Source organism: Polynucleobacter sp. AP-Ainpum-60-G11 (assembly GCF_018688375.1).
Lineage (GTDB): Bacteria > Pseudomonadota > Gammaproteobacteria > Burkholderiales > Burkholderiaceae > Polynucleobacter.
The window spans coordinates 461374-517496 of the sequence record NZ_CP061318.1; the positions used below are offsets into that span (position 1 = coordinate 461374).

Sequence of the window (56123 nt, forward strand, 5' to 3'; positions counted from 1 at the left end):
CCCCCAGTTGCACCAGTGAAAAAGACGACTCCTAAGCGTCCAGCACCCAAAACACCACCGCAGGGTTCCACAAAGCTTTGATTTATAAAACAATATAAACATCATAACTAAAATATCCGTAATCGATACCATGAATAAAAATACTAAACTTTCTCTCTCTTTGCTCGCTATTTTGCTGACATCTTTGATGAGTAATGGCGGTTTTGCAAATGATTCACATGCTCCTGCCCCTACGGCAAGTGCTGATAAGCCAAAAGCTTCAGCCGCAAACACAACATCGGGAGCTGGTGACGATGACATGAGCAAGGTATTACTTAATAAGATTAATAAAGGCTCTGGGGATATCGTGATTCGCACAGGCGACCTTCCTAGCGGCACGGCTGCTGTTGAAGCAAAGTCTGAAAGTAAACCAAAGGCGACTAAGGCAGCCGCTAAAGTAGTTGAAGTGGACCATCATGACGTGCATTGGTCTTACGTTGACGGCCCTGGAGGTCCAGAAAACTGGGGTAACTTAAGTAAAGATAATTTGGCTTGTTTAAAAGGCAAAACCCAATCACCTATCAATATCAATGTCGATAGGGCTGTTAAAGCAGAGCTCACCCCCTTAGAGTTTCTATACAGACCCTCCCAGCTTTCTATCGTAGATAACGGCCATACAGTCCAGGTGAACTATGGAGAGGGTAGCAATTTAATTGCCGATGGCCGTCAATATAGATTGGTTCAATTTCACTTTCATAAGCCTAGTGAAGAGGCGGTTAATGGCGAGCGTACCGATATGGTGGCCCATTTAGTGCACCAGCACTACGATGGCAGCTTGGCAGTGGTCGGTGTATTGATGACTACAAAACCACCGGCAGCCAATAGAAAGTCCTGGTGGGGTAGTGAAGAAGTGAAGGGTAATGGGCTAATTCAGACTCTTTGGAATAACGTTCCACTTATCAAAGGCAAGTCAGAAGCCCCAGGAGTCATCATTGATGTGAACCAGATTCTGCCAGCTGATAAGAGCTATTTCACCTACATGGGTTCGCTCACAACACCACCTTGCAGCGAGAATGTATTGTGGTTTGTGATGAAAAACCCAATTTACGTTAGCGAAGAGCAGGTCAAAAACTTCGATCGAATTTATCCGATGAATGCCCGTCCATTGCAGCCAAAGGGTGATCGCTTGGTTAAAGAGACAAAAGCCAACTAAATCTTGGCTTATTGGCAAAAGCTGCCAATAGGATCGCTAAGTTTAGCGATAAGTCGGCAATTTTTGCCGCTTTTTAGAAAAAACCCCAGTTTTTGGGGTTTTCTTCATTTCAGAGTGATCTTTGTCCATCAAGTCGGCGATAAAGTAGTTGGCTTAAAAAGTTAGCATTTACTAATTTTAATCTCCATATAAAACTGGCACGGTCCTTGCATATTCATATGTGAGGATTTTCCCCTCAGGATTTGTATTCCCTTAACGGGTGGAGAGTAAATGAACGCTGTACCGAAATACGACCCTTTAACTTTCGGCGAAAACGCACTAAAACTGCGTACCTATCGCCAGCAAGTGCTTGGGAACAATTTGGCAAACTCCGATACTCCTGGCTATAAAGCCAGAGATATCCGCTTTGCTGACGTATTGAAGGCGCAGTTAGATGGCAAAACATCCTCTAGCGCTATTGGAATGGCAACAACGCATTCAGCTCACATTCCTGGCAAGGTGCCGCAAGAAGATCCGCGCTTGCTCTATCGCATCCCAAATCAGCCGTCGATGGATGGCAATACGGTTGATGCTGACGTTGAGCTTACAGAATTTACAAAGAATTCAGTATTTACTGAGTCAGCACTGAATATGTTGGGTAGCACTATTCGTGGTCGTATGTCTGCTATTACAGGTCAACCTTCATGAGTTTATTAGGCGCATTTAATATCGGCTCGACTGGCCTCACAGCTCAGGCAATGCGCTTGAATGTGACTGCATCGAATATTGCGAATGCTGAAAGCGTCTCTGGACCTGATGGACGCCCATATCGCGCTAGACAGGTGGAATTTACAGCGATCACGAAGCCAGGGTCTCCTGGATCGGGGGTTGAGGTAAGTAAGGTATTAGAAAGCGATGCTCCATTAAGAATGGAATATCGCCCCGGCCATCCAAAGGCAAATGCTGCTGGTTATGTAGAGATGCCCAACGTCAATCCAGTAGAAGAAATGGTGAACATGATTTCTGCATCACGTTCATATCAAATGAATGTGGAAGCAATGAACGTATCTAGGCAGTTGATGTTGAAGACCCTTGATTTAGGTAAGTAATTAAAAGAGAGCATGCGTAAAGCATAAGAGGAAACTATGGCAATCACTAATCCAATGAGCGGCATTCGTACTTATGATCCAACTACGGCTAATAAGCCGGCTGATGCTGCAGCTACATCTTCAACAGGTGGCACTGCCGCTGAGCAAACTCAGAACTTTCTTAAGTTATTGATTGCACAGATTCAGAATCAAGATCCAATGTCCCCAATGGATGCATCCACCATGACTGCGCAAATGTCGCAGCTCAACATGGTGAGCAGCATGGGCAATATGAATACTTCCATGACAGCCATGCTTGCACAAATGCAAAGCGTGAATTTCATGAACCAAGCTGCGTTGATTGGCCATAGCCCAGCGGTCGCTGGTAACGGTATTGCTTTTGATGGCACCAACCAAGTTATGTTGGGTGCTAATGCAGAAAATCCATTGAAGTCGGTTGTTGCAACTATTACTGACGCTGCCGGTAACGTTGTTAATAGCGTTGATTTAGGCAACATCAATGCTGGTATGAGTAACTTTATTTGGAATGGTCAGGATGCTGACGGCAACACAGTCGAGGCTGGAATGTACTACCTCAGCTTGGCTGGAACAAATTCAGCCGACGCGAGTGAGAATCCAACGGCATATGTTGCATCAGCAGTTGCTTCTGTAACTAAGGGTGCTAATGGTGACGCAATTTTGAATTTATTGGATGGAAGAACAATTAATTCTTCCGAAGTACAGCAGTGGATCAGCTAAGAAAAACGCAAGAAAAAATAAATAGTAGACAACAAACAAAAGTAAGCAAGATAAACAAAGTAAAGCAGAGATAAAAGGAAGAAAAATGGGATACGGAATCGGATTATCAGGATTAAAGTCAGCCTCCGAGGCAATTGACGTTACCAGTAATAACATCTCAAACGCACAGACCGTTGGATATAAGTCTGGCGAGTACGTATTCTCTGATCAATTTTTCAGAGCGCAGGATCCGCAATCTGTAGACCGTGCTGGTATGGGTGCATATCGTATGGCCATCCGCCGTACTGGTAGTTACGGAACAGTTGTGAATTCCCAAAATCCTTTGGATATGGCCATTACTGGCCCTGGTATGTTCATGATGGCAAAAACTGTTGATGGAACAGTGCCAACAGAAAACCCAACTAAATTCCAGTATTCACGTAACGGCCAGTTTGCAGTTGACAATCAAAACCGCATCGTCAATGAAAATGGCATGTATCTCGTTGGATATCCTGCAGATTCATCTGGAACAATTATCTCAAGCGCTAAATCAGTATTGATTCTTGATCGCACTCCTTTGGCGCAGCAGCCAACCAGAAATTCAAATCTGGAATTAAATCTAGATAATCGTGTTGATCCAAAAACTGGTAACGTGTTTTCACCAACTGATCCGACAACTTACAGCCAAGCGACATCACAGACAATCTATGACGATAAAGGCTTTGCGCATACTTTATCTATGTTCTATAAAAAAGTAAGCTCTCAGGACTTAACTATTAGCGCTGATGAAGTTGGAACTGCAGCAGGTAGCACATTTAACTTCAGCCCTACTCAGACCATTGATCCAGACATTGCATCTGTTGATTCATACAATAGGCCGCCTGGCGAGCAATTTAATAAAATTTCTTCTACAGCAGTTGCCTTGGGAACTGGTGCCGCGAGTACTGAGTCAATTTATGAGGCAACACTAACTCCAATGAGTGGTGCGGCAAATACCGTGGGTACGGTATATAACTTACGTTTAAGGGATGGCACGAATCTCACTCTTACTCAGACCGTAGCCGGAACAAGCTTAGTTAAAGCAGAGTACACCGTCAACGTAGATCGATTCGAAGTATTTGCAACGGTGGATGGAAATCCTGTTACCCCAGATGCAAGTATCACGACACCAACTCCTCCTTCAAGGACTGCCGGCGCCGCAGCGGTTACAGAATCGAATTCAGTAGTGTTCCCAGCACTGACGACTGGTGAAACATTCACCATGGCTGGCCTAACATTTACCTCTGGAACGGGAACGACTTCAGCGCAACTTGCTGCAGCTTTTGCCAGCATTACGCCTGGAGAGGGTTTCGCAACAGTTAATTCAAATAATTCACTAACAACACCATTAACTGTAGGTGCATTTACAGCTGGTACTGTAGCGGGGTGGTCCAGTGGAGCGAGAACAGGCTCTACAGTAGTATTTACAAGTAGTACTGCGTATACCTCTGTTTCAGATTTAGTAAGTACAGGTACTCGCGCTACATTACCAACTATAACCACAACAGAGGGTGTAGCAGCATCAGCATCCATGGTGTTTAATGCTTTAGCAGCCGGCCAAAAATTAACTATGGCAGGCCTAACATTTACTGCTGGAACATCTGGAGCTACAGCGGCTCAAGTTGCAGCTGCATTTGCAAGCATTACTGCGGGTCAGGCATATACAACAGTTAATACCAATAATTCATTAACCGGGGCTTCTACAGGTGGTGTGTTTACATCAGGTGCCGCTGCCGAATGGTCTACGGGAACTGCCACAGCAGCAACTGTAGTCTTTACCTGCACAGCTGGAAAATCTGGAGTCACTGGTTTAACTAGTGTTTTGGATCCTGTCGTTGGTGGAATAGCTGACGCGAGTGTATTGATTGAGGGTTCACCAGTAGCTGAGCAGCAATCGCTTGGGGTAATGGGCTTTATTGCTGGAAAAAACATAGACTCATTATCAAAGGACTCATTTGGTAACCCACAATTCGCAACACGATTTAATATTGATGCATCACGTGGCGAGGGGTCAGAATATGGTCAGACCCTAAATGGTGGTGGTATTCAGCTAACCATTGAGGCAAATGGAAGTACCGGCTATTCATCTGCAGCGCAAACTTATACCAATACTCAAGATGGATCAGCAACTTCCCAGTTAGCCTCATATAACGTTGACTCAAGCGGTCGGTTGGTGGCTCAGTATGACAATGGAAGCTCGGTTGTTAAAGGTCAATTGATTCTGGCCTACTTCAATAACCTAGAGGGGTTGATTCCAAATGGAAATAATACTTATGAAGCTTCTTCAGCTTCAGGTGAGCCATTATTGAGCTTCCCAGGTGATGGAACTTTGGGTGCGATTCGCTCGAAAGCAGTTGAGCAATCAAACGTTGATCTTACAGAAGAATTGGTGAAGTTGATGGTATTGCAGCGTCAATATTCCGCTGTATCACAAGCTACTAAAGTAATGGCGGCTACCTTGATTGATGATGCTATCAACATCGGTCGTTAATAGAAGGTAATCGACCAATCACATGATCAATCGTTACGCATACACCTCGATGACCGGAGCAACTGCATCTACGCAGCAGTTGGCAGTGACTTCGAATAATTTGGCAAATTCATTAACGCCAGGTTTTCGTGAGGTGATTAGTGCATTTCGCGCGGTGCCGCTAAAGGGTGACGGCGTGCCCTTTACAGGCAATGGTGCTGATACGCGCGTGTTTTCGGTTGAGACAACGCCCAGTAGTAATTTCACACAAGGCCAGTTACAAACAACCGGCAACGCTTTGGATGTGGCAATTAAAGGTGATGGTATGTTCACTGTTCGTCGCCCAGATGGCCAAGAAGCCTACACCAGGGCTGGTAAGTTCATGGTCAATGAGCAGGGTATGTTGATGATTGGTAAAGACATACCAGTGGTCGGTGCTGGTGGAACTATCACGATTCCGATTGGAGCAACTGTTCAAATTGCTGAAGATGGTGCTGTGTATACCCAGTTACCTGGAACCCAGTTCTTAAATCAAGCGGGAAAACTCAAGCTAGTTAATCCAAACACTAATGACCTGGTTCGAGCAGCTGACGGCTTATTTGATCTTCCCGGTCAACAGGCTGCAGCAGATCCGCTAGTCAGGGTTGTGCAAGGCGCATTCGAAATGAGTAATAACAATCCGACTTTGGCAATGGTGCAAATGATTGATCAGAGTCGTATGTTTGATTTAAATAGTCGTTCAATTACTTTCGCAGATCAAAACGCAAGATCGGCAACAACCTTGCTATCGCTTTCTAGAGCTTAATCAACATTAAATAACAAGAGAAAAAACAATGTTACGTTCCTTATGGATAGCAAAAACAGGTATGGACTCTCAGCAGTTCAACCTGGACGTTATTACCAATAACTTAGCAAACTCATCGACTACCGCTTTTAAGCGTGTGCAGCCGATGTTTCAGGATTTGCTCTACACCACATTGCGTTCTGCAGGTTCTGCATCCAATGCACAAAATCTCTTACCAACTGGTTTACAGATCGGTGCTGGTGCTGCGGTTACCTCAACAGAGCGAAACAATATTCAAGGTGGATTAATCCAAACTGGTAACCAGTTGGATGTAGCTATTCAGGGCAATGGATTCTTTCAAATCCAGTTAGCAGATGGCACATTGGCTTACACCCGAAATGGTCAGTTTAGTAAGAGCGCAACCGGTCAGATTGTGACGATGCAGGGTAACGTGGTTGCGGGTGGCGGAGTGATACCGGCCAATGCAACATCAATCACAATTAACCAAGCTGGTTTAGTTCAGTACACATTGCAGGGTAATACCAATGCAATTCAAGCCGGTCAGTTGACTATGGCTAACTTCATTAATCCAGCCGGTTTACAGGCTCTGGGCGGTGGTAACTTTATTCCTACGCCTGCATCAGGAACTGCACAAAATAATATTGCTGGATCAAATGGTATGGGTACAACAAACCAATACTACATCGAGCAATCTAACGTAAACGTTGCTGAAGAATTGGTCAATTTGATTGCAGCGCAACGTGCCTATGAAATTAATACACGTGCAGTAACGGCATCTGATCAGATTTTGCAACGCGTAAGTAATATGGGTCAGTAATGATGAAATTATTTAGAGCCTATCGCGGACTTTCAATTTCAGTATTGAGTGCCATTATTTTGGGTGGTTGCGCAAGTGCTGATCGTCCATCACTACTGACAACACCATCTTCTGCAAGGCCAAGACCCATTCAAGAAACATCAGCTAATATGGGCAGCCTTTATCCAGCAAACTCTGGTGGGCCTTATGTCAATGCGGTGAGTCATCGCCCTCTATTTGAAGACCGTCGTGCTCGCAATGTGGGTGACACATTAACTGTTGTATTGAATGAGACAACCAGTGCTGCGAAGAATTCTGGAATGTCAGCTGCACGTAAAGCAAATGCGAGCTCACAGTTTGGTAATACTGGAACAACTCCATTTGGACCCTATACCAGCGTTGCCAACATCGCTAACTTTGGAGGTTCTGGAGATCTCAAGAGCGAGGGCACAGGTGCTAGTGCAGCGAGTAATACATTCGCGGGCACCATTACGGTTACTGTTGTTGAGATTTTGTCTAACGGTAACTTAGTCGTTGCTGGTGAGAAGCAAGTTGCCGTGAGTAACGAAGAAGAAATTATCCGTTTTGGCGGTGTAGTAAACCCCAATACATTGGTCTTTAATCAAGTGTCTTCACAGCAAGTTGCTGATGCGCGTATTGAATACCGTGGACGTGGTGCAACTGATGATACTCAAGGTACTGGTTGGTTTACAAGGTTGATGTTAAAACTCGCGCCATTCTGATGATGAAAAGAACAATGACCCTGAGCAATCTTAAAAAGCAAGCGCTAGCATTGCTATGCATTGGAGCTATGTCTACTAACTGCTTTGCGGATCGCATTAAAGATTTTGCTGATATTGCTGGCCAACGTTCGAACCAATTAGTAGGTTACGGTTTGGTTGTTGGTTTGGATGGTACTGGTGACCAAACAACACAGACCCCATTTACATTACAGAGCGTCTTGCAAATGATTGGTGTTTTGGGCGTAACCATTCCTCAGGGCGGTGGTCAAACTCAGCTACGTAATACTGCTGCTGTCATGGTGACTGCAGATTTTCCAGCGCTGGCACGTCCAGGTCAGCAAATTGATGTGACAGTTTCATCCCTAGGTAATGCAACCAGCCTTAAGGGCGGTACTTTGGTAATGACCCCGTTAAAAGCTGCAGATGGTCAGGTTTATGCTCAAGGTCAGGGAAATATTGTGATTGGTGGTGCAAGAGCTGCCACTGGCGGAGCTGCAACATCAGTAAACCACTTGAACGCAGGTCGCATCCCATCGGGCGGTTTGATTGAAAAAGCCGTACCTTCACTGCTTGCAGATGAATTCTTACAAATCGACTTACATCGCGCTGACTTTGCTTTAATGCAAAAAACTACCGAGGCCATTGGCAGAAGATTTGGTTTAGGTACTGCGCTGCCAGTAGATGCAAGATCATTGAATGTCCGCGTTCCTGTGGAGCCATTGCGCAGAACAGCATTTATGGCCGCTCTACAAGATTTAGATGTGCAAATGGTAAGTGGTCCTGCTAGAGTGATTTTGAATTCACGCTCTGGATCAGTGGTGATGAATCAAGCGGTCCAGTTATCGCCATCAGCTGTAGCCCATGGCAACCTGACCGTAAAAGTACAACAGAGCCCAACAATTAGTCAGCCATTACCATTTAGTCGTGGGCAGACGGCAGTTGCCTCGCAAGATACTGCGACGATTAGCGATAGTGGAAAAGAAAATAGCTTGATTTCTGTGCCACCAGGAGCATCCTTGGATCAGGTTGTAAAAGCACTCAATATGCTTGGTGCAACGCCTCAGGATCTGATTTCCATCTTGCAATCATTGAAGTCTGCAGGTGCCCTGAGGGCGGAGTTAGAGGTCATCTAATGAGCGCTATTAACGCCATCACGCCATCGATCGATCAGGGTAGTGCGAGGATTATTGCCAATGGCAATTCCACACCAGCAATGGCCACTAATGAGGAAAAGCTCAAAAAAGCAGCTCAAGGTTTTGAGCGTACATTAATACGTCAAATGCTAAGCACCGTGCGCAATACGAATTTGCGAGGGGCTGAAGAGCAAAGTAGCGCCTCAAAGTCCTATCTCGAGATCATGGACGATCACATGGCTGACATGCTGTCTAAGGGTCAGGGAATGGGTTTTGGCACCAAAATGGCTGAGCAACTCATTCAGCAGGCTAATGCTGGAAAGCTAATCGGAAACGGCGAAATAGCCGTTAAACCATTAAATGCACCAAGAGAAACGCCAGTCTCCGCAGAAACTCTCAAGTCACTCCAGAGGCCAGATGGCTTTCTTGGCGCACCTAAATAAGTAAAGGCTCAATATGGGAATCTATTCCTTAACCGATTCAGCAATGGCTGGCTTGAATATTGCTCAAGCGGGAATTTTGACGACTTCACAAAACGTAGCTGGTACCAGCGTTGAGGGTTACTCACGCCGTAATGCCAATGTCATCATGGATTCATTAGCGCCAAATTCATTGATGCTCAATGGGTCGAGCTTTGCAGTTGAGGGTTTTACACGTCACTACTCATCCCTCATTGGTTCGCAACTTTTAATTCAGCAATCTAAATCAAGCTATTCAGATACATTGGTTCAGTATACGAATTCAGTGGACAGTTTGGTTGCTGATAAATCAACAGGCCTAAATACCGCTATTAGTAATTTCTTTAATGCGATGGGTGCTTACGCAGCAGACCCAACGAATAAAGCGATGGCCGGTGCTATTACAGGCACTGCAAAAGAGGTGGCTCAGCGCATGACGGGTATGAGCACTTTAGTGAATCAGATTCAGAGTGACGCGCGAACTGCGCTGACTGATACGGTTGCTCAAGTAAATACCATTTTGCCGGCACTAGCGGGGATTAACCAAAAAATTGTTGATGGCAATAGCCCTGGCGTTAGTGCACCTTCAGCGGATCTATTAGATGAGCGCGATCGCTTATTAAGCCAATTGCAGCAGTTAGTTGGTGGTCAAAGCTTAATCAATTCTGATGGCACAGCAACACAGTTAGTAGCTGGCATGCCACTGGTTGAAAGGGCTATAGCAAATAAGGTCACTATTAATGCGGACCAAGAGCATGTTGCCTTAACTTTTAATTTGCAAAATGGGCCAACTAAAGGCGTACTTACCACTGTTCAAACTTTAGATGGTGGTCAGGCTGGCGCCTTGCTCGAGCTCAGTAATAACTTTGTACCTACAGTGCAAAAACGTCTCGATACGATTGCCATGGGATTGGTTAAGGTCGCCAATAGTGCGGCTCAAACAAGTTCAGGCTTGGCTACTAATTTGGCAATCTTTGGATTTAAAGTTGCAGATAAAACCTATTCAAGTTTGGCGACCAATGATCTATCTGGAAATTTGCCAACGATTGAAAGCGAAAATGATTTATTAGATCTCTATAGCAGTCTAGGTAATGCCATATCTTCCAACAGTGCAGTAAAAGTTGGAACTAGTGTTGGCGCATATACGAGTATTAGTTCCTTAACGGCAGGAACCAATACTTTGGCTGGTGATTACACGTTAACCAAGGTAGGTACAAACCAGCTCAACATTTCCAATAGTTCCGGTAAGAATCAAACGGTTTCTTTGATCACCAGTGTTTCAGGTGGCCTTCAGACAGTTGATTTCAATCAATTGGGCATCACATTGCAGCTAGAAAACTCTAGTTCAGCCTTGAGCGCGGTCAGCTCTAGTAGTGTTATTAAAGATGGGGCTGCACTTGGGGCACAGACAATTTCCAATATGGCAGTGGAAAATAATGTCCAATCTGGTACTTACACATTTAGCTCAAGTGGGGATGAGGTTACTTTGACTAGTAGCAATGGCGGTAGTCAAACTATTACCGTTTCTGCTGGCTCAGTCGCTGGTCAAACCTTAAACTTTGATCAGATGGGCATATCATTTAAGGTAGCTGGTTCAGCAGCTGAAACCGCTAACACGATTGCATCAAACCTCAATACCAACACAATTACTTTAGTAAATGCCGAGGACTCACAAGCCGCCATTGCTGCAGCTTTAGATGGCCTGAAAGTGAAGGTCAGCGGCATGAGCAATCCTTTGGTGAATTATGGTTTTAGTGCTGCTAACTTTATCTCTCTAGCGCCTACTAATTTTGCTAGTTATTACAATGGCAACACACCACTGATTACTTCTGAGAAAGCGAATGCTACTCAGCAGATGAGCGTTGTATTTGGTAGCTCGATCTCCAATTTAGTAAATGAAGTTGGCGTTCAAGTTGCAACTTGGAAGAATGGTCAAAAAGCAGATACAGTGGTGCTTGCCAATTTAAAGGCTCAAAGAGACTCTGTATCTGGTGTGAACTTGGATGAAGAGGCTGCTAATTTATTGAAATACCAGCAGCTATACACCGCCTCAACGAAAGTGCTGCAGGCAGGCAATCAAATGTTCTCAACCCTTTTATCCATCATGAACTAAGGAGATAGGTAATGACAGTTCGATTTAGTTCAAATCAAGTTTTAGATTCTGGTGTGCAGGGCATGGATAACGCTTTAGCGGATGCTATGTCATGGAACCGGAAGGTGACCACTGGTAAGCAGTATGCCCAAGCCTCTGATAATGCTTACGCAGTTTCCAGGGGTGTGCGCTTGGATTTTGATATTTCACGCCTAGATATGTTCAAGGCTAATCAAAATTTTGTAGCTAGCTCTCATGCCAATGCCCAAACGCAAATGGATAGCTTGGTGAATGAAATGAATAGCTTAAAGCAGCTACATGTTCAATCACAGAGTGGCGCTTTAAATCCAACCAATTACAAGGCCTTAAAAGTCCAGGCTGAGCAGATTTTGATTGCCATGAAGCAGCAAATGACGGCAAAAGACGGAACTGGCAACCCGATTTTTGGGGATACCGTGAATCAAGTCCAGATTGAGCCTAATGTCATGGTTGAGTCTGGGGTTAAATTTACCGATGCATTTGGGTCGGACGGGGATTTAGCCCACCCTGAAAATAGCCAGATGTACCTCAATATTCAGAAATTTGTCACTTATTTGGACGAAAAAGCCCAAAATACAGGTTTCACGACTCAAACAGCAGATCAGGTGTCAGCGGGCCTAAATACCTCGTTTGATCAGTTGACCATGGCCGAGCAGCGTAGCGGTGGGATAGCTGCCCAGGTCGATAATGCCAAATCAGCCATGTCGGCATTTGGGGTTCAAATGGCGGCCGCTCAGTCCGCACTTTTAGATACTGACATGGCAGCAGCCACAGCGTCTTATACTAGAGCCCAAACCTTGTTAAACGCTGCCCAGGCAATGTTTGCTAGACTGCAACAAAGTAACTTATTTTCAAAACTATAAAACTGAGTAAATAGAAGTATGAATATACCTATAGGGTGGATTATTGCGCTAGCTTGTGCCCTAGGAGGCTATGCTTTGCATGGCGGTCATATTATGGTTTTATGGCAGCCGACTGAGGTTCTGACTATTGTGGGTGCTGCTGTAGGGACGATGATTGCTTCCAACAGCATGATTAACCTGAAGAAGACTTTTGCAGCGCTGGGCGGAGCTTTTAAGGGTAAGACCAATATCAAACAAATGCACTTAGATTTACTGTGCCTTATGTTTGAAATCCTTCAGAAAATTAAGCGCGACGGTTTGATGTCTCTTGAAGGTGATATTGAAGAGCCAGAAGCTAGCCCGCTATTTGAAAAATATCCTCTGATCATGAAAGACCACCACTTGGTGGACTTTATTACTGATTACCTACGCATGATGCTAGGCGGATCTTTAGATGTGATCCAAATTGAAAGCTTGATGGAGCAAGAGCTAGATGTTCACCATCAAGAAACGCATATTCCGGTAGCGTCAGTAACCAACGTTGGTGACGGTTTGCCAGCGTTCGGTATTGTGGCGGCGGTTATGGGTGTTGTGCACACCATGGGCTCCATTGGTTTGCCACCAGCTGAACTTGGTAAGTTGATTGGTGCAGCGTTGGTTGGTACCTTCTTAGGTATTTTGTTGGCATACGCGATTGTTTCTCCAGTAGCTAAAGTGCTTGAGCAAAATGCAGAAGCAGATACTCGTGCTTATATGGCTGTTAAGGCAATCTTGATTGCTAGCTTGAATAATTTCCCTCCTGCAGCAGCTGTGGAGTTTGGCCGTAAAGTACTCTTTAGCTACCAGCGTCCAACATTTGCTGAGCTTGATGAGGGTACCAAAGCAGTTAAAGGGAAATAAGCAGTATGGCTAAGAACGACGCGCCGATTATTGTCATTAAGCGCGTTAAGAAGGGTGGACACGGACATCACGGTGGCGCCTGGAAAATTGCATACGCTGACTTCGTAACGGCCATGATGGCCTTCTTCTTGTTGATGTGGGTGCTAGGCTCCACAACAGCAGGAGATCTCGCTGGTATTTCCTCTTATTTTCAAAACCCATTAAGAGTATCGCTATCTGGTGGCCAAGGTTCCGGCGATGCCACTCGCATCATCAAAGGTGGTGGCGACAATATCTCAAAAACAGTAGGCGAGGAGTCCCGCGCAGATGCTGATACTGAACAGCGCCGTATTAGCGATTCTTCAGTTACTGACGTAGAAAATGCTCGTAAAGATAAGACTAAAAATGAGCTAGTCAAAGAAGATATCCAGAAGAAAATTGAAGCTGATCCTGAGTTAAAAAATTCAAAAGGTCAGGTCTTTATGGATATTAATGCCGAAGGCTTGCGTATTCAGGTAGTGGATGAAAAAGGTAAACCTTTGTTTAGTAGTGGTGGCTCTGTGCCAAGCGTCTCCGCACGAAGATTATTGCGCATCATTGGTAAATCATTAAAAGAAACTCCTAACCCAATTCGTATTGAAGGTCACACCGACGCTGCTAAATATGGCAATGGTGAAACAGGCTACACAAACTGGGAGCTTTCAACTGAGCGCGCCAACGTTGCCCGTCGAGAGTTGATTGCTGGTGGTTTGGACCCTGTTCATGTAGCTCAAGTGATTGGTTTTGCTAACACAGTACCCTTGAATCCTGAAGACTTAAGTGATCCATTGAACCGCCGTATTTCGATCACGGTGTTAAATAAGAAGCCTAAGCAGGAAGATAAGCCCGTTGTAAGGCCAGTTGAGAAGGTGCCTGACACCTTACCAAAGGGAGCTCAAGAGATTCCACCAAACCTGCGTGCTCCAGCCCAATTCTTGTCGAAAGATAATGCTCCAAAATCCCCTGCAATGGAGATACCTTCTAAGCTAACCCCATCTTCGGATAAGACGGCGAGGTAAGGCCTTGTTTAGAGCTTATGGCCTAGCCCTCCTCCTTGTGGCCTCGATTGGCAATTGTGTATACGCATCGGATGCCAAGACCCCTGCTGTTGATGCCCCTTCAAAACCCCAAAAGTCAGCTCAAGCAAATGCAGGCTCTGAGCCCTTTGTAGGCCCTGCAAGTGAAGCTAGAAAGCTATACAGACGTTACAAACGCGCTCACGATAAAACGGTAGTGGCGATTGCTTGTGTGCGTGATCCAAAGTGTATTGAGCCTGAGGATGAGGTTCTTCGCCATAGCAAAGAGGCTTTAAATATTTTAAATAAGCTGGATGCTCTAGCTGCAGAGGGTGATATTCAGGCGAATTACTATCGAGGTTTAATTGCCTATGAGCGTGGAAGATATTACGATGCCCAGGCAGAAATCATTACCCATCCAGACTTTATTTTGACGGCAACGGTATACCGACGTTATGCCAAAGAGCAGTTTCTGATTGCGGAAAAATACTTGAGCGTTCCCGCTAAGGCAATGAACCCCTTCGCTTGTCGTTATATGGGTGATATTTATAGCTCAACTATTTTGGGTTCGCCACGTAAAGATAAGGCAACTAATTACTATTATTCTGCTGCAATTGGATTTTTAGATCAGGGCAATAAGGTGGATGGCGCCAAAATGTATACCGCCATGAAGGAAAATGCAAACCCTGCGGACTCCCGTATTGTTCAAGTCTATGCCAAGTTGCATAATGAAGAGCCTATTGCAAGCTGGAGAAAATTGCCCAATGATGTTGTGCAAAAATCGCCATCTAAAAAATCACAAGAACATTAAATTGGTATTTAACGGAGACCAACGGTCATGAACGAAAAAATTGAACTACTCATGAGATTGCTTAAAAAAATGCTCTTATGGTTTGTTTTCCCATTGGCTTTACTAATCTTCGTTTTTATTCTGGGTGAACAGTTTGAGGTCGGCAGATTATCTGCAATCGCTAGCTGCGAAGGCAGTATGAATAATGCAGCATGTATTCGCAGTAAGGGATATTTAGCTAGCTCCCCTTACTATCCTGATTTAGCGCGTCGTTATTTCGCTTCTTATGCTCGCATGATTGGCGGAGACTTGGGAGCGAGCTATCGTGTAGAGCCTCAGTTACCAGCCTTAAACATCAATAAAGCTGCTGACGGCAATCCCGATGAGGATCCAGAAGATGCTGAGGATCCAAAAGCGACCCCTACCAAAGATAAGCTGCCGCCTGCCAAGAAGTAAGCGACAGAAAGATCTAGGGCTTAGAGATGGGCAATATTCAATGGCATTCGATCACTCGTTTGCCATTGTTGCTTTTAGTGAGCGTCTTTCTACTGGCTTGCTCTGATTACCAGCGGGCCCGTTCTGCTTATGAAGCTGGTGAGTACACCAAAGCATTTCAGATTTTTGAGCGTTTATCTCAAGCGGGGGATAACCAAGCCCAATATGATTTATCCCAAATGTATTTGCAGGGTATCGGCACACCCAAAAACATAGAGCAGGGGTGGGTCTGGATGAATCGTGCAGCCGAGCAAGGCAACATTCAAGCGATGCTGGAGTTAGGGGTTCGCTATCAGGCTAGTGCCAGCTTGGAAAATGGTCAGGAAATGGCCTTTCTGTGGTTCCAAAAAGCGGCCAAGGCCGGCAGTCCTGTTGGTCAGTACAACCTAGCCCATTTTTATGAATCAGGAAAGCAAGTCCCCGTTGATCTAGTCAAAGCCTATGTCTGGATGACGCTATCCAATAAGGGTGGAAACCCTGCTGCAGCCGCAGAAATGAAGGCTATTAAAGCTAGACTCTCGCCAGAAGAGCTGGTCAGCGCAGATCAAATGATCCAGGAAATCAAAAAGACCTTGCCATAAGCTTCTCGGGCGCGAGGCTAAATCGTTTATCCTCAAACTTCAACGAGTGCCTAGACGGAGTGTGTGGTGGCTGAATCTGGTGATAGTTCCCAGGAAAGAGAGTTAGAACCGAGTGAGCGGAGAATATTACGCGCTCGAGAACAAGGCCAACTACCGCAATCAAGGGATATTGCAACCTTTGCACTGCTGACCGTTTTCATTATTTTTTTAATGGCTGCCGGCCCGCTTTTGCTTCAGCAACTCGTGCTGATGACTAAATCCAGTTTTGTTTTTGCCGAGCCCGTTAAGTTACTCGACCATATTCAAGAGTGGTTTAATGGCCCCTTGCTCGTAGTACTCGGTTTGCTGTCATTGGTTTTCTTGCCTGTGTGGTTGGTGGGCATATTGGCACCACTTTCCTTAGTAAATTTCCGCGCTTATTTTGCTCCGAAATTTGATATGGGTAGGCTCGACTTTATCGCCGGCCTTGGCAGAATGGTTTCTTTAAATGCTCTCACCGAGTTAATTAAAAATATCTTAAAGACTGCGCTTGTTTTGGGTATTGGTATTACTTACTTAGTTGGACTGTTTGTCTACATTCGCTCGATTGTTAGTCAAGATTTTGACTCTGCTCTATTGCATACATCCTATTTCATTCTTAATGGATTCATGCTGCTCATGGTCCCGCTATTGCTGATTGCTATAGGGGATGGCTGGATGCAGTGGTTCAACTTCCGCAAGCAAATCCGGATGAGTCCAGAAGAAATGAAGCAGGAGATGAAGGAGTCAGAAGGTTCTCCCGAGATCAAGCAACGTTTACGTCAACGGCAGAGACAGATTGCTTCATCTCGCATGATGGCTGCCATCGAACGCGCAGACGTTGTCTTGGCTAACCCAGAGCATTACTCTGTAGCACTTCGCTACGACATTGAAAAAATGGCTGCACCGATTGTGATTGCAAAAGGCGCCGATCAAATTGCCTTGAGAATTCAGGAGGTGGCACGCGAGCATGATGTGCCTATTGCACAAATTCCACCGCTAGCTCGTTACTTGTACAGTCAGCTAGAAATTGGTGAAGCAATACCCATGTCTTTATTTGAGGCAATTGCCAAAATCTTGGCTTGGGCCTATGAGGTTAAGGAGTCCGGAGGGGTGGAGGGCGAGATGCCTGAAGTCAGCTTTGTACCCGAAGTGCTTAAACCAGGAAAAGCGCTCCTTTAATTCATTACACTCTTGGCAAACGTAGTTCCGACATCTTCTGGGAAGTAGTAAATCAACATCAACTCATTGCGGTTATTTAAGCTACGCCCAATCTGAAAAGCCACTTGCCCACCACCAAAAATATACGTTTTAGATTTACGAATACCGGCAGCAAAGGCGCTCTCCTGGCCTTCTGATGGAGTGTAGTCAAGACCGTATTTGATTGTGAAGCGCTCAATGATAGTGTCAGCTACATCCTTCTTAAAGTAGCCCAATTCTTTTTTCATCAGCACTAGACGGCCAGCTTCGTTATAGATTAGCCAGATCGCCTCTTCTTTGTCGTCTATTTTAATTTTGCAACTAAAGGATAGTTCGTAGGCAGTACAGCCAAACTTATCTTTAGCCTCTTCTCGAGTCGTATTGAATGGGATGGTTGCGTACTCTTCCATGGGAAGTTTCACGACCTTGGTATCAGGAAGCCAAACCTCAGTCTTCACTTGCTCTTCATTTTTTCCGCACGCAGATACAAGAACTGTGAGCGCGCAAATAATCCATAATTTGACTGAAGGTAAGCGCATGGCTATAGCTTTCTAAAAGAAGCGAAGATTAAATAAACACCGTTGGAATTACTATAACCGACTTGATTGCTAGGCATCAAGCATTGGTGTATTTGAATGAACTACCAGTAAGCACTTGGTGGTGCGTACACTAAAACTTTTGCGGGATTTAGGTAGTTTTTGTTCTGATGGATCTCATAGTGCAGGTGAGGGCCTGTTGAGCGACCTGTGGATCCAGATTCAGCAATGAGCTGTCCGCGGGTAATTTTCTGGCCAGCTTGAACGAGAAGTTTGCTGTTGTGGGCATATTTCGAAATGAAGCCTTCACCGTGGGCTATCTCAATAAATTTCCCATAAGCAGGATCTAATCCAGCTTTAAGTACCACGCCATCTCCAGCGGCAACAATCGGTGTGCCAGAAGGCGTTACGAAATCAATTCCGGAATGCTGTGCCAGTTGTTTGGTGAAAGGGTCGACACGAACACCGAAGTTACTGGTCATACCCAATCTTGCATCAATTGGAGGCCCAATCGGTAGGGTGCGCAGCCATTGGTATTGCTTTTCCCACTCAGGCTCAAGTTTGGTAAATATCTCCGCCATTTCAGTAGCTTTGCTGACGGACTCCTCTAAGTTTTCTGCTAGCGACTTGGTTGGCTCAAATTTAAAGCTCAAGGGTTTTAGCGGACCACCTAAGTTCGATGGCTCGACAAATTTATTCTTAACGGTGTAGGGAGTTGAAATAGCTAGGTAGCGGTCTTTAATGGACTTTAATTCATTAAAGTGCATAGACGCTTTAGCTAGTTGATCCTGAATACTTTTTAGTTGCTTGGTGTAACGCTGATCCAAAGCCATCCGCTCCTTAACAGTGACAACGCCACTGACCTCTCTGGCGAAATCAGGATTCACTTCTAAAGCAATATGGATGCCGGTTGAAAAAATCAGAATGCCAAGCAACAAAAATGAGCCGCAAACAATCATCGCCAAACGAACTAAGCGCTCCTTGGTGATATTGATCTGCTTTATGGCCCCAGTAGAGCCTGATACCCAAAATAGTTGCATTTACCTTGTATAAGTATTTGATTTATTTGGACTAAATGTCCAGTGTGTTTAATTTTTGGACTTATAATTCTTCAACGACACCGAATTTTAACCGCAAATACAGGCCTGTGATCACTTTAAAACGCCCTCTGAAGCAGATTCTTAAGCTCAAGTTTTTGATATTTTGCGCCCTTGCTACCGTTGCAGGTCAGGGGGTTGCTGCCATTATTGGTCAAATGCCGGCGCACGGTGATGTTTTGTACATTACCTCGGAGCCATGTACTGCCGAAAATGGGCGGGTAGAGCCTAATTGGTACTTTTCCTATTCGGTGAATTCACTGGGGTCCGTAAGTCGCAGTTGTTACGTGCGTTATAACGACCAAATCTGGATTAAAGGCCCATACGGCTCTGAGTCCACCTTCCCAATGAGTTACTTTGGTAAGCCCCCTACCAGTGATTCTGGCAAGTCTGAGCAGGGATCAGAAGTAAAGCAGTAGATCCCCGGCTTTACTTAAAGCTTAGTTAGATGGGCTAAGTGACTTACAGAAAAACTGATAGAGCACATAGCTCATGGTGTCCGGAATGACCCTGTCCCATGGGGAATCGGAGGTATCCAGCTGTTCGACACTGACCCCCGAGCCGCCTGAACCAGAGTAATAGCCAATATAGAACTGTTTGTAGCTCTCATAGCCAGTTTTACAGAAATACGACATATCTTGAACAATAGACTGGGTGGGGGAGCCATTGGGGGCTGTCAAAGCTTCGCTATAGCTGATGAGCTGCCAGGTGCTAACTTCGCTGGCGGCAGTATTGACAACGGTCTTGGTGTCTTCGTAATAGTAGGCATTGCCGACATTGTCATTCGATATAAAAACCCACTTTCCCCAAGACTGATTAAGTGGATTTAATAAAAAAACCGTTAAGCAAATAAATAATGATTTTCTGAGGATTTCTGGCATTGATGTGTTCGAGTTGGAAATAATGAATTTATTAGCAAATAGTGCATTTTAAAGCCCAAAAACCAGTAATCAACTGATAGAATTGCCTGAATCTTTATTTATGATAATGCGCGCTAAGGAGTGCTAAGTATGGCTGAAGTAAATCAACAGGGTTGTTTATTCGTTGGCGAGGGCGTGGTTCTCAAGGGTAACTTTGAGGTTCCTGATATCGCTTCCATTTCTGGAGTGGTAGAAGGTGAGTTGACTGCCAAACAAATTCTCATTGAAGCAACCGGTGTCGTACATGGAAAACTCTCTGGAGAAACCATTGATATTCGTGGTGAAGCAAATGAGTTTGTCTCCTCAACACGCAGCCTGATTATTCGTTCTACAGGAAAAGCAACCGGATCAATTCATTACTCCGAAATTGAAATTGAAAAAGGTGGCCATTTACATGGCGACCTTCATAATCTAAATCCACATTCCTAATCTTTTTGAGCTAAATCACGATGTCTATTTTTTCTAAAAATTCAACACCCGATAGTAATGAAGACAAAATTGCTGATGAGCAAGTTGAAAGTTATTCGGAAGCTGCTGCTGTTGAAGAGTCGGTAGCGGTTTCAACATCAGCTTATGAAGTTGCGCGTAACGAAGCGCCAAGTCGCCCTGGCATTTCTAAGCCATCCATCATTAGTGAAGGCTTTACTTTTGAAGGTACGATTACTTCAGATGGCGTTCTGAATATTGCCGGTACTGTGCGTGGAAAAATTACTGCAAAGTCCGTGTTGATTGACGCTAGCGGTAAAGTTGATGGCGAGTTAAATTCTGATCAACTGGTGATTAAGGGGCAGTTGAAGGGTGAGGTGAACTGCGAAGATTTGAACGTTGGACCACTCGCGCATGTTGATGGCACGATTAGTTACAAATACATCCATATACAGCGCGGCGGCAAGGTGTCTGGAAAGTTCCTCAAGAACTAGTGATGTGTCATGGCCTTTAAACAAAGTCATGCAATCCGACTGCTGGATCCATCAAGGGAAACTTTTGGATCCATCATCGGCCCCGATTTAGAAATTTTTGGCAAGATTGTTGCAACAAAAAGTTTGCGGATTGATGGCACCATCATTGGTGATGTTGAGACAAAGCATGGCGCCGATGTGTGTATAGCGTTAGGTAAAACAGGTTTAGTGCAAGGCAATATTTTTGGTGTACGTGTGTTGGTTGCGGGGCGCGTAGAGGGTAATGTGCACGCTTCTGAGCGCGTTGAGTTGCATAGCGGCGCTGATGTACATGGCGACATTGTGTATGCCCAAATTGGTATTGAGCATGGCGCTAGATTGAGTGGCAAACTATCCAAGATTGCAGATGTTAAAAATCTGCCTAATATGGATTTAGAAAATCCTTAAATATTAAATAGCGTAAAAAATGAATATGCAAAGTCATGAGGCTATTAAGATACTAGTCACCAACCAAAAGGGTGGCGTAGGCAAAAGCACGATTGCGGCTAATCTAGCTGCTTTTCTCGCGATGCAGCAGGGTATCGAGGTTTCCTTAATTGATTTTGACAGGCAGGCCTCCTCTTCTCGTTGGACAAAGAAGGCGCCGGATGTGGGCATTCGGGTTCACTGCGCTGAGATCAATTACGAAAACTCTGGAATAGCTTTGCTGAGCTCACGAGCTGCAGTCAGAAAATACTCCTCAGGAGTGCAGGTGAGTATTTCTGATCTGACATGGCACCCCACCTTGTCTGATGAGTTCATGTTGGATTTTGATATCGTGCTCGTACCAAGCTCCAGCGCTAAGTTTGAAATGGCTAGTACAGAAATTTTCATTTTGGAATACGCGCAAAAACGTATGGCGCGTTTGGCAGCTAATAAGCAATTTATTTTGGTGACCCCAAGCAAGGTTGATCCTGCTTATGCCTCATCAGGTTCATTTACCAATTTAGATTTTTTAATGAACTGCCATATCACGCCACCAGTTCAACAGACGCCAGACTTAGATGCCTACGTTTATGAGGATTTTCTTTGCGTCTGCCCTGATCAAAAAGTGGCGGAGAACTTTTGTGATTTTGGTAAGTTCATCGCTAAAAAGATTGAAGAGCGTATCGTCATTAAAAAAACACTCTCATTGTCTGGTACATCGGTAAACCGAGAAATCGTCAAGAAGGTCAGCGTCTTGGATGACTACCGAGCTCGTGCGCATGAGTTGGGTATATACGGTGGATATGCAGCAAAACCATCAACTGATACTCCCCAGGCGGCACCTGTTGATGCAAGTCCTGAGGCGGTGAAGGGTAGTCGCTTTATCCCGGCTTTTTTGCGTCGATCCGAATAAGCCTCCGCAACCTTTATTTATATAAGTAAAAAAACGCTATGACCGATCCGAAGCGCAATGATATTTTTGAGGATGCAAATGGTATGAAGGTTGCCGTCAAGCAGCTTTATCCTCCCAATGCTTTAGGGGTCAGCTTCGTTGAATATAAAAACCTCAGCGATTCCAATCTCCGGTTTTTGCCAAAAGAGCAATTTCTTGAGGGCTTTCGTTGGGTAGACAACTTTGGCTCAACAGATACCTTTGTAAAGGTAGTCCTGGAGAAAGAAGCAAAATCGATTGAGGCTGAGGAAGCTGCAAAAGCAGCCGAGGCGACGGGGGAATCAGACTCTCCTGCAGAGGCAACAGAAGCTGCTGAAAAGCCAACTGATGATGGGGTAAGAACTGCTGCACCAACTCGCTCATCTTAACGGGCATAGATAAAATAAGTTTTGCCTTCTGATTTTCATGAGAAGGTTGAAAGCTCTCCAGAGTTACAGAAGGAACGTAGATGTTTGAAGCTTCACAAAAATCCCGATCACTTGAAATCATTCTGAAGCTAAGCGCACTCATCTGCGGCGTACTTTTAATTGCTGCTTCTATCGTATCTGGAAATACTTTTTCCAGTGGATCTAGCCCAAGCCAATTTTTGCAAGATCAATTACAGCTCCTAGTCCAATTGAAATGGTTTATTGGGCTCTTATTCATTGTGTTTGGTGTTTTATATAGTCCGCAAAAAGCGCTCATCCAGTCGATGTATTCTGGCCCTAAAGATATTAGCCATGATGCCTACAAACTGTATTTAGTAAATAAATATGGGATTGAGAAAAATGCAGTTTTAGATCAACTAACCTGCGGTCAAAGATTGTTTCCGAGTGTGGCGGAAGCACTTCTTTTTGCTCACGAGCTAGAGTGCGTTAATGAACGCTCTGTTCGAAATCAACCCTCAGTCGCCATTCATGCGCCAGTGGATTCGCAGCCCAGCATCAGCTCTACGGATTCGATTAATACCAGCATTAACGACATAAGCCGAATTAGTTCTTTCTCTTCTCAGATAGTGACGCCTCCACTTGAGAAGCACCATCGCTTAATTTTTCTTCTCGGTTTGCCATTATTTACAGTTGTTTTGGGTGGCTTGTATTACGCAAATACTCATAGCGTGAAAGAGGAGGTCGTGGTGATTGTTGAATCCACCCCTTCATCCAATACCGATCAAGTAGTGACCAATAGCATCCCAACAAATCCTAGCCCCCCAGCCGAGCAAGCTGCTGAGATAGCTCCAAAATCTACTGTTACCCCGATTAACGAATTGTGGATCGGCACATGGAATGCGCTAGGTAATAAGCAAAAGTTGGCGATTACTGCCTCAAGCTTTAAATATGGCAATGATGACTTCACTTGGGCTGGTGTCCGACCCAAGGGGGTAATTCAGTGCTGTCCTGCTTTCTACGAGGGCTCGACTTCGAAGGCAGAACTATTGGCTCGCATTCAGGAGCCAGCAGCTAACACAGCTGTAAAGGGTGATCAGCAAAAAACCTTGGAGATGGTAAAAGCTCTGAGTGAGGGTAATTTTAAGAAAATTGTTTTGGCCGATCCTTTTTTGCGGAAGTATTTTTTCATCTACGATCAAAATACGATTTACCGCATTAATAGAGACTTGGGCGATAACGCTGAATTAGTGCTTGAGCCGTTTAGAAAGCAAGAATGAGTTCATCGTCTGACCTCAATGCTGTTCCTGTAGTTAAGCTGCAGCCTTTCGAGCAGTTGCGATTACTGAGAGAGCAAACTCACATCAAGACGATTACTAAAGAAATTGTAGGTCGTCAGTGCATTTTCTTTTACAGTAAAAATTGGATTTTTGACTATTCCCTTGATAGCACTGATAAGCAATGGGATATCACCAAACAAGTGTATTTTCGTAATGTCAGAAAGCATAAGGCTTTGGCATTTGCCTTGCCGTACATTGTTATTCAGCTTGCGCTTGCTGACTCTACAAACTATTTAAGGGCGATAGTCACCTATGGTGAGGACATCACCAAAATGGTTGGCTCCATGGATCATTTCATCAAGCGAGAGCCGGGTATTCGAGCCTGGGTAGAGCAGCCAGACTTCAGCTGGCAACCATCTAGTATTGCTGAATTATCTAATCAAATACTTGAGGACAATAACCGGTTCGGTGACATTGAGTTTTATCAATACCATGAGCCATTCCACGCTAAGTTAAATGGGGCCTGGGAAGCGATTCAAGTTTGATTAATTAGACTTGTATTTGCATCCTTGAGCTTGGCGCAGCAACACTATCAGCGGTTCAGAGCTTAGTTATATCCACAGGGATACAGCTCAATCAGCTTTTTTAATAGTATTGGTTCGATTTCCAGAGATTGCCTCTCTGGCTTATTGGTAGTTGTATCTTTGATGCCCAGAGCGATGATTTCTTTGTAGTTCGCTGTGCTGAGCTTTAAAAAAGGTGGCAGGCAGAACAAAGGCGTACTTTTATTCGCTACTAATGCGCTATTTGCAGCATTAAGACCGCTGGCAAGCCCCAGAACATAAGAGTCCACTGTCTGAGTTTTAGATTTGGCCTCAAAGCTCGAAACAGTCATGCTGGAGTGGGCGCTCTGGGACGCTATTAGCATGAGTAGGCAGGGCAAAATTCGGATGATTTTCATGTGGATGAAATTGGCTAGTTTATATTTACTAAATGTAACAGAATCTTATATAAACTAAGGATAATTCTTGGCAAACCCTCTTAGGGTTATGCTCACTTTTGTAAGGTATCTATGGTTGATATTGATTGGGATTATTGGGTCTCTAGACCCTATGTTTATACATGGCAAGCTGCTGCCCTGATTCAGGGAATCAATCCTAAGAAAATAAAATTTCCTGTGAGGGATGCGGCTGGAGAGCTTCACTTCGAGCGAGCTAATTTTGGTGATGCCTATCCCGAATTTAAAGTAAAACTCGATCTCTTGACTGAGCATGCTTGGATTCAGAATTTTTCAGCTCAAAATACCCGGGTTGATTTCAAGCGCTTTCTGTATTGGGCGCATCATGTTCAGAAGTGGCCTATTCCTGCTGGACTCCTATCCTTTGCACAAGGTCTGACTTTAGATGCCTTGGCTGAGCCGGCAGATGAGGGTGATAGTGCGCTCAGAGATAGCGAGCGCAATTCGCTGCATTTAATTTGGGCTCTAAGAGAATTGCTTAAAGAGCATCGGTATGGAAAAACCGACCGAGAGTTAATCTATTTTTTGTCCAAGACTTACTCGAATCAGCCAGCTTTCAAACGCCTTGCTTTAGAGATGAAATTTGCTGAGGCGCAGGCTGCTATTGAAGCGTTGGAGACCTAATTGATTTTTGCAAAAGCATCAATCTTTTGAAAAATCTGTAATTGAATTTAAGTAAAACCATGGTTATCAATAAAAGTACTGTAAAGAAGCTCAATCTCCCGGCATACCTTTTCCATGCCATTCATACCTTTATTTTGAGAAATAAGGGTAGGACTTTTCGCCAAAAAGTATATTCACTTCTCAATCCAACACCTACCTCCGGTGAGCTACATCACATCATTGATCATGTGATTGTGTTATCTGTCTTGCTGTCGGTAGTTTCCATTATTTTAGAAACCGTCCCCTGGATACATGCGCCATTTCGTTGGGAATTCTATTCAATTGAGATTGTCACTGTCATCATTTTTTCTCTAGAGTACATTGGCCGAGTCTATTCTTGTTGTGAGCTAGAGAAGTATCAACGCCCTGTCGTGGGTAGATTGAAGTACATGTTTACGATTGGTGCCTTGATTGATTTGGTGGCGGTACTGCCTTTCTTCATTGGTCTGATATTCCATGAGGCCTTTGATTTACGCTTCCTGCGGGTGTTTAGGCTTTCACGACTCCTGAAGCTAACGCGCTACACCGGTACGCTCAATACGATGTACAAAGCGATTTATCGGGAGCGCCGCGTATTGTTTGCGGCAGCCTTCATGATGATTTTGCTAGTCATCTTGACGGCCAGCTTAGGTTTTGAGTTTGAGCATGCTGCTCAACCTGACAAGTTCGACACCATCCCCGATGCGATGTATTGGGCTGTAATTACTCTGGCAAGCGTAGGGTATGGAGACTTAACGCCCATTACCCCCATGGGCAAAGCAATGACTGTCGTCATTAGCCTCATTGGGATCGGAATCTTTGCTATTCCAGCCGGTTTAATGGCTTCAGCATTTACGGATCAACTCCGGATTGATCGCGAAGCATTTGAAAATGAATTTAGAGACGCCATCGCTAAGGGCAAATTGTCCCCAGGTGATCGCCTTGCATTAGAGGCTGAAGCAGAAAGATTGCATTTATCTTTAGAAGACGTAGATCGAATTACCGATAAGGTAAAAAGTGAGTTGATTAATGCAACTGGCGCTCTCCCTGATGATATGGATCCAGAGATTGTGTTGGAAAAATATCGGCAGCAGGTGAGTCACCTGAAGATATTTTCACTGAGCAAACAGTTTCAAGATATTGAGTTGATGCTGAATGATCCTAATCGCTCAACTGAGTTAGAGCGTCAGATTTGGATTTTGATAAAAAAATCTAATTAGATTGATTGACTCGTAAAAATTGATAGATGGCTTCGTCAACTGGGCTGGGTAAATCAGGTTGACCGGATGCCGTCAGCTCAATGCTGATTTTTCCTCTGAGGGTGATTAGGCCCTTCAGCGTTTCGCGCTTATGAAAATGATCGTGCTCTTGATCAATCTCTTGAATCAGAAATTGGTGCAGGAATGCATGATTGGAAAGATCAAGCTTGAGAGCAAATGCGAGTCGATCGATTTCTTGATTGAGTTGATGGACTACAGTTTCAAACTCATTATCCAGATAGGGCTTATCCATTTGACTCATGTAATTGAAGTAGTTAATTGAAACTATTAACTAGGATTTTCCTGATAGTTATATTGAAAAGAATCTAGGTTTTCATTATATCTAGAGCGCTTAAATGAACCCCGGATTTGGACATATTGACGACTTATTTGCCACTTATAATCCAAGGTAGCTGAAATGCGAGAATGCTCATAGAAGGCCTCTAGATAGGCCTTAGCTTCATATTATGGTTAGGTATAGATAGAAGAATGAATCACATGTTGAGTTTAAGTGGAAAAAAAGGCCTCATTCTTGGGGTGGCAAACGATCAGAGCATCGCTTGGGGTTGTGCACTCATGGCCAAGCAGATGGGTGCTGAAGTGATTGTTACCTGCCAAAATGAAAAGGCAAAGGGATATGTTGAGCCTGTCACCAATGCTGAGAACATTCAGTTAGAAGTTTGTAATGTTGAGGATCCGGGTGCATTAGAGGTTCTAGTTAATAGCGCTGTCAACAAGTTAGGTCATTTAGATTTTGTCATTCACTCTATTGCATGGGCGCCTTTAGAGGATCTTCATGGGCGTGTGATTGATAGTTCTAGTATTGGATTTTCTAGAGCCATGGAAGTTTCCTGCCACTCCTTTGCCACGCTTGCAAAGTTATGTGCTCCCCATATGCCTTCAGGCGGGACTCTATTAACGATGAGTTATTTGGGTGCTGATGAAGCAGTTCCCCATTACGGCCTCATGGGTCCAGTAAAGGCGGCACTAGAATCTTTAGTTCGATACATGGCTGTTGAATTGGGTGATAAAAAAATTCGAGTTCATGCAGTTTCTCCTGGCCCTATATTGACGCGCGCAGCTTCGGGCATCGATCACTTTGATGAGCTCTTGCGCACTGCAGCTAAAAAATCTCCACTAGGAAGACCGGTTCGCCTGGAAGAAATTGCTAGCTTATCCACATTTTTATGCTCAGATGGAGCATCCGGAATGACTGGTCAAACCATCTATGTGGATGGTGGTTGTCATGCTGTCGCTTAAAGGAAATGCAATGAATGCCGATACAGAAGAGAATGTGCTGATTGAGAACATTACGTATGACGAACTCAGCATTGGTCAAAGTGCGCGCTTATTACGTACTTTAACGCTTGAGGATATCCAGGCATTTGCCGCCGTCTCGGGCGATACAAATCCAGCGCATCTCGATCCTGAATACGCCAATGACACGATGTTTCATGGTGTTATTGCACACGGTATGTGGGGCGGGGCATTAATTTCTGCTTTACTTGGTACTAAGTTTCCCGGTCCCGGAACCATTTACTTGCAGCAGGATTTGCATTTTTCACGACCTGTTCGCATTGGCGATACCTTGGTTGTAGTCGCTACAGTGAGTTCTAAAGATGATGAGAAAAAACGTGTTGAGCTTGACTGCGTGGTGCACAACCAAAACGGTGAAAAAGTCTTGCATGGCACGGCTCGCATTATTGCTCCAACACAAAAGATATCCCGCCCTAGATTAAGTGCGCCTCATATTCAGGTGTTTGATCCTGAGGCTCGGTTTCATGCTTTATTAGAAAGGGCCCATCATCTTGAGCCAGTATTTTGTGCAGTAGTTCACCCATGCGACGCGGAGTCCTTGATGGGTGCTGTTGATTCCGCAGTAGCGGGACTTATCAAACCCATTTTGATTGGCCCAGCCAAGAAAATTCAAGCGATTGCGCTTGCTTCATCTATTGATATAGCTCCGTACGAGCTCATCGACGTTCCCCATAGTCATGCGGCTGCAGATAAAGCGGCCGAGTTAGCGGTGGATCATAAGGTTGAAATGATGATGAAGGGTAGCTTGCATACAGATGAGCTACTACATGCCATATTGGCTCGTCCTCAACTCAGAACGGGCAGAAGAATGTCGCACGTGTTTCGTTTTGACATTCCCATGTACAGCAAACCATTATTGGTGACTGATGCTGCGCTTAATATTCACCCGACGCTAATGGAAAAGGTCGACATCATTCAAAATGCAATTGACTTTAGCGTCATTATGGGTGTGCCAAATCCTAAAGTGGCAATCTTGTCTGCGGTGGAAACCGTGAATCCCGATATTCCTTCTACGATTGAGGCAGCAGCACTTTGTAAGATGGCTCAACGCGGGCAAATTAAGGGCGGCGTCTTGGATGGCCCATTAGCATTTGATAATGCAATCTCATTGCATGCAGCGCAAATTAAAGGAATCGATTCTCCTGTAGCAGGCGATGCCGATATTTTGAATGTGCCTGATTTAGAGTCTGGGAATATGCTGGCAAAACAGCTTGAGTATTTTGCTGGGGCCAGTGGAGCAGGTTTGGTCTTGGGTGCCCAAATTCCAGTGGCATTAACAAGCCGAGCTGATAGCCCAAGAACTAGGGTGGCATCTGCTTTGCTGGGTTTATTGGTGGCTCATGCTCATCGCCAAAAAGACTAATTACTTCTGAGTAATACAAGGCGCTGAAATGGCAATTCTTTCCGTAAATGCAGGCTCATCGACCTTAAAGTTTGCTGTTTACCCGGTTGAAGAGGGTGTCGTAAAGCCTTCGATCTTGGTGGGTAACTTTGAGGGTTTAGAACCTAATGGTTTGCCAATTCTGCATTATGGCTATGGTGGTGCATCTGAAACAATGCCATTAGTAACTTCGCTAGCAGATCCATTTTCATCCGCGTTGGAGCAATTAAAAGAGCTCATTATTTCTTTGCCTAAGATTCCAAAGATTAATGCTATTGCGCATCGTATCGTGCATGGCGGCTTGTTATATGCTGATAGTGTTATCGCTACCGATGCAATCCTCAACGATTTATCACAGTTGAACTCCCTTGCACCCTTACATCAACCTCACAATCTTGAAGGTGTCCGGGCATTTGCAAAGGCGTTCCCGGATATTCCACAAGTGCTGTGTTTTGATACTGCATTTCATCAGACAATTTCTGAGACGGCATCTGCCTTTGCACTGCCAAAAGAAATTACTGATCTAGGTGTTAAGCGGTATGGATTCCATGGGCTTTCATATCAATACATTATGGGATCCTTGTTGGATTGCTCTAGTCGTGCAAAAGGGAGGGTGCTCATGGCTCACCTCGGCAATGGAGCAAGCTTGTGCGCAGTCAAGGCTGGTAAAAGCATAGCAACTACTATGGGATTTTCTGCCCTGGATGGTTTGATGATGGGGACTAGGGCTGGCGCATTAGATGCCGGTGTGATTCTGTACCTCCTTGAGAAAGGCTATTCTCATGATCAGTTAGAGCGGTTGCTGTACAAGAAAAGTGGTTTACTTGGTGTGTCTGGCATCTCTGCTGATATGCGTAAGCTCAGAGCTAGTCCAGAGCCATCAGCGAAAACCGCAATTGAATTATTTACCTACCGAGTAGTGCGTGAAGCTGGTGCATTGATTGCTTGTCTCGAAGGCCTAGACGTCATCGGTTTTAGCGGTGGCATAGGAGAGCATGATGCACAGCTGCGCCAGGACATGATTGAAAAACTATCTTGGTTAGGCATCAGACTGGATCAAGAGCGCAATCAGAATGCAAGCAAAGATCAGATTGTCAGAATTAGTGCGGACGATAGCTCAGTTGAGGTTTGGGTTGTGCCTACTGATGAGGGCATGGTGGCAGCCCGAGACGCCCAAAAGCTGCTTGAAGCAGGCTCGCATTAACAGGTAATTGGGCGCCCCTTGGTGTGGAACTTTAGTTTCGTTGTTTTGGATATGCGGTCGATTTTGCAACATCGTCTGCGGTCCAAGTTTTACTGAGATCACCGGTGGGTCCAAAGACAACAAAGGAGTAGCAAACTCCGAGGATCAGGGCAGCCAATCCAAGCATCTTGAGAACTTTATAGTCACGCTCTTCCTTGATAACGTACTTTGGTGCAGGATGGCGCACTTCAAATACTTCAGGGAAAGCATCTTCAATGAGGTCTTTAGCGGATTTAATGTGACGATAGCGCTCATCTTCAGAAGCACCAGCTTCGATGACTTGGGCGGCTTTCAGGTAAAGTTCGCTAGCATTACTAAGAATTTTGGCCCTTTGAATACATTCTATATAGCGTTCTTTTTCAATTGGGGTCATAGTTTTATCCGATACCTATCTACTTAGAGTAATCTCATTTTACTTTTTCCTGAATTAAAAGTCACCACCAATTGAATGAGTTCCTAGCTCAGAATATGACCCCTATTCTCTACTCCTATCGAAGATGCCCTTATGCCATGAGGGCTCGTATGGCCTTGAAATATGCGGGTATTGAATACGAGCACAGAGAAATCGACTTAAGAAATAAGCCGCAATCCATGTTACTCTTATCTCCTAAAGGTACTGTTCCGGTCTTCATTGTTGATGGAATAGTCTTTGATCAGAGTCTGGATATTATGCGTTGGGCATTAGCAAAGTCAGATCCAGATGGCTTGGGAGCGGTTGACGAGGATGTCTCTCAAATATGGATTGAGAAAAATGATGGCCCATTTAAAAAGCTATTAGATCAGTACAAATATCCTAACCGATTCCCGGACCTAAACCCTGAGGATGTACTGAATGGTGCTATGGACCTCATGCTTAATCCAATGGAAAACGCCCTCAAATCGAATCAATATTTGCTAAGCAATCAAATGTCCTGGGTGGATGTGGCTATCTTTCCATTTATCAGGCAGTTCGCTGCAGTCAATCCCCCAAGTTTTGAAGAGTTGCCGTTTGAGGCACTCAAATTATGGTTAAAGCAGCACCTAGAGTCAGATTTATTTATCTCGGTAATGGATAAACATCCCACGTGGATTGATGCGTAGGAAGAGCTGAGAAACAGAAATGAAAAAGCCACCCGAAGGTGGCTTTTGGTATTACTGGTGGGTCGGGCGAGATTCGAACTCGCGACCAACGGATTAAAAGAAAAAATACACTAATTAAACCTTGTAAAATCAATAGTCAAATACAGGTGTGTATCAAAGTGTGTAGTAATTGTCCCTTACAGTTAGCCATTTTTTCTTCTACATACAAGTATTAGCTCATAGTTTTTGTCATAGTAATGAATTGGCTTTTTGTATTTGTCTCTGCCTACAACAATCTCCCATCCTTCTTTTTGCGCTATTGGTAGTCTGTAGATTCTTGGCAGCCCAAATTCGAATAGCTCTTCTGGATATTTCTCGTTATCTATGAAGCTATGGATATCTCCAATATCAATTGGCACCTTCTTGGGTATCAGTAGGTGATTAAAAATAGACTTAAAGATGGGAAACGGATTAATCATTTATTGGGCAAATAACTTATTGACACTAATTTAAGACTATTACAGTATTAAACATCATAAGTGATATTGGATGTCAACAATGCCAGCACCCACGATTCCGCGCACTCCCATACCTAAATTTACTAAAAAGGAATTAGATTTAGCAAATTTATGTGCCGTAGCAATATGGTATGGAATCAATTACGAGACAGGCTCCATACAAACTGTAAGTGACGCAAATTTAATGAGCAAATTTGCCCCGTACTTCTACGAATATCATCAAACCAAAAAGAAGCCTAACCCAGATATCTTCTTGGCTGATGTGCGAGAGCTAATCTTGGCTTGCGGAATAAAGATGCTGTTTAGGGGTATCTCTGGAATGGATTTTCGAAAAGGAATCAATGCGATTTACTCTGATGTTTATCCAATATTTCTAAAAGCGCAAAAGAATCCAACGCGAGTAAGCTCTTACAAAGATGCTGTTAAATGTTTGGAAGCCTTAAGCAAAGGGTTTGTGGTGAATCCAAAAGACAATAGGCTGAGCTTGGCATCACGCATCCTTTTCTTTTTGGCGCCAAATCTACAAACTTTCAATATGAATAACAGCATTGCTAAGTCTTATGGTCTACAGTCTCGTCCTCATCATCACTATGCTGGATACTTTGAGTTGCTCGCAAAAGGACTAATTACCAATCAAACGGCTTTAAGCAAATACAAAATCCCTCCAATGCGTGACGAATTAGATTACAAAACTTGGTATGAGGCGAGTAGAACTGATTGGTGGAGACGAAGGGTGTTGGATTTAGCTGTTATGTTTAGAGCTTCGCCATCAATTGTGCCTAACCCTAATCTAAAGCACTTAATTCAACAGGTGCGTAAGGTTGATGAAGAGAAGGCTAATGCTGTTTAAGCAAGCTCTACAGCACTTCGCAACATATTGTCATTGATGTCTATGTAAGCCTGCGTAGTGCTAATACTGCGATGTCCAGCCAAGCTCATTAGCACTCGTACGCTAACGCCTTTGCTGGCAAGGTTGGTAATAAAGCTACGGCGACCTGAATGCGAACTCGCGCCATCAATACCAGCACGTTTGTAAAGGAAGTGGAAGTGTTGGGTTAGTGTATTGGCATTAAAGCCATCGCTATCCTTTTTTTGACTGAAGAAGAACTTCATTGTCTTATCTACGGGGCAGTAGAAGCGTATGTACTTGTCCAGTTCCTTACGCAATCTCTCATTTACAAATACAACTCGCGCAAATTGACCCTTAGTCATTGCTGGCGTTAGTCGTATTTCGTTGCGTACATTGCCTTCGCCATCTACTACATCATTAAATCTAAGTGACGCAACTTCGCCAACACGCATACCTGACAAAAAGGTGGTCATTAGTAAAGCTCTATTGCGTGCGGCGTGCTTTCGTGTAGATATGTAATCTAATACCTTGCGCAGTTCTTGTTCGTTTAGTGTTTTTGCTTGTTTAGCCATAGCGTATTTCCCATCTAAATAAAGTTTTGCTATGTCTAAATTGTGTTTTCTTATGTCTAAAATTCCTACCGTTTTCTCGTCTGTAAGCGCCAAATTATTTTCCTTAATGATTTCAACTGGTTATGCTTCCTGTACAGCAAATACATAACTAATGTTTTCGTTGTTTCCTTATGTGTAGCTATTTAGCGACGGCTTTAAGAATGCTGGATTTAGGCAAATGTAATATTTCTGTCATTTATTTCGATTATCATAGAAATATGAAAAATAACGATGCTATTAAGGCTTTTTTGGCATTAGGGCAGGAATCGCGCCTCAATGTGTTCCGTCTCATTGTTCAAAAAGGGGATGTGGGCTTAACTCCAACTCAAATTATTGAGAAGTTAGGTATTGCCAATGCGACTTTGAGCTTTCACTTAAAGGAATTGGTCAATGCTGATTTATTGGTTGTGGAGAGACAAAGTAGGAATCTAATTTATCGCCCTAATACGGATTTGGTAAATGCGCTAAGTGACTTCCTATTGGATAACTGCTGCGGTGGCAAATCATGCCAAGTGACAAAGAAAAAGAAAGTGAGCTGTAAATGAAAAGATTACATGTCCATGTTGGCGTTGCTGACATTCAATCATCCATCCCTTTCTACGCCAAGATGTTTGGTTGTGAACCAACAGTGGTAAAGAGTGACTATGCTAAATGGCAATTAGAAGACCCTAAAGTCAATTTTGCTATTTCTGCTCGTGGAGCGCCTGTTGGCTTAAATCACTTAGGCATACAGGTGGATAACGATGCTGAGTTGGGTGAGATGAAATCTCGCTTGGACACCATAGAAGGCGATGTGCTAGAGCAGGTAGGAACTGCTTGCTGTTATGCGCGGTCTGACAAGTATTGGATAAATGACCCAGCAAATATCCCGTGGGAAACTTTTCATACGCTTGACTCAATTCCTGTATTCAATGACGAACAGACGGCTGGTTGTTGCGTTCCAGAGCCTGTAGCCAATAAAGAAGCTCAAAGCGGTTGCTGTGTTCCATCAAGCAACCCATTTAAAAAATCTTGCTGTTAAGGAAAGTTTATGAAGCAATACAACATTCTCTTTTTGTGTACCCATAACTCTGCTCGCTCTGTACTTGGTGAAGCCTTGGCATCTACGCACCCCAGCGGCTTATTCGTAGGCTATTCAGCAGGCTCTACTCCTGGAACATCTGTAAACCCAATTGCCAGAGAAATTGCGATAGAGCTTGGCTATGACGAGAGTAAGTTGCGCTCTAAGTCTTGGGACGAGTATGGCTCACCTGATGCTCCTAAGATGGATTTCATCGTGACTGTATGTGATAACGCCGCAGGAGAACAGTGCCCATATTGGCATGGCAATCCAGCTACAGCGCATTGGGGCTTTCCTGACCCATCGCAAGTACAGGGAACTGATTTAGAGAAGCGCAGAGCATTTAACGAAGTTAAGAATGGTCTTAAGCGTCGCTTAGATATTTTGGCTTCGATGCCCTTGGATAAATTAGACTCACTTAGCTTAAAAGAAATTCATACAAAATCATGAGTCAAATTACGCAAAAACTATCGTTTTTGGATAGATACCTTACTGTTTGGATTTTTGCCGCAATGGCATTTGGTATTGGCTTGGGATATTTCATTCCCAGCATTGAGGGATTTATCAACTCATTCCAGTCTGGTGCTACCAATATTCCTATTGCGATTGGCTTGATACTGATGATGTATCCGCCGTTTGCCAAAGTAAAGTACGAAGAATTACCAGATGTTTTTAGAGATAAAAGAATATTTGGAATTGCGTTTTTACTTAACTGGATTGTTGCGCCAACATTGATGTTTTTGTTGGCAATCACTTTTGTACCCAATCAACCTGAATACATGGCAGGACTTATTCTGATTGGAATTGCGCCTTGTATTGCGATGGTTATCGTCTGGAATGATATTGCTAAGGGTTCAACAGAATATGCCGCAGGTTTAGTCGCATTTAATGCTGTATTTCAAGTTCTGTTCTTTAGTGTTTATGCCTACTTTTTCCTAACAGTACTGCCTCCTTATTTTGGCTTTACTGGTTCAGTAGTCAATATTACTATTGGTGAGATTGCTAAGACTGTAGCCATCTACCTTGGCGTTCCTTGCGTAGCAGGCTTTCTAACTCGCTTTGTAATGCTTAAGTTGGTAAGTAAAGACTGGTATCAAAATGTCTTTATCCCAAAAATTGGGAAGATTACTTTGATAGCATTACTCTTTACCATTGTGGTGATGTTTAGCTTAAAAGGTAAGCTAATCCTACAGTTGCCAATGGATGTCGTGACTATTGCGATACCTTTGTTGATATTCTTCTTGGTAATGTTTTTGTTGACCTTCTTTATCACCGTCAAGATGGGCATTGACTACAAGCGTTGCTGTACGCTGTCCTTTACAGCTTCCAGCAATAACTTTGAGTTGGCTATTGCTGTAGCTATTGCGGTATTTGGTATCAACTCAGGCGCCGCATTTGCCGCAGTTATTGGTCCGTTAGTCGAGGTGCCAATTATGGTTGGACTGGTATCAGTAGCTCTTTGGATTAAACATAGATTAGAGCCTTAAGTCACCAAAGCATCAGCTTGCTAAGTTGATTTAAGGCTTAGTAGTTATTTGTGTATCTAATAACTACATCTAAGTTGTTAAACATTGCCTTTACAGCTTGTTCTGCTTGATAAGCACTGTTTGTGTTTATCTCCACTACTCCTTCGCTTGCTACCATACAGCTATTCTTCTCGTATGCTGTGTAAGTCACTTTGTAAGTATTCATTTGGTTTCTTTAAGTTATGTTTGTTTAGACAAAGCTACGCTAATTAAAGACTCTTTCAGCTTTAATCGTCAACCAGCAAAAGACAACTTAAGTCAGTAATGCTGTATTACGCTAAATCCCATAAGACAGAGTCCGTGCTTTTTTGAGTAATGGTCTTAACCGCATACTCAGCCCAACCGCTATCGCATATTTCCACTTGGTATTCTTTGTTTATCTCAGCCACTTTATTTTTTGCTTTAATAATTAGCGCCTCTATTTCATTTAATTTAATGTGTGCTGGTAACTCACCAATCACCATATGTAAATGTAAGTTCATACCTCCAGCACCACCTTCAACAGATGGCAAAAATCTAAGCGACTTATTAAACCTTTTCGCAGCATTTCCATAAACTGCTTGATTTAACTTTTTCTTAAATCTCTCAGCTATCCATTTACAGTCATCCTTGTCTAATCTCTTGTAGTAAGTCCCTTTATCTGTCACCACCTCAAATGACTGCTTTAAGCTCAATGTCACTGCCACCGTGCCCTTAAACATATGAGCAGCAAACACTCTGCCTGCTGTAGGTAGATGATTTTTTGGCTGTTCCAAATAAGCTGTTTTTTGACGGATTTGCGCTAAGTTCATACCTGTATTTATGTAATACCTAATAAATCAGTAAATTTATGCGAATTTATTAGATTTATTAAATAAAATCAGATACTTACGACTGCCTATTTTTTGGGCAATTTAAGCTATTTTTTGCTAAGTTGCGCTACAGCTATGTAATGCCCTGTTTTGCGTGCTTGTAGCGTGTTTTTGAGTGCTTTTTGACGGCGCTTTGACAGGAACACTATGCGCAGTGACGAGAGAAGAAGGTTTTGACGCAATTAGCACCTACTAATACCTAATATTAAATTTTGTATGTGCGATAAAAATAGATTTACTTGGGAAGGTGTAAGTAAATTCAGGTTGCTCAATTTGCGAATCAGGCAATAACTTAAGTCTGCTTATTACTTAAAAGGAGAATTAAATGAGCGCATTAAACAATCTTAAGTTAGTTGTCAGTAAAAAATACACTACAGTATCGCCAGTTGTTCAGCGTAGAAATAAACTCGCAAACAAAATTCATCAGCAATTAGAGTTGTGCGAAGCAAAAAAGCAAGGTCAAATTTATGCGCCTAAAAAATTAAAGACCTTTACAAATAAGCAAACAGGCGAGCGTATGACTGTAGAAGTTGCGAAGCGAGTAAAAGAATGGTTCTGGGTAAATGATGCTGGAAAAATCAATTTAGCAATTAAATATGGGGCTAAAACTCTGCCATTAAATAAAAAAGGGGCTAATGCTATTGAGCTTGCTACAGGTGATGAGCTAATAAATACACTTAAGTCAATTAAGGTTGCTGTATTAAACGGCGAATTAGATGATGCTATTACAGAAGCAAGCAATGCTACCAAGGCTGCTTTTGTGAAATAACTAAAAATTACTGCGCGGAAAGAAAAGGGGTATGTTGATAAAAGAGGTTGAGGTAAAAAACATACCCCCCGTACCCCCTGAAAATGCTCGTTTAGATGCCTTAAAGCGACAAAAAGATAATCTAAATAAAACGATTAAGGCTACTAAGGCAAGAGAAAAGATTACGCAAGGGCAACAGCAGTTGAGCAAAGCTCTCCAGTCTTAGCCTGTTTCCTTTTTCTTTGTAGGTTGTTTGTAGCTGTAGCGTTTTTTGACTTCCTTATCAAGCTCCATATCTATTAGCTGTCTGCTCTCATCGCCTCGCAATTGATGGACTGCTTTAACGGAATCAAGATGGCTGTAATGCTTTTCAATCATTGTTGTGCTTGTACCCATCTGCTTGGCTAACGTATGGATAGGAACGTTGTCATTAGTAAGCGCAAGGGTGGCATAGGTATGGCGCAGGCTGTACAGCACTCGTTTCTTGTTGCTTACAGGGTCAGTTTGTAGATTGTGTTCTTTAAGGTAAGTGTCAAATAACTTAGAGAAGCTGGTAGGGCGCGCTAACTTGGCTTTGCGATTAGACTTTTGTTGCCTATCACTTACAAACTCTTTGTAAGTGAATATGTAGTCCTTACATTGCTCCTTAAGTAGTTTACTTAATGCTTTTCCGTAATTTCGTTGCGCTATGTCTTCTAGTGCCTTAACGGTTGGTAATCTGCCTATCGCTAAGCGTGAGCCTGTTTTCCCAGATTGGATATTTATTACGGCGGTCCTGTTTAGGTTAAGGATGGTGATTTCTTCGCCAGTATCGTTGTATTCGTTAGGTGGCTCAATGACGCCAGTCTTTTTGACTGATGGATATTTTTTGATTTCTATTTGCGTCCAGCGTAAGTCCAATAACTCCTTGCCAGGGCGTGCGCCTGTGTCCAGTAGCACCATTACATAGTCCTTAAGCAATTTCCTTAAGTCCTTGCTATCTGCTTTGCCAGCCTCTATCCATTCATCAAAGTTGCTCTTGAGTGCGCGAGTCTCATCTAAGCCAAACTCAATACGCCTCTCACTTGCCTTGCCTTTAGCTATCAGCTTTGGTCTATTCAATTCAACCATAAAGCCTTTGTAAACAGCTTCGTCAAATATCAGCTTGAGTGCGGCATTGTGAGTTAGTTGCGTGCTACGAGTGGGCGCTTTGCCCATACGCTTAGTTCGTCTTCTATCTAACTCTTCCAACGCTTCGTATGTAATGTTGTTTACAGCGTACTTGCCCAGTACTGGAATTAAGTAGGTATCTATTGCTGTTATGTAGTCTTTGTAGATAGGCTTTGCTTTGCCTGTCTTCATCTCATCCTTAAGTTTGCGTACGACGGCATTCGCAATATCCTTAAAGCGTCTTGTGATTGGTGCTGTGTTTAGTTTCTTGCGAACATTGGCTTCAACTAAGATGTCGTGCGCCTTCGCCTTTGCTGTTTCTAAGTCACGCTCACCTGTACTTGTCCTTTGCCAGCGCCCATCTACATTAAAACGGCATTGCCAGATAGCACTACGCTCACGCCTGTAAACGACCAGTTGTCTTGGGACGAGGGTATGTGTGGTGGGCTTCTGCGTGGTCATTTATCGCTCGCTAAGCCTTTAGCTTACAGGGGCGAGCAAAAATGGGCAATAGGTGTGTAAGCGGTGTGTAGCAAAAAGAAAAGCGCACTATTGTGCGCTTGTCCATACAGCTTGGTGGGTCGGGCGAGATTCGAACTCGCGACCAACGGATTAAAAGTCCGCTGCTCTACCGACTGAGCTACCGACCCAGTAAGACAGAAATTATAGCAAGAACTTGGTTTGTCTCCCTCGGTTTGCTGGGTTTTGCCTCTACGCCTTGTAGTTACAAGAGTGCTACGCGTTTGCCCTTCTGGCAACCGGTGGATTTTTTGAGAAATAATCCTTAATTCCTCTCAAAATCGCCTCCGCAATGCGATCCTGGTAGGCATCATCATTGAGACGAGCTTCTTCCTGTGGATTGCTGATAAAGGCGGTTTCTACCAAGATGGATGGAATATCTGGTGCCCTGAGAACGGCAAAACTAGCTTGCTCAACTTTGGCTTTATGTAGGGGTGCAAACCCGCTAATTTGCTTCAGTATCGACGTACCCACTTGAAGCGAGTCTTTGATCTGGGCGGTGGTCGACATATCTAGCAATAAATTAGCAAGCTGTTTGTCTTGCGTCTTGATATTGATGCCGCCGATAAGATCGGAAGCATTTTCTTTATTAGCCATCCAGCGTGCTGTAGTACTGCTGGCGCCCATTTGGGATAAGGCAAAAACTGATGCGCCTTTTGCTCTTGGTTCGATAAATGCATCCGCATGAATGGAGACAAATAAATCTGCCTCCACGCGCCGTGCTTTTTGTACTCGCGTATGCAGTGGAACGAAGTAGTCGCCATCTCGAGTCAAAAATGGACGCATATAAGGATCGTTCTCAATCTTGTCACGTAAGCGTTTAGCGATAGAGAGAACAACGTGTTTCTCCTTGGATCCCATGGCGCCAATGGCACCTGGATCTTCGCCACCGTGCCCTGCATCGATTGCGATGGTAATGAGGCGCTTGTGTTTTGCTGGGGTAGTAGACTGCTTTACATCTGGAATCGCTTGGGCTACTGGCGCCCTCGGAGCATCTTTCTCTTTCTTGCTTGCAAACTGTGCAATCAAATCGATTTCTTCATTCGATTTTTCTAACGCGCTTTCTTTGCGAGCGCTGCTTTTCACTAACTCCATCAAGGGGTCTGGTGGTGTTGATGGATAGAGATCGAGCACCATGCGGTATTGGTATTCGGCAATTGGATCTAGCGTGAAAAGCTGGGGTTTAACGGGCTCCTTCAGGTCGAAGACCAAGCGCACCATACCAGGTTGAAATTGCCCCACGCGGATTTGTGAAATGTAGGGATCATTGGGTTTGACTTTAGCAACCAAGTCCTTCAGAGTGGAATTCAATTCCATGCCTTGAACGTCGACTACCAAGCGATCGGGATTGGTGAGTAATTGTTGCGTAATTGGCAATGCTTTATCGGACTCGAGGGTGATGCGTGTGTAATCTTCTGCAGGCCATATACGCACGCCTAAGATCTTGGCGCCCCAAGCAATCTCGGCCTCGCTGAAGAAGAGGATAAAACCCAACATCTTTGCGGAGGTTTTGAGGTGCGTTCTTCTGGAGGGGTTGATGGGCAAATTACTCATTCCTATTGCGCATGCATTTTTTCTAGAACAGATATTCCCTGGCTGGAATTCGCTTGGAGACTAATATCTCTGGAGTGTTCATCGCCACCAGCCATGAGATGAATTGCTACATCAAAAGCGGGTAGGGTGCCCTCTGCTTTTTCTGGCCACTCTACTAAGCAAAATCCAGGCTCATCAAAGTGTTCTGCAAAACCTGCCTCTTGCCACTCGAGAGGATCTCTCATGCGATAGAGATCAAAGTGATGGGCTGTAATGCTTGCAGCATTAGATTGATTGCCATCCTTAATGTGAATAGGGTAGGGCTCGCATAGGGTGTAGGTGGGGCTTTTCACTCGACCTTCATATCCTAGGGCTTGTATCAGGTGACGTGCAAAGGCAGTCTTACCAGCCCCAAGGTCACCCTCTAGGGAGATATTGAGGTGAGTAGATGGATTTGCTTGAAAAAGATGACTGAGGCTGAGGGCAAGTTTTTGCGCCAAAGCGGCTGTATCTGCTTCTTGCCTACAATGTTGTGTAAATGAATTCTGAGCCATTTGCCTAGTTTATTCAATTATTAAGCGACATACTGTATTCCTAATGACTTCTTTCCAAATGCCGAACTCTGCTGACCAGATCAATCTTCGCGAATGGCTGGATGAGCAGTCTCGTCAATTGGGCTTCGATGGTTTGCGCATTACGGATACCCATTTAGGCGATGCTAGTGAGCGTCTAAATCAGTGGTTGGCAGAGGGTCGGCATGGCCAAATGGAGTACATGGCTAGGCATGCTCAATTGCGCTCGGATCCCGGCTTGCTAGTTCCGGGAACTGTCAGGGTAATTTGTGTGACCATGAATTACCTCTCCCCTGTAATTGATTTTGATCAGGAGTGGCAACGATTAGCAGAGCCAACTCATGCAGTGGTATCCATGTATGCCCGTGGGCGTGATTATCACAAGGTCATGCGCAATCGTTTGCAAGAGTTTGCGCTACTGATTGAAAAGCAAATTGGATCATTTGGTTATCGCGTCTTTACAGATTCAGCGCCATTGATGGAGGTCGAGTTAGCTCGTAAGGCAGGCTTAGGCTGGCGAGGTAAACATACATTGCTACTCAATCGTGAATCGGGATCAACTTTCTTTTTGGGTGAAATCCTGGTTGATGTCCCACTGCCAATTGACCAAGAAGAAGAGTCGCATTGTGGTACTTGTCAATCTTGTATTGACATATGTCCAACCCAAGCCATTACGGCGCCATACCAATTGGATGCACGACGTTGTATTTCTTATTTGACGATTGAAAACCCAGATGCTATTCCAGTGGAGTTTCGAAGGGCGATCGGCAACCGCGTCTACGGCTGCGATGACTGCCAACTTATTTGCCCATGGAATAAATTTGCACAACGAACTGCCTTGCCAGATTTTGCTGAGCGTCATGGCCTGGGCAGAGCTAGCCTTTTGCAGCTTTGGTCTTGGACTGAGGATGAATTTGAGAAACGCCATGAGGGCAGTGCCATTCGCCGTATTGGCTATCAGCGCTGGCGCAGAAATTTGGCAGTAGCGATGGGTAACGCCCTAGCTGATGAGGCCGTCTCTGAGGTGGATAAAGACGAACTGCGAGAGGTTTTACGTAATGCCTTACCTACATCCGATGAGATGGTGGTAGAGCATATTGAATGGGCGCTAGACTCCTAAGTCTACTTTGCAAATCTTCCACTTATCTCACTTACAATCGTTGAATGTCACCAGCCAATCAACCCTATATTGACCCTAGCGAAATCGCGCTAGAGGGTTCGGCAGCTCAGCGCTTTAAGAGTCGTAGTGATGCTTTCTGGACTGGCATTCGGGATGCCGCAGGGGCTCCCGCGATGGTCTTATTTGCAGGCATGGTTGGTTTTGGGGCGATGGGTAAAACCAATGGCATGGATGTCTGGTTTACAGGCGCCACGAGTTTCCTGATGTTTGCTTTGCCTGGCCAAGTTGTTTTGCTCGAAATGGCAATCACAGGATCTTCTGTCCTTGCCATAGCGTTAGCAGTGACCTTAACTTCCACCCGTTTTATCACTATGACGGTGACACTCTTTCCGCAGTTCCATGAAAAAGATCGCAATCATAGTCTCTATGCTTCGGTCCATTTATTGGCAATGACGGCGTGGGCGATTTCAATGCGGGAGTTTCAGACTATTGAAGCAAAGCATCGCTTGAGTTATTTCATGGGCCTTGGTTTACTCTGCTGGCTGATTTCAGTGCCTGGCACTATTTTGGGATACTTCTTGGCGGGCATGGTGCCGCCAGCAATTACGCTTGGTCTCGTTTTTATTAATCCCTTATTCTTTTTGCTGACGTTTACTGAGGTAAAAGTTTGGATTAATCGTATTGCGATTGGTTTGGGATTTGTACTAGGACCTTTTTTCTTTATCTTAGACCGAGATACGAGCTTGCTCACCACCGGATTAGTGGCGGGAACGGCTGCCTACCTGTTTGATCGAAAAGTATTACGTAAGAAGGCGGGGGTAATCGGTTAATGAATACCGCTCTTCAAGGCTGGGGTTTGTGGATTGCCTTGGCCGGCGCTACGCTTGGGACATACTTTTGCCGCGCAATTGGTGTGTTACTCGCCAAAAAAATTAACCAAGAGAGTGAAATCTTCCGCTGGCTTGCAGCTGTAACCTATGCAATGGTCGCAGCTCTCGTGGTCAGAATGGTTTTGATGCCGATTGGTCTCTTAGCTACTGTTCCTGTATGGATTCGAATTCTGATTTGTGTTCTTAGTCTTGGCGTGATGGTTTCTAAACCAACACGCCGTCTCGTTCCAGCCTTATTGACTGGAACGCTCTTGATGCTTGCTTACGGCGTAATGCGCTAAGTCAATTAGTCCACTAACTTGGTAAATGGATTTAGAGATGGGCAGCCAAAATTTTGGCAATGTGGACTGCATCTCTTTTCGTGCCATCGGCAATCTGATGGCGGCAACTAGTCCCATCTGCAACTACCCAGCTATCAGGCGCTTTACGTATCGCAGGTAAGAGACTGACTTCTGCCATCTGCTTTGATACTTCGATATGCTCAGCTTCATAACCAAAGCTGCCCGCCATACCGCAACAAGATGACTCAATAAGTTTAGGCTCTGCATTAGGAATTAACTTCAGCAGCTCCATTGCTGGTGTAACAGCAGCAAATGATTTTTGATGGCAATGGCCATGAAATAGCACTGGGCGCGAGGCTGGTTTTAATTGAAGCTGGAGTTTTCCACCTTTCGCCTCGCTAGCCAGGAACTCTTCTAATAGTTGCACGTGCTTGCTTACAGTCACCGCACGCTCACCAAAGCCCATGACCAAAGCTTCATCCTTTAGTGTGAAAAGACACGAAGGCTCGAGACCAATGATGGGGATGCCTTTTTCGGCAAATGGTGCAAGATGGTTCACTAACTCATCTAAGCTGGCATTAGCCTTATCCACCATACCAGCGGCTAAATAGGTGCGACCACAACAAAATTCCTTGGAGCAAGTATTGGGCGTCGAGTCTGATTTTGCTTTTTCCTTGTTTAAGCTCTTCTGTGGAATATGAACGCGATAGCCGGCAGCTTTCAGAACCGCTAGAGCTGCTTGCAGGTTTTCATCTTCAAAGTAGGCATTAAAGGTGTCGGCTAAGAGTACAACGCCCTTATTATCATTTACGCCTGATGTACTGAGTTCTGTGGGTGTAAATTGATGGGGTGCAATTGCGGTCTTGTCACTCCAGAATGTTTTCGCTTTCCAGGTCGGCAGACTTCTTTGCGCAGAAATTCCCATTAGCCATTCTTGTAATTTGGCAATCGGGGCAATGTGGTTACGAAGATTAAGTAGTGCAGGCAAACCCGGAATACTGCTGATGATGGGTGCATATTTCGGTAGATAGGCAACAGCCAGATCGCGTAGCGTATGACCAGTTCGCTTCTTATAGGCCGACAAAAACTCAATCTTCATCTTCGCCATATCAACGCCAGTAGGGCATTCTCTGCGGCAGGCCTTGCAGCTGACGCAGAGCTCCATCACTTCTTTAATAGCGTCGCTACCGAGGGGTGAGCTTTCATCTTTGATATCCAGTTGATTAGACAGTGCAAGACGTAGGGTATTAGCGCGACCACGGGTGAGATGCTTTTCATCACGAGTGACGCGATAGCTTGGACACATCACTTCCGCATCAAACTTGCGACAGTGACCATTGTTGTTGCACATCTCCACTGCTTTAGCTAAGCCCAATGCAGGGTCGCCGCCAGTACCGGGTGCACTGGTCTCTTCAGTGACGGGATTGTTTTGTACGTTCCAAGCTGACCAGTCTAAAGCCGGCTGTAGCGGGATGACCTTATAGCTTGGCGGAAAGCGGAAATTACTTGCATCATCCATCTTGGGTGGATCAATAATCTTGCCGGGATTAAATAAGCCATTTGGATCAAACGCGTGTTTAATTTCTGCAAGTGCCTCAGTAATCTTCGGGCCAAATTGCCAGGAGATCCATTCGCCGCGGCAGAGCCCATCACCGTGTTCGCCACTGTAGGCGCCTTTATATTTGCGCACCAATGCAGACGCCTCTTCAGCAACCGCACGCATTTTTTGTGCGCCATCACGACGCATGTCTAGGATAGGTCGTACATGGAGGGTGCCTACTGAAGCGTGTGCATACCAAGTGCCGCGTGAACCGTATTTAGAAAACACATCAGTGAGTGCCTGGGTATATTCAGCAAGACTTTCTAGGGGGACAGCACAATCCTCAATAAAGCTGACTGGCTTACCGTCGCCCTTGAGGCTCATCATGATATTGAGACCAGCCTTACGTACTTCCCATAGGTTCTTTTGCAAACTAGCATCAGGCATAGCTACTACTGATCCTGCTAGACCTAGGTCACCCATCAAGCTCTGTAGAGATGTTAATTTCTCGAGCAAGGGTGCATGCGCTTCGCCAGAGAACTCCACCAATAGGATTGCTTCAGGAGTTGGGCCGCTAGCATCAATGAGGGCGGTCTCAATGGTTTTCTTAAAGCTTGGGTTGTGGCGGGCTAAGTCAATCATGGTGCGATCGACTAATTCAACTGCAGTGGGTCCAAGTTTGACAATATGCTGCGCACTATCCATCGCCTTGAAAAAGCTTGCAAAGTTCACGACGCCAAGCACTTTGTGTTGTGGCAAGGGCGCTAACTTTAGTTCAAGTGATTTGAAATAAGCCAATGTACCTTCGCTACCAACTAGTAGGTGGGCTAAATTGACGCTACCGTCTTGGGTATATGGGAGTTCGCTTTGTGGATGAAAAATATCCAGGTTGTATCCAGCTACACGACGCAACACTTTAGGAAAATGGGCTTCGATTTCTGGTTGGAGTGTATTAGCAAGGCCTTTTACAAAATCACCCAATTGTTTTGCAGCGCCAGAGCTATTCGCGTAATTTCCAAAGCTAGCCACTTTCCCGTTTGCTAGCCAAGCATCAATACCTAAAACATTGTGCACCATATTTCCATAGGCAATGGAGCGGCTACCACAAGAGTTATTGCCGGCCATGCCACCAATCGTGGCTTGACCAGCAGTGGAGACGTCTACCGGATACCAGAGGCCATGGGGTTTGAGTGCGGCATTGAGGTGATCCAACACGATGCCGGGCTCAACCACTGCAGTTGCTTTTTCTGGATCGGCATGTAAGAGCTTGCGAAAGTACTTCGTGTTGTCGATTACGAGTGCCGTACCGGTAGTCTGGCCACACTGACTGGTGCCACCTCCGCGTGGCAGCACCGGAACTCGCAGATCAGCTGCAATCTGAATAGCTGTTGCAATATCCTCAGCTGTTTTCGGCACAAAGACGGCAACCGGCATAGCTTGATAAATTGAGGCATCGGTTGCATAACGTCCGCGACTAGCCATGTCGGTCATGACCTCACCAGAGGTTTCTTGTCTGAGGCGCTTGGCTAACTCTGCCTTGTTGGCAACGAATTCTGGAAGTGGTAAATCGAGTGGCTTGTTCATGCTGCAACTTTCTCTTTGGATTCTGAGTCAACTAATTGAATAACAACATCGCGTTTGTTCATGACGTGTTGCATCATGACTTTGCGCATGCGCACACTATTGCGAGCCTTTAATGCATCTAACATTTCTTGATGTTCGCCGACGGCCTTTTCCCATTTCACGCCATCTTGATTCGAGCGAAAGCGCAGTGCCTCAATCCGAGCATTGACCTGAGTAAAGAGCTGACTTAAGACGGGATTGTTCGCCGCTTGATTAATGGCTTGGTGAATCTTGAGATTCAGTCGGTAGTAGCTCGAGAGATCTCTGCGAGCATACGAAGCCATCATTTCATATTGGAGCGCTTCAAGCTCAATGAGTGCTTGATCGCTAATATTTTGTGCTGCCAGTTCTCCAGAGTAGCCCTCTAGATTCGCGATCACATCAAAGGTATGCAGGATGTCTTCTCGAGTGAGTTGGATTGCAATCGCTCCGCGGTTTGCGATTAGCTCAACTAAACCATCAGCCGCTAAGCGTCGAATCGCCTCGCGAATAGGGGTGCGTGACACATTGAGCTGCTCCGCCAGTTCTCGTTCATTGAGTTTGCTTCCCGGCGTAATGACGCCTTCTACCAATAAAGCTCTCAGCTTTAAGAAGGTGGCTTCATGCAGGTTTTGCGAATTTGCTGGCGTCGTGAGCATCATTTGAAATGCCTTAATTTTGTATACATATTTACTATAACCTATCAATAGCTCTAAATAACGCTATAAAACGCTTATTTTTTACTTATTTGATAAATATTTTGCATACAAAATTGTAAATTAGCAAAAAGTGCCTTACACTGGCCTGCAAGATTAACTACAAAAACCAAGCGAGACTCAGCATGCTAAAACTAGATAACCACCTCTCAGGGCGTCATTTCTTACACATCCCCGGCCCAAGCCCAGTGCCTTCACGCATTCTGCGGGCAATCAGCTATCAAACCATTGATCACCGTGGACCTGAATTTGGTCAGTTTGGCCTCAAGGTTTTGGATGGCATTAAAAAGATCTTTAAAACTGAGCAACCAGTCATTGTTTACTCAGCCTCTGGAACCGGTTCCTGGGAAGGTGCCTTAGTGAATGTGCTAAATCCTGGCGACAAGGTGCTCTTTTATGAAACCGGTCAATTTGCTAATTTATGGCGTGCCCTAGGTAAGCGCCTAGGTCTAGATGTTGAGGTGGTGACTAAGCCTGGTCAAGATACTTGGCGTTGGGGTGTTGATGCCTCAGTCATCGAAGAGCGTTTACGCAAAGACACTGGACACGAAATCAAGGCGGTCTGCGTGGTTCATAACGAAACCTCCACTGGCGTTACCTCCAATATTGCAGCAGTTCGCAAGGCGATCGATTCTCTCAAGCACCCGGCTCTGCTGTTGGTGGATACAGTTTCTGGCTTGGGTTCTGCAGATTATGAGCATGACAAATGGGGTGCTGATGTTACCGTGTCTGGCTCACAAAAAGGCTTGATGTTGCCTCCGGGTATTGGTTTTAATGCTTTGTCTGCAAGAGCAATTGAAGTTAGTAAAACGAACAAAATGCCTAAATCCTATTGGGCTTGGGATGAGATCTTGGAGTCCAATAAAACCGGCTACTGGCCAACGACTCCGAGCACAAATCTAATGTACGGCTTGCATGAAGCGATCGACATGATGATGGCCGAAGGTTTGGATACTATCTTTGCTCGTCATCAACGTTTAGCAGCAGCCTGCCGTGAAGCGGTCAATGCCTGGGGCTTAGAAATCCAGTGTCAAGATAAAGATTGCTACTCACCAGTACTGACTTGTATTGCTACTCCAGAAGGCATGGATGCAGACCTTCTGCGTAAGCATGCTCTTGAGAAGTTCAATTTATCCCTAGGTACAGGCCTTGGAAAAATCAAAGGCAAGGCTTTCCGTATCGGCCATTTAGGCGATTGCAATGAGCTTAGCCTGATGGCGGCACTCAGTGGGGTGGAGATGAGTTTGGGTGCCATGGGCTACAAGCCCAAGGCCAGCGGTGTTGTTGCGGCCCAAGAATTCCTAAAATAATCAGTAAGTTGGGTTTAAATGGGGTGTTGGTCGACGTATCAATCGGCTAACACCCCTTATAATTCAAGTACTTATGTAGATAGTACTTTCATCAAATAAAACATATTAGAGACAGAAAGATTCAACATGTTGGCAACTAAACCGTATTTAACTCAAGCTGATGTTCAAAAGATTTTGGATGCAGCCGACAAGCATGCTGCAGTAAACAACTGGGCAGTCACGATTGCTGTTTGTGATGATGGTGGCCACTTGTTGGGTTTAACTCGTCGTGATGGTTGCGCACCTGTCTCTGCTTACATTGCTCAAGAAAAAGCGCGTACTGCTGCAATGGGTAAACGTGAGAGCCGTATCTACGAAGAAATTATTAATAACGGACGCACTTCCTTTTTATCTGCCCCACATATTTCGGGCATGTTGGAAGGTGGCGTCAATATCGAGGTAAATGGGTTTACCATCGGCGCAGTCGGCGTTTCCGGCGTTAAATCGACTGAAGATGCCGAAACCGCGAAGGCCGGCATTGCAGCCATTCTGTAAGTTACCTTGACAAATACTGTTCCTGAAATAAATTCCCCTACCGGCGCTACTGAGAGTAGCGCCACCCCAGCAACAATTACCTTTGCTGACTTTGGCTTAGATCCAAAGATTCAAAAAGCGGTATCTGAGCAGGGTTACAACACCCCAACTCCGATTCAAGCGCAATCTATTCCGCACGTTTTGGCGGGAAGCGATTTGATGGGCGCAGCCCAAACAGGCACCGGTAAGACGGCCGCTTTTGTGCTGCCAATTATTCAAAAGATTTTGCGCCATGCTAGCAGTAGCGCTTCACCTGCTCGTCACCCAATTCGTGCTTTGGTATTAACACCAACACGTGAGCTGGCTGTGCAGGTTGCGGAGAATGCAGCGAGTTATTCCAAGCACACGGATTTACGTGCTGCCGTGGTTTACGGCGGTGTGGATATGAAAGAGCAAGTTGCCATATTGCGCAGTGGTGTGGAGATTTTGATTGCTACTCCAGGACGCTTGCTTGATCACATTGGCTCAAAGGTCGCCAATCTCTCTCAAGTAGAAATTCTGGTGTTGGATGAAGCGGATCGCATGCTGGATATGGGCTTCTTGCCCGACTTGCAGCGCATCATTGATTTAATTCCAGCGCAGCGCCAAACGCTCTTGTTCTCAGCAACGTTCTCGCCAGAGATTAAAAAATTAGCGCAAAGTTATTTGCGTACTCCAGTTACTGTGGAGGTAGCGCGTCAAAACGCTGCGGCAGATACGGTGAAGCAAGTAGTGCATATGGTGTCTAGTGCTGACAAGCAACGCGCGATTGTGAAGGTGCTTGAAGCGCGTACGCGTCAAGGCTTATCTCGTCAGTGCATCATCTTCACTAACAGCCGCTTAGGTTGCGCCCGATTAGCTAGATCCTTGGAGCGTGATGGCATTAAAGCAGGCGCGATTCATGGAGACAAGAGTCAGGGTGAGCGTACTCTTACGTTAGATGCATTCAAGTCTGGCGCGATTGAAGCTCTAGTTGCAACTGACGTAGCTGCTCGCGGTCTAGATATTCCATCGATGCCTTGCGTCATTAATCACGAATTGCCATTTAATGCGGAAGACTTTATTCACCGCATTGGTCGTACGGGTCGCGCAGGTAGTAAAGGTGATGCGATTGCATTGGTCGATGCCAGTGAAAAACGTTTGCTCGATGATATTGAAAAGTTGATGAAGCGGAAGTTAGATATACAGCCATTGCCTGAGGGCGCTCCTAGCTTTAGTCCAGCGCCAAGTAGAGGCTCCTCAAGATCAGATGTGCCAGCAAAAATGTCAGACCCATTTTTCTATAAACCTTATGAGCCTAGCGCTGTGACACAGTCGAACACTAGTGCCCCAAATAGTGAAGAGAAAAAAGTTGGCATCACTCCTGCAAGACCAGCTGTCGGTGCTTTGCTCGGCGGATTTAAGAAGAAATAATTTTTCTATCCCACGTCTGAGTGGCTGCTAAAAGCCACTCAGCAATCGAAGTACTTTTTCCATCCGGAAGATCTCTCAGCCCTAAATGCTCTGCAGCTTTACGTAATTCCTGTAAAGACTGCTGCGCATTATCAGTATGAATAGCGTTAGCCAATGTTTGCTTACTGAGTTTTTCACCATGCTCATCGAGCACAAGAGGTAGATGCAAGTAGCTCGGTGTTGAATATCCTAAAACGTGTTGAAGATGAATTTGTCTTGCAGTGTTATTAAGTAAATCTGCGCCACGAACAATGTGGGTAATTCCCTGTTCGGCATCATCAACTACTACTGCAAGTTGATAGGTGAATACGCCATCACGACGACGCAGTACAAAATCTCCCACTTCTCGATTCAGATCCTGACTTTGTGTGCCTAGGGCTAGATCTTCAAATTGAAGGGTGAGATCTTGGGGTAGGGCGAGTCTCCAAGCCATCTCAGCAGGGAGGGTCTTTTCATCCTCGTATACGTGGATTTCTTGGGGGCGGCAACTTCCTGGGTAGACCATTTCTTGGTTGCGAGGAGTGGCTACGCCGCGAGCCTCTAGGGCGTTTGCAATACTTTGCCGAGAGCAGGTGCAGGGGTAGACGGTTTGGAGCCCATTTAAGCGCTCTAGAGCCTTTTTATAGCGTTCTTGGTGCTCGGATTGCCACGTGGGCTCCTCGTCCCATGTGAGGCCACAGGCAAGTAATTGGCGCATGATTTCCGTATCAGCTCCCGGGATACAGCGGGGGGCATCTACATCCTCGATTCTGAGCAGCCATTCCCCGTGATTTTGACGGGCATCCAACCAGCTTCCCAGGGCAGCAACCAAGGATCCCGCATGAAGCGGGCCAGTAGGCGAGGGGGCAAAGCGCCCGCGATAGCCGTCGGCTGGGGGTGAGGGGTTTTTCAGATTCGGCACAGCTAAAATGATCTCATGGCTTCACCCCGTTTTGTTCATCTGCGCGTCCATTCCGAGTTTTCAATTACGGATGGTGTCGTTCGCATTGATGATGCGGTAGCTGCAGCTGAAAAAGATGGGATGGGGGCTTTAGCACTGACCGATTTGAGTAATTTGTTTGGCTTAGTTCGTTTTTATAGTGCTGCACGCTCAAGTGGTATTAAGCCAATTGCGGGTGCTGATGTTTGGGTGAGTAATCCTCAGGATCCAGATCAGCCCTATCGACTTCTGCTCCTAGTTCAAAACCACTCCGGTTATCTCAATCTGTGTCAGTTGCTAAGTAAAGCCTCTCTAGAAAATCAGACGCGGGGTCGTGCCGAGGTAGACCTTAAATGGTTTAGTGAGCCGGCTTCTAAAGCTGAAGATAAAGCAGCAAAAAGAACCCTTGCCTATGGATTGATTGCGCTTTCAGGTGGGCGCTGGGGTGATGTGGGTACTGCGCTCTTGGCTGGACAGGAAGAGCAAGCTAAAGAGGCTGCTTTACGTTGGGCCAAATTATTCCCGAATACTTTTTATATTGAAGTGCAGCGTGGCGGTCATCCTCAGGATGAAAAGCAACTTCAACTTGCTTGCCACCTTGCGAGTGAATTAGATTTGCCAATCGTTGCTACACATCCTGTGCAGTTCATGCAGCGAAGTGATTTCACGGCTCATGAGGCACGCGTGTGCATCGCTGAAGGTGAGCTTTTGGGCAATCCTCGTCGCACCAAGAAATTTAATGAAGAGCAGTATTTTTTATCTCAAGAGGAGATGGAAAAGCGCTTTGCAGATTTACCCGTTGCGCTGGCTAATTCGGTGGAGATTGCCAAACGTTGCAATCTCTCTTTAACTTTGGGTCAGCCGCGTTTACCGGATTTCCCAACGCCGCCCGGTATTACGCTCGACGATTATTTATTACAGCAATCGGAGATTGGCTTGAAGCGCCACATGGAGCGTAATTTCCCAGATCCAGTAGATCGTGCCAAGGAAGAAGCTCGTTATCACGAGCGCCTTGTCTTTGAGGTGAAGACCATTGCGCAAATGGGTTTCCCGGGCTACTTCCTGATTGTTGCTGATTTTATTAACTGGGCAAAGAATAATGGCGTACCGGTAGGTCCAGGCCGTGGATCTGGTGCAGGTTCTTTAGTAGCTTACTCACTTGGTATTACCGATCTCGATCCACTGCGATATAACTTGCTCTTTGAGCGCTTCTTAAATCCTGAGCGGGTATCGATGCCCGACTTCGATATCGACTTCTGTCAGCATGGGCGCGATCGCGTTATTCAGTACGTCAAAGATAAATATGGAAAAGATGCGGTTAGTCAAATCGCTACCTTTGGAACCATGGCAGCTCGCGCAGCCATTCGTGACGTGGGTCGTGTGCTTGAACAGGGGTATAACTTCGTTGACGGCATTGCCAAGTTGATTCCGAATAAGCCAGGTCAGTACATGACTATTGAAATGGCTAAGAAAGAAGAGAAGCAATTAGGTGAGCGCGAAAAGAATGAGGATGAAGTACGCCAGCTCTTATCTCTCGCACAGCAATTAGAAGGCATGACACGTAACGTGGGCATGCATGCGGGCGGTGTATTAATTGCGCCCGGTCGCTTAACCGACTTTTGTCCGCTCTACACGCAAGAAGCAAAAGACTCTAAAGATCAAGAGAGTGGTTCCGTCATTAGTCAGTTTGATAAGGATGATGTAGAAGCTATTGGTCTAGTGAAGTTCGACTTCTTGGGTTTGACGACGCTCACTATTTTGTCAGCAGCAGAGAAGTGGATTAAGACGCTGCATTCTGATCGTAAAGATTGGAATATTGGCGAGATTGCACTGGATGACGAAAAGGCGTTTGAGGTCTTAAAGAATGCCAATACAGTTGCTGTCTTCCAGCTAGAAAGTCGCGGCATGCAAGGCATGCTTCGTGAAGCCAAGCCTGATCGCTTCGAAGACATTATTGCGCTCGTTGCGCTCTACCGTCCGGGTCCAATGGATTTGATCCCAGACTTTATTGAGCGTAAGCATGGACGTCAAAAAGTAGAGTATCCCGATCCGCGGATTGAGCCTGTTCTACAAGAGACCTACGGCATCATGGTCTACCAAGAGCAGGTGATGCAGATGGCCCAAATGATTGGTGGCTACTCACTCGGTGGCGCCGATATGTTGCGCCGTGCGATGGGTAAGAAGAAGCCTGAAGAGATGGCGCAGCATCGCAAGATTTTTAGTGATGGTGCAAAAGCTGGTGGTATTACTGAAGGTAAAGCCAACGAGATTTATGACTTGATGGAGCGTTTTGCTGGCTATGGATTTAATAAGTCCCACGCTGCTGCCTATGCGCTTCTGGCCTATCAAACCGCTTGGCTAAAGGCTTACTACCCGGCTGAATTTATGGCAGCCAACTTATCGCTCGCAATGGATGACACCGATAAGGTGAAGATTCTGTATGACGATTGTTTGGCGAACAATATTCGGGTGTTCTCGCCTGATATCAATACTGGCGTTTATGTGTTTACACCATTGCGTGCACCAGATGCTGCCCCGGATTCTCCGATCAGTCATATTCGTTATGGCCTTGGTGCCGTGAGAGGAACTGGTGAGGCTGCTATTGAAGTGATTGTGAAGGCACGTGAGTCGGGCGGCCCATTTAAAGATTTATTTGATTTCTGCGCGCGTGTTGATCGTAGGCAAGTGAACCGCCGTGCAATTGAAGCTTTGATGCGTGCCGGTGCTTTTGATAGCTTGTATAAAGACTCCATTCCTGCTGGCGGCAATCCTTATGATATTCGCTCGACTTTATTGGCTTCTCTGGCGCGTGCAATTGAGGCGGCCGAACAAGCAGAAGCCTCAATCAACCAAGTGAGTTTATTTGAGGTAGCAGGAGAAGAAGATCGACACTTACCGGAGTTGGTGCGCGAACCGGTCTGGTCTGAGAAGAAACGCCTCCAGGATGAGAAAAGCGCTTTAGGTCTTTGTCTCACGGGGCATATGTTTGATGCCTATCGCGATGAGACGGCACATTTCATTCGTCAACCGCTGGCTAAGGTGACCGAAGGTAAGGATCAGTTGATCGCCGGCATTATTACTTCCGCTCGCATGTTGACTGGTCAGCGCGGCCGCATGATGATCGCAACCATTGATGATGGCACTGCTGCCATTGAGATAACTCTTTACAGCGAAGTCTATGAGCCCAATCGCTCTTGGCTCAAAGAAGATGAGTTACTAGTGGCTAAGGTCAACGTGACTCCCGATAAGTTTTCTGGCGGGATGCGGATTGTGTCAGAAGCGGTGATGGATATTACGGGCGCCAGAATGCGTTTTGCACGCAATATACATTTATCAATCGATTCAGCGATAGATCTCAAATCCTTGCGTAGCCAAATTGGGCCTTTCCTGATGAGTAACCGTGTACGAGATCATAAGCTAGGTCCTGCAGCAGCCTCTATGTCAATTGCTAGCGAAGGCTTAAAGGGTTTAATGCTCACAGCCTCAGTCACTACTAGTGGTGGGGCTTGCTTGATGCAGTTCCCAGAAGAGTTACGCATCTATCCAGATGATGCATGCTTGCATAGCTTGAATCAAATCTTAGCGGCTAAGCAATCCAATACCGTGCAGGTACAGTACCACTAAATCAGCACTACCAAAGCTGCTTATTATTTATTGACAGCGGCTTGTAGCGCTGTAATGACTTGATCTGGAGCTAGTTGGTCCAAGCATTCGCTATTGCTACTTGCACGATCTTCACAGCCTGCTTTCCGACAGGGGACGCACTCACCCGGACCTTGCAGGATCGTGACATTGCCAACTGCCTGAGAGCGAGCTTTTAATTGATAGGGTTGTTCACCAATAAAACCATTCGGCCATGGCCCAAAATTGGTGGGTGGCGTGGGTCCAAATAAGGCAATGGTTGGTGTATTGCATGCGGCTGCTAAGTGTGTAATGGAT

At 45.0% G+C, this 56123-nt stretch carries 62 protein-coding genes and 1 tRNA gene (2 of these 63 only partly in view); 46 read left to right on the forward strand and 17 right to left on the reverse strand.

The features are described 5' to 3' along the window. The 19 genes from FD971_RS02425 to FD971_RS02515 form a co-directional block, all read left to right on the forward strand. On the forward strand, positions 1 to 81 hold the 3' portion of the coding sequence (locus FD971_RS02425; RefSeq protein ID WP_215334535.1) for a hypothetical protein. Its footprint begins 717 nt before the window's first position; the window shows 81 of its 798 coding nt (coding positions 718-798); its start codon lies beyond the left edge, outside the window; its stop codon occupies positions 79 to 81. 49 nt (positions 82 to 130) lie between these two features. After that, positions 131 to 1192 (forward strand): carbonic anhydrase, encoded by a 1062-nt coding sequence (locus FD971_RS02430; RefSeq protein WP_215334536.1) that lies wholly within the window; start codon positions 131 to 133, stop codon positions 1190 to 1192. Between the two features lie 270 nt (positions 1193 to 1462). Further along, the gene (flgB, locus tag FD971_RS02435) at positions 1463 to 1879 is read left to right on the forward strand and encodes a flagellar basal body rod protein FlgB (protein WP_215334537.1); all 417 of its coding nucleotides are present in this window, start codon (positions 1463 to 1465) and stop codon (positions 1877 to 1879) included. Beyond that, a complete protein-coding gene (flgC, locus tag FD971_RS02440; RefSeq protein ID WP_215302813.1) occupies positions 1876 to 2280 on the forward strand; it encodes a flagellar basal body rod protein FlgC in 405 nt (134 codons plus the stop codon). Before flgB ends, flgC begins: the two co-directional genes overlap by 4 nt. A gap of 36 nt (positions 2281 to 2316) precedes the next feature. Further along, positions 2317 to 3018 carry a flagellar hook capping FlgD N-terminal domain-containing protein gene (locus FD971_RS02445; protein ID WP_215334538.1) on the forward strand — a complete coding sequence of 234 codons (702 nt, stop codon included), beginning with the start codon at positions 2317 to 2319 and terminating at the stop codon, positions 3016 to 3018. An 85-nt stretch (positions 3019 to 3103) separates the two neighbouring features. After that, positions 3104 to 5527: a flagellar hook-basal body complex protein gene (locus tag FD971_RS02450; RefSeq protein WP_215334539.1), complete on the forward strand. Its 2424-nt coding sequence runs from the start codon at positions 3104 to 3106 to the stop codon at positions 5525 to 5527. Positions 5528 to 5549: 22 nt separating this feature from the next. Further along, the gene (locus FD971_RS02455; RefSeq protein ID WP_215334540.1) at positions 5550 to 6311 is read left to right on the forward strand and encodes a flagellar basal body rod protein FlgF; all 762 of its coding nucleotides are present in this window, start codon (positions 5550 to 5552) and stop codon (positions 6309 to 6311) included. Between the two features lie 28 nt (positions 6312 to 6339). Continuing rightward, entirely contained in the window at positions 6340 to 7128 is a 789-nt protein-coding gene (gene flgG, locus FD971_RS02460) for a flagellar basal-body rod protein FlgG (protein ID WP_215334541.1), read from the forward strand. Next, entirely contained in the window at positions 7128 to 7850 is a 723-nt protein-coding gene (locus FD971_RS02465) for a flagellar basal body L-ring protein FlgH (RefSeq protein ID WP_215334542.1), read from the forward strand. The genes flgG and FD971_RS02465 overlap by 1 nt, the downstream gene beginning before the upstream one ends. Before the next feature lie 68 nt (positions 7851 to 7918). After that, on the forward strand, positions 7919 to 8983 hold the full coding sequence (locus FD971_RS02470) for a flagellar basal body P-ring protein FlgI (protein WP_251368663.1): 1065 nt from the start codon (positions 7919 to 7921) through the stop codon (positions 8981 to 8983). Next, entirely contained in the window at positions 8983 to 9426 is a 444-nt protein-coding gene (locus FD971_RS02475; RefSeq protein WP_215334544.1) for a hypothetical protein, read from the forward strand. Before FD971_RS02470 ends, FD971_RS02475 begins: the two co-directional genes overlap by 1 nt. A gap of 13 nt (positions 9427 to 9439) precedes the next feature. Next, positions 9440 to 11554 (forward strand): flagellar basal body rod C-terminal domain-containing protein, encoded by a 2115-nt coding sequence (locus tag FD971_RS02480; protein ID WP_215334545.1) that lies wholly within the window; start codon positions 9440 to 9442, stop codon positions 11552 to 11554. Between the two features lie 11 nt (positions 11555 to 11565). Continuing rightward, positions 11566 to 12435: a flagellin gene (locus tag FD971_RS02485; protein ID WP_215334546.1), complete on the forward strand. Its 870-nt coding sequence runs from the start codon at positions 11566 to 11568 to the stop codon at positions 12433 to 12435. An 18-nt stretch (positions 12436 to 12453) separates the two neighbouring features. Continuing rightward, entirely contained in the window at positions 12454 to 13314 is an 861-nt protein-coding gene (gene motA, locus FD971_RS02490; protein ID WP_215334547.1) for a flagellar motor stator protein MotA, read from the forward strand. A 5-nt stretch (positions 13315 to 13319) separates the two neighbouring features. After that, a complete protein-coding gene (gene motB / locus FD971_RS02495; protein ID WP_215334548.1) occupies positions 13320 to 14351 on the forward strand; it encodes a flagellar motor protein MotB in 1032 nt (343 codons plus the stop codon). A 4-nt stretch (positions 14352 to 14355) separates the two neighbouring features. Then, on the forward strand, positions 14356 to 15159 hold the full coding sequence (locus tag FD971_RS02500; RefSeq protein WP_215334549.1) for a hypothetical protein: 804 nt from the start codon (positions 14356 to 14358) through the stop codon (positions 15157 to 15159). Between the two features lie 27 nt (positions 15160 to 15186). Continuing rightward, positions 15187 to 15594, forward strand: a complete 408-nt coding sequence (locus FD971_RS02505; protein WP_215334550.1) for a hypothetical protein — start codon at positions 15187 to 15189, stop codon at positions 15592 to 15594. A gap of 26 nt (positions 15595 to 15620) precedes the next feature. After that, the gene (locus tag FD971_RS02510) at positions 15621 to 16214 is read left to right on the forward strand and encodes a tetratricopeptide repeat protein (protein ID WP_215334551.1); all 594 of its coding nucleotides are present in this window, start codon (positions 15621 to 15623) and stop codon (positions 16212 to 16214) included. A 66-nt stretch (positions 16215 to 16280) separates the two neighbouring features. Continuing rightward, positions 16281 to 17414 (forward strand): flagellar biosynthesis protein FlhB, encoded by a 1134-nt coding sequence (locus FD971_RS02515; protein WP_215334552.1) that lies wholly within the window; start codon positions 16281 to 16283, stop codon positions 17412 to 17414. Here FD971_RS02515 and FD971_RS02520 read toward each other — a convergent pair. Then, on the reverse strand, positions 17411 to 17971 hold the full coding sequence (locus FD971_RS02520) for a hypothetical protein (protein ID WP_215334553.1): 561 nt from the start codon (positions 17969 to 17971) through the stop codon (positions 17411 to 17413). The two genes, FD971_RS02515 and FD971_RS02520, sit on opposite strands and share 4 nt — an antisense overlap. A gap of 101 nt (positions 17972 to 18072) precedes the next feature. Continuing rightward, positions 18073 to 19008: a M23 family metallopeptidase gene (locus tag FD971_RS02525; RefSeq protein ID WP_215334554.1), complete on the reverse strand. Its 936-nt coding sequence runs from the start codon at positions 19006 to 19008 to the stop codon at positions 18073 to 18075. A gap of 107 nt (positions 19009 to 19115) precedes the next feature. Between FD971_RS02525 and FD971_RS02530 the strand changes: the two genes are divergently transcribed. Beyond that, a complete protein-coding gene (locus tag FD971_RS02530) occupies positions 19116 to 19484 on the forward strand; it encodes a hypothetical protein (protein ID WP_215334555.1) in 369 nt (122 codons plus the stop codon). Between the two features lie 21 nt (positions 19485 to 19505). On the opposite strand, the gene FD971_RS02535 is transcribed toward FD971_RS02530, so the two are convergent. Then, complete coding sequence (locus FD971_RS02535; RefSeq protein WP_215334556.1) at positions 19506 to 19946, reverse strand: surface-adhesin E family protein; 441 nt, start codon at positions 19944 to 19946, stop codon at positions 19506 to 19508. A 129-nt stretch (positions 19947 to 20075) separates the two neighbouring features. On the opposite strand from FD971_RS02535, the gene FD971_RS02540 reads away from it, so the two are divergent. The 7 genes from FD971_RS02540 to FD971_RS02570 all read left to right on the forward strand — a co-directional run bounded on the left by FD971_RS02540 (position 20076) and on the right by FD971_RS02570 (position 24491). Continuing rightward, complete coding sequence (locus tag FD971_RS02540; RefSeq protein ID WP_215334557.1) at positions 20076 to 20414, forward strand: polymer-forming cytoskeletal protein; 339 nt, start codon at positions 20076 to 20078, stop codon at positions 20412 to 20414. 20 nt (positions 20415 to 20434) lie between these two features. After that, complete coding sequence (locus tag FD971_RS02545; protein ID WP_215334558.1) at positions 20435 to 20905, forward strand: polymer-forming cytoskeletal protein; 471 nt, start codon at positions 20435 to 20437, stop codon at positions 20903 to 20905. A gap of 9 nt (positions 20906 to 20914) precedes the next feature. Continuing rightward, complete coding sequence (locus tag FD971_RS02550; protein ID WP_215334559.1) at positions 20915 to 21331, forward strand: polymer-forming cytoskeletal protein; 417 nt, start codon at positions 20915 to 20917, stop codon at positions 21329 to 21331. 19 nt (positions 21332 to 21350) lie between these two features. Then, entirely contained in the window at positions 21351 to 22262 is a 912-nt protein-coding gene (locus FD971_RS02555) for a ParA family protein (RefSeq protein WP_215334560.1), read from the forward strand. A gap of 38 nt (positions 22263 to 22300) precedes the next feature. Beyond that, positions 22301 to 22669 (forward strand): hypothetical protein, encoded by a 369-nt coding sequence (locus FD971_RS02560; protein ID WP_215334561.1) that lies wholly within the window; start codon positions 22301 to 22303, stop codon positions 22667 to 22669. A gap of 80 nt (positions 22670 to 22749) precedes the next feature. After that, positions 22750 to 23946 carry a hypothetical protein gene (locus FD971_RS02565; RefSeq protein WP_215334562.1) on the forward strand — a complete coding sequence of 399 codons (1197 nt, stop codon included), beginning with the start codon at positions 22750 to 22752 and terminating at the stop codon, positions 23944 to 23946. Continuing rightward, positions 23943 to 24491, forward strand: a complete 549-nt coding sequence (locus tag FD971_RS02570; protein WP_215334563.1) for a hypothetical protein — start codon at positions 23943 to 23945, stop codon at positions 24489 to 24491. The genes FD971_RS02565 and FD971_RS02570 overlap by 4 nt, the downstream gene beginning before the upstream one ends. A 62-nt stretch (positions 24492 to 24553) precedes the next feature. On the opposite strand, the gene FD971_RS02575 is transcribed toward FD971_RS02570, so the two are convergent. Continuing rightward, positions 24554 to 24841 carry a hypothetical protein gene (locus tag FD971_RS02575; protein WP_215334564.1) on the reverse strand — a complete coding sequence of 96 codons (288 nt, stop codon included), beginning with the start codon at positions 24839 to 24841 and terminating at the stop codon, positions 24554 to 24556. Between the two features lie 177 nt (positions 24842 to 25018). Here FD971_RS02575 and FD971_RS02580 point away from each other — a divergent pair, with 177 nt between their 5' ends. After that, positions 25019 to 25588: a hypothetical protein gene (locus FD971_RS02580; protein ID WP_215334565.1), complete on the forward strand. Its 570-nt coding sequence runs from the start codon at positions 25019 to 25021 to the stop codon at positions 25586 to 25588. 59 nt (positions 25589 to 25647) lie between these two features. Continuing rightward, a complete protein-coding gene (locus tag FD971_RS02585; protein WP_215334566.1) occupies positions 25648 to 26826 on the forward strand; it encodes an ion transporter in 1179 nt (392 codons plus the stop codon). Here FD971_RS02585 and FD971_RS02590 read toward each other — a convergent pair. Beyond that, positions 26819 to 27127 carry a hypothetical protein gene (locus FD971_RS02590; RefSeq protein ID WP_215334567.1) on the reverse strand — a complete coding sequence of 103 codons (309 nt, stop codon included), beginning with the start codon at positions 27125 to 27127 and terminating at the stop codon, positions 26819 to 26821. The two genes, FD971_RS02585 and FD971_RS02590, sit on opposite strands and share 8 nt — an antisense overlap. A 239-nt stretch (positions 27128 to 27366) precedes the next feature. Here FD971_RS02590 and fabI point away from each other — a divergent pair, with 239 nt between their 5' ends. From fabI to FD971_RS02605, 3 genes are read left to right on the forward strand one after another with little or no spacing between them, the layout of a single operon-like run. Continuing rightward, complete coding sequence (gene fabI, locus FD971_RS02595) at positions 27367 to 28125, forward strand: enoyl-ACP reductase FabI (protein WP_215335121.1); 759 nt, start codon at positions 27367 to 27369, stop codon at positions 28123 to 28125. A gap of 10 nt (positions 28126 to 28135) precedes the next feature. Beyond that, on the forward strand, positions 28136 to 29545 hold the full coding sequence (locus tag FD971_RS02600) for a bifunctional enoyl-CoA hydratase/phosphate acetyltransferase (RefSeq protein ID WP_215334568.1): 1410 nt from the start codon (positions 28136 to 28138) through the stop codon (positions 29543 to 29545). Between the two features lie 28 nt (positions 29546 to 29573). Next, complete coding sequence (locus FD971_RS02605; RefSeq protein ID WP_215334569.1) at positions 29574 to 30767, forward strand: acetate/propionate family kinase; 1194 nt, start codon at positions 29574 to 29576, stop codon at positions 30765 to 30767. A 31-nt stretch (positions 30768 to 30798) separates the two neighbouring features. Here the strand turns inward: FD971_RS02605 and FD971_RS02610 are convergent, their stop codons facing one another. Beyond that, positions 30799 to 31179, reverse strand: a complete 381-nt coding sequence (locus FD971_RS02610) for a hypothetical protein (RefSeq protein WP_215334570.1) — start codon at positions 31177 to 31179, stop codon at positions 30799 to 30801. Between the two features lie 95 nt (positions 31180 to 31274). Here FD971_RS02610 and FD971_RS02615 point away from each other — a divergent pair, with 95 nt between their 5' ends. Then, entirely contained in the window at positions 31275 to 31886 is a 612-nt protein-coding gene (locus FD971_RS02615; protein WP_215334571.1) for a glutathione S-transferase, read from the forward strand. Between the two features lie 182 nt (positions 31887 to 32068). Here the strand turns inward: FD971_RS02615 and FD971_RS02620 are convergent, their stop codons facing one another. After that, a complete protein-coding gene (locus FD971_RS02620) occupies positions 32069 to 32284 on the reverse strand; it encodes a hypothetical protein (protein WP_215334572.1) in 216 nt (71 codons plus the stop codon). A gap of 283 nt (positions 32285 to 32567) precedes the next feature. On the opposite strand from FD971_RS02620, the gene FD971_RS02625 reads away from it, so the two are divergent. Beyond that, positions 32568 to 33233, forward strand: a complete 666-nt coding sequence (locus tag FD971_RS02625; protein ID WP_215334573.1) for a hypothetical protein — start codon at positions 32568 to 32570, stop codon at positions 33231 to 33233. Here the strand turns inward: FD971_RS02625 and FD971_RS02630 are convergent. Then, positions 33230 to 33805, reverse strand: a complete 576-nt coding sequence (locus tag FD971_RS02630; protein ID WP_215334574.1) for a site-specific integrase — start codon at positions 33803 to 33805, stop codon at positions 33230 to 33232. The genes FD971_RS02625 and FD971_RS02630 overlap by 4 nt on opposite strands. 257 nt (positions 33806 to 34062) lie before the next feature. Here FD971_RS02630 and FD971_RS02635 point away from each other — a divergent pair, with 257 nt between their 5' ends. The 4 genes from FD971_RS02635 to arsB are packed head-to-tail and all read left to right on the forward strand — an operon-like array spanning position 34063 to position 36391. After that, positions 34063 to 34389 carry a helix-turn-helix transcriptional regulator gene (locus FD971_RS02635; protein WP_215334575.1) on the forward strand — a complete coding sequence of 109 codons (327 nt, stop codon included), beginning with the start codon at positions 34063 to 34065 and terminating at the stop codon, positions 34387 to 34389. Then, positions 34386 to 34865 (forward strand): ArsI/CadI family heavy metal resistance metalloenzyme, encoded by a 480-nt coding sequence (locus FD971_RS02640; RefSeq protein ID WP_215334576.1) that lies wholly within the window; start codon positions 34386 to 34388, stop codon positions 34863 to 34865. The genes FD971_RS02635 and FD971_RS02640 overlap by 4 nt, the downstream gene beginning before the upstream one ends. Before the next feature lie 9 nt (positions 34866 to 34874). Next, complete coding sequence (locus FD971_RS02645; RefSeq protein WP_215334577.1) at positions 34875 to 35354, forward strand: arsenate reductase ArsC; 480 nt, start codon at positions 34875 to 34877, stop codon at positions 35352 to 35354. Continuing rightward, complete coding sequence (gene arsB, locus FD971_RS02650; RefSeq protein WP_215334578.1) at positions 35351 to 36391, forward strand: ACR3 family arsenite efflux transporter; 1041 nt, start codon at positions 35351 to 35353, stop codon at positions 36389 to 36391. The genes FD971_RS02645 and arsB overlap by 4 nt, the downstream gene beginning before the upstream one ends. 311 nt (positions 36392 to 36702) lie before the next feature. Here the strand turns inward: arsB and FD971_RS02655 are convergent, their stop codons facing one another. Continuing rightward, complete coding sequence (locus tag FD971_RS02655) at positions 36703 to 37221, reverse strand: hypothetical protein (RefSeq protein WP_215334579.1); 519 nt, start codon at positions 37219 to 37221, stop codon at positions 36703 to 36705. Between the two features lie 385 nt (positions 37222 to 37606). On the opposite strand from FD971_RS02655, the gene FD971_RS02660 reads away from it, so the two are divergent. Further along, the gene (locus FD971_RS02660; protein ID WP_215334580.1) at positions 37607 to 38050 is read left to right on the forward strand and encodes a DUF6641 family protein; all 444 of its coding nucleotides are present in this window, start codon (positions 37607 to 37609) and stop codon (positions 38048 to 38050) included. Between the two features lie 201 nt (positions 38051 to 38251). On the opposite strand, the gene FD971_RS02665 is transcribed toward FD971_RS02660, so the two are convergent. The 4 genes from FD971_RS02665 to tsaE form a co-directional block, all read right to left on the reverse strand. Then, positions 38252 to 39640 carry a tyrosine-type recombinase/integrase gene (locus FD971_RS02665; protein WP_215334581.1) on the reverse strand — a complete coding sequence of 463 codons (1389 nt, stop codon included), beginning with the start codon at positions 39638 to 39640 and terminating at the stop codon, positions 38252 to 38254. Between the two features lie 112 nt (positions 39641 to 39752). Continuing rightward, positions 39753 to 39828: transfer RNA gene (locus FD971_RS02670), tRNA-Lys, on the reverse strand. A gap of 85 nt (positions 39829 to 39913) precedes the next feature. After that, a complete protein-coding gene (locus tag FD971_RS02675) occupies positions 39914 to 41251 on the reverse strand; it encodes an N-acetylmuramoyl-L-alanine amidase (protein ID WP_215334582.1) in 1338 nt (445 codons plus the stop codon). A gap of 2 nt (positions 41252 to 41253) precedes the next feature. Then, entirely contained in the window at positions 41254 to 41784 is a 531-nt protein-coding gene (gene tsaE, locus FD971_RS02680) for a tRNA (adenosine(37)-N6)-threonylcarbamoyltransferase complex ATPase subunit type 1 TsaE (RefSeq protein ID WP_215334583.1), read from the reverse strand. Positions 41785 to 41827: 43 nt separating this feature from the next. Here tsaE and queG point away from each other — a divergent pair, with 43 nt between their 5' ends. Genes queG through FD971_RS02695 form a run of 3 tightly spaced genes read left to right on the forward strand, consistent with a single transcriptional unit; the run spans position 41828 to position 44093 of the window. Next, entirely contained in the window at positions 41828 to 42922 is a 1095-nt protein-coding gene (gene queG, locus FD971_RS02685) for a tRNA epoxyqueuosine(34) reductase QueG (protein WP_251368664.1), read from the forward strand. A 44-nt stretch (positions 42923 to 42966) separates the two neighbouring features. Next, positions 42967 to 43752 carry an AzlC family ABC transporter permease gene (locus tag FD971_RS02690; protein ID WP_215334584.1) on the forward strand — a complete coding sequence of 262 codons (786 nt, stop codon included), beginning with the start codon at positions 42967 to 42969 and terminating at the stop codon, positions 43750 to 43752. Continuing rightward, complete coding sequence (locus FD971_RS02695) at positions 43752 to 44093, forward strand: AzlD domain-containing protein (RefSeq protein ID WP_215334585.1); 342 nt, start codon at positions 43752 to 43754, stop codon at positions 44091 to 44093. Before FD971_RS02690 ends, FD971_RS02695 begins: the two co-directional genes overlap by 1 nt. Positions 44094 to 44124: 31 nt before the next feature. Here FD971_RS02695 and FD971_RS02700 read toward each other — a convergent pair whose 3' ends face one another. Continuing rightward, the gene (locus FD971_RS02700; RefSeq protein WP_215334586.1) at positions 44125 to 47217 is read right to left on the reverse strand and encodes an FAD-binding and (Fe-S)-binding domain-containing protein; all 3093 of its coding nucleotides are present in this window, start codon (positions 47215 to 47217) and stop codon (positions 44125 to 44127) included. Continuing rightward, positions 47214 to 47897 (reverse strand): GntR family transcriptional regulator, encoded by a 684-nt coding sequence (locus FD971_RS02705; RefSeq protein WP_215334587.1) that lies wholly within the window; start codon positions 47895 to 47897, stop codon positions 47214 to 47216. Before FD971_RS02705 ends, FD971_RS02700 begins: the two co-directional genes overlap by 4 nt. 179 nt (positions 47898 to 48076) lie before the next feature. On the opposite strand from FD971_RS02705, the gene FD971_RS02710 reads away from it, so the two are divergent. From FD971_RS02710 to FD971_RS02720, 3 genes are all read left to right on the forward strand, one after another. After that, complete coding sequence (locus FD971_RS02710; RefSeq protein WP_215334588.1) at positions 48077 to 49261, forward strand: alanine--glyoxylate aminotransferase family protein; 1185 nt, start codon at positions 48077 to 48079, stop codon at positions 49259 to 49261. 129 nt (positions 49262 to 49390) lie between these two features. Next, entirely contained in the window at positions 49391 to 49795 is a 405-nt protein-coding gene (locus FD971_RS02715; protein ID WP_215335125.1) for a heme-binding protein, read from the forward strand. A 6-nt stretch (positions 49796 to 49801) separates the two neighbouring features. After that, entirely contained in the window at positions 49802 to 51226 is a 1425-nt protein-coding gene (locus FD971_RS02720; protein WP_215334589.1) for a DEAD/DEAH box helicase, read from the forward strand. Here the strand turns inward: FD971_RS02720 and gluQRS are convergent. Next, positions 51213 to 52166 carry a tRNA glutamyl-Q(34) synthetase GluQRS gene (gene gluQRS, locus FD971_RS02725; RefSeq protein ID WP_251368665.1) on the reverse strand — a complete coding sequence of 318 codons (954 nt, stop codon included), beginning with the start codon at positions 52164 to 52166 and terminating at the stop codon, positions 51213 to 51215. The genes FD971_RS02720 and gluQRS overlap by 14 nt on opposite strands. Before the next feature lie 15 nt (positions 52167 to 52181). On the opposite strand from gluQRS, the gene dnaE reads away from it, so the two are divergent. After that, positions 52182 to 55808: a DNA polymerase III subunit alpha gene (dnaE, locus tag FD971_RS02730; protein ID WP_215334590.1), complete on the forward strand. Its 3627-nt coding sequence runs from the start codon at positions 52182 to 52184 to the stop codon at positions 55806 to 55808. 23 nt (positions 55809 to 55831) lie between these two features. Here dnaE and FD971_RS02735 read toward each other — a convergent pair whose 3' ends face one another. Then, positions 55832 to 56123: the final stretch of a glycosyltransferase family 9 protein gene (locus FD971_RS02735; RefSeq protein ID WP_215334591.1), read on the reverse strand. It continues 866 nt past the right edge of the window; 292 of the gene's 1158 nt are visible here — the last part of the coding sequence; the start codon falls outside the window, past its right edge — the gene reads right to left on this strand; its stop codon occupies positions 55832 to 55834.

Bases quoted from the DNA above. Each gene is read 5' to 3' on its own strand.
- FD971_RS02505 (WP_215334550.1), top strand. From the start codon at position 15,187: ATGAACGAAAAAATTGAACTACTCATGAGATTGCTTAAAAAAATGCTC.
- FD971_RS02660 (WP_215334580.1), top strand. From the start codon at position 37,607: ATGAGCGCATTAAACAATCTTAAGTTAGTTGTCAGTAAAAAATACACT.
- FD971_RS02585 (WP_215334566.1), top strand. From the start codon at position 25,648: ATGGTTATCAATAAAAGTACTGTAAAGAAGCTCAATCTCCCGGCATAC.
- FD971_RS02520 (WP_215334553.1), bottom strand. From the start codon at position 17,971: ATGCGCTTACCTTCAGTCAAATTATGGATTATTTGCGCGCTCACAGTT.
- FD971_RS02570 (WP_215334563.1), top strand. From the start codon at position 23,943: ATGAGTTCATCGTCTGACCTCAATGCTGTTCCTGTAGTTAAGCTGCAG.
- FD971_RS02615 (WP_215334571.1), top strand. From the start codon at position 31,275: ATGACCCCTATTCTCTACTCCTATCGAAGATGCCCTTATGCCATGAGG.
- FD971_RS02565 (WP_215334562.1), top strand. From the start codon at position 22,750: ATGTTTGAAGCTTCACAAAAATCCCGATCACTTGAAATCATTCTGAAG.
- FD971_RS02625 (WP_215334573.1), top strand. From the start codon at position 32,568: ATGAGCAAATTTGCCCCGTACTTCTACGAATATCATCAAACCAAAAAG.
- FD971_RS02665 (WP_215334581.1), bottom strand. From the start codon at position 39,640: ATGACCACGCAGAAGCCCACCACACATACCCTCGTCCCAAGACAACTG.
- FD971_RS02600 (WP_215334568.1), top strand. From the start codon at position 28,136: ATGAATGCCGATACAGAAGAGAATGTGCTGATTGAGAACATTACGTAT.
- motB (WP_215334548.1), top strand. From the start codon at position 13,320: ATGGCTAAGAACGACGCGCCGATTATTGTCATTAAGCGCGTTAAGAAG.
- FD971_RS02655 (WP_215334579.1), bottom strand. From the start codon at position 37,221: ATGAACTTAGCGCAAATCCGTCAAAAAACAGCTTATTTGGAACAGCCA.
- tsaE (WP_215334583.1), bottom strand. From the start codon at position 41,784: ATGGCTCAGAATTCATTTACACAACATTGTAGGCAAGAAGCAGATACA.
- flgC (WP_215302813.1), top strand. From the start codon at position 1,876: ATGAGTTTATTAGGCGCATTTAATATCGGCTCGACTGGCCTCACAGCT.
- FD971_RS02610 (WP_215334570.1), bottom strand. From the start codon at position 31,179: ATGACCCCAATTGAAAAAGAACGCTATATAGAATGTATTCAAAGGGCC.
- FD971_RS02430 (WP_215334536.1), top strand. From the start codon at position 131: ATGAATAAAAATACTAAACTTTCTCTCTCTTTGCTCGCTATTTTGCTG.
- arsB (WP_215334578.1), top strand. From the start codon at position 35,351: ATGAGTCAAATTACGCAAAAACTATCGTTTTTGGATAGATACCTTACT.
- FD971_RS02630 (WP_215334574.1), bottom strand. From the start codon at position 33,805: ATGGCTAAACAAGCAAAAACACTAAACGAACAAGAACTGCGCAAGGTA.
- FD971_RS02590 (WP_215334567.1), bottom strand. From the start codon at position 27,127: ATGAGTCAAATGGATAAGCCCTATCTGGATAATGAGTTTGAAACTGTA.
- FD971_RS02605 (WP_215334569.1), top strand. From the start codon at position 29,574: ATGGCAATTCTTTCCGTAAATGCAGGCTCATCGACCTTAAAGTTTGCT.
- queG (WP_251368664.1), top strand. From the start codon at position 41,828: ATGACTTCTTTCCAAATGCCGAACTCTGCTGACCAGATCAATCTTCGC.
- FD971_RS02445 (WP_215334538.1), top strand. From the start codon at position 2,317: ATGGCAATCACTAATCCAATGAGCGGCATTCGTACTTATGATCCAACT.
- motA (WP_215334547.1), top strand. From the start codon at position 12,454: ATGAATATACCTATAGGGTGGATTATTGCGCTAGCTTGTGCCCTAGGA.
- FD971_RS02675 (WP_215334582.1), bottom strand. From the start codon at position 41,251: ATGAGTAATTTGCCCATCAACCCCTCCAGAAGAACGCACCTCAAAACC.
- FD971_RS02700 (WP_215334586.1), bottom strand. From the start codon at position 47,217: ATGAACAAGCCACTCGATTTACCACTTCCAGAATTCGTTGCCAACAAG.
- FD971_RS02480 (WP_215334545.1), top strand. From the start codon at position 9,440: ATGGGAATCTATTCCTTAACCGATTCAGCAATGGCTGGCTTGAATATT.
- FD971_RS02465 (WP_215334542.1), top strand. From the start codon at position 7,128: ATGATGAAATTATTTAGAGCCTATCGCGGACTTTCAATTTCAGTATTG.
- flgB (WP_215334537.1), top strand. From the start codon at position 1,463: ATGAACGCTGTACCGAAATACGACCCTTTAACTTTCGGCGAAAACGCA.
- FD971_RS02580 (WP_215334565.1), top strand. From the start codon at position 25,019: ATGGTTGATATTGATTGGGATTATTGGGTCTCTAGACCCTATGTTTAT.
- FD971_RS02525 (WP_215334554.1), bottom strand. From the start codon at position 19,008: ATGCAACTATTTTGGGTATCAGGCTCTACTGGGGCCATAAAGCAGATC.
- FD971_RS02640 (WP_215334576.1), top strand. From the start codon at position 34,386: ATGAAAAGATTACATGTCCATGTTGGCGTTGCTGACATTCAATCATCC.
- FD971_RS02540 (WP_215334557.1), top strand. From the start codon at position 20,076: ATGGCTGAAGTAAATCAACAGGGTTGTTTATTCGTTGGCGAGGGCGTG.
- dnaE (WP_215334590.1), top strand. From the start codon at position 52,182: ATGGCTTCACCCCGTTTTGTTCATCTGCGCGTCCATTCCGAGTTTTCA.
- FD971_RS02450 (WP_215334539.1), top strand. From the start codon at position 3,104: ATGGGATACGGAATCGGATTATCAGGATTAAAGTCAGCCTCCGAGGCA.
- FD971_RS02470 (WP_251368663.1), top strand. From the start codon at position 7,919: ATGTCTACTAACTGCTTTGCGGATCGCATTAAAGATTTTGCTGATATT.
- FD971_RS02485 (WP_215334546.1), top strand. From the start codon at position 11,566: ATGACAGTTCGATTTAGTTCAAATCAAGTTTTAGATTCTGGTGTGCAG.
- FD971_RS02545 (WP_215334558.1), top strand. From the start codon at position 20,435: ATGTCTATTTTTTCTAAAAATTCAACACCCGATAGTAATGAAGACAAA.
- FD971_RS02535 (WP_215334556.1), bottom strand. From the start codon at position 19,946: ATGCCAGAAATCCTCAGAAAATCATTATTTATTTGCTTAACGGTTTTT.
- FD971_RS02695 (WP_215334585.1), top strand. From the start codon at position 43,752: ATGAATACCGCTCTTCAAGGCTGGGGTTTGTGGATTGCCTTGGCCGGC.
- FD971_RS02710 (WP_215334588.1), top strand. From the start codon at position 48,077: ATGCTAAAACTAGATAACCACCTCTCAGGGCGTCATTTCTTACACATC.
- FD971_RS02705 (WP_215334587.1), bottom strand. From the start codon at position 47,897: ATGATGCTCACGACGCCAGCAAATTCGCAAAACCTGCATGAAGCCACC.
- FD971_RS02645 (WP_215334577.1), top strand. From the start codon at position 34,875: ATGAAGCAATACAACATTCTCTTTTTGTGTACCCATAACTCTGCTCGC.
- FD971_RS02550 (WP_215334559.1), top strand. From the start codon at position 20,915: ATGGCCTTTAAACAAAGTCATGCAATCCGACTGCTGGATCCATCAAGG.
- FD971_RS02635 (WP_215334575.1), top strand. From the start codon at position 34,063: ATGAAAAATAACGATGCTATTAAGGCTTTTTTGGCATTAGGGCAGGAA.
- FD971_RS02475 (WP_215334544.1), top strand. From the start codon at position 8,983: ATGAGCGCTATTAACGCCATCACGCCATCGATCGATCAGGGTAGTGCG.
- FD971_RS02455 (WP_215334540.1), top strand. From the start codon at position 5,550: ATGATCAATCGTTACGCATACACCTCGATGACCGGAGCAACTGCATCT.
- FD971_RS02555 (WP_215334560.1), top strand. From the start codon at position 21,351: ATGAATATGCAAAGTCATGAGGCTATTAAGATACTAGTCACCAACCAA.
- FD971_RS02560 (WP_215334561.1), top strand. From the start codon at position 22,301: ATGACCGATCCGAAGCGCAATGATATTTTTGAGGATGCAAATGGTATG.
- FD971_RS02690 (WP_215334584.1), top strand. From the start codon at position 42,967: ATGTCACCAGCCAATCAACCCTATATTGACCCTAGCGAAATCGCGCTA.
- FD971_RS02510 (WP_215334551.1), top strand. From the start codon at position 15,621: ATGGGCAATATTCAATGGCATTCGATCACTCGTTTGCCATTGTTGCTT.
- FD971_RS02575 (WP_215334564.1), bottom strand. From the start codon at position 24,841: ATGACTGTTTCGAGCTTTGAGGCCAAATCTAAAACTCAGACAGTGGAC.
- flgG (WP_215334541.1), top strand. From the start codon at position 6,340: ATGTTACGTTCCTTATGGATAGCAAAAACAGGTATGGACTCTCAGCAG.